At 58.1% G+C, this 57,671-nt stretch carries 30 protein-coding genes and 2 pseudogenes (1 of these 32 running past the window's edge); 22 read left to right on the top strand and 10 right to left on the bottom strand.

What is annotated here, in order from left to right; all coding sequences use genetic code 11:
* Window positions 1-86 carry the end of an ABC transporter ATP-binding protein gene (locus NKJ90_RS23465; protein ID WP_352486889.1) on the top strand. Its footprint begins 1,759 nt before the window's first position, so the window shows 86 of its 1,845 coding nt (coding positions 1,760-1,845); its start codon lies off the left edge, out of view; the stop codon is at window positions 84-86.
* 22 nt (window positions 87-108) lie between these two features.
* On the top strand, window positions 109-2,001 hold the full coding sequence (locus tag NKJ90_RS23460) for an ABC transporter ATP-binding protein (RefSeq protein ID WP_352486888.1): 1,893 nt from the start codon (window positions 109-111) through the stop codon (window positions 1,999-2,001).
* Window positions 2,002-2,601: 600 nt separating this feature from the next.
* Here the strand turns inward: NKJ90_RS23460 and NKJ90_RS23455 are convergent.
* The 4 genes from NKJ90_RS23455 to NKJ90_RS23440 all read right to left on the bottom strand — a co-directional run bounded on the left by NKJ90_RS23455 (window position 2,602) and on the right by NKJ90_RS23440 (window position 8,228).
* The gene (locus NKJ90_RS23455) at window positions 2,602-3,642 is read right to left on the bottom strand and encodes an LLM class flavin-dependent oxidoreductase (RefSeq protein ID WP_352486886.1); all 1,041 of its coding nucleotides are present in this window, start codon (window positions 3,640-3,642) and stop codon (window positions 2,602-2,604) included.
* Between the two features lie 89 nt (window positions 3,643-3,731).
* A complete protein-coding gene (hisC, locus tag NKJ90_RS23450) occupies window positions 3,732-4,871 on the bottom strand; it encodes a histidinol-phosphate transaminase (protein WP_352486885.1) in 1,140 nt (379 codons plus the stop codon).
* Window positions 4,872-5,090: 219 nt separating this feature from the next.
* On the bottom strand, window positions 5,091-6,845 hold the full coding sequence (gene nifA, locus NKJ90_RS23445) for a nif-specific transcriptional activator NifA (protein WP_352486884.1): 1,755 nt from the start codon (window positions 6,843-6,845) through the stop codon (window positions 5,091-5,093).
* A 1,134-nt stretch (window positions 6,846-7,979) separates the two neighbouring features.
* The gene (locus NKJ90_RS23440; protein ID WP_023813721.1) at window positions 7,980-8,228 is read right to left on the bottom strand and encodes a DUF2188 domain-containing protein; all 249 of its coding nucleotides are present in this window, start codon (window positions 8,226-8,228) and stop codon (window positions 7,980-7,982) included.
* Window positions 8,229-8,366: 138 nt separating this feature from the next.
* On the opposite strand from NKJ90_RS23440, the gene NKJ90_RS23435 reads away from it, so the two are divergent.
* The 4 genes from NKJ90_RS23435 to NKJ90_RS23420 all read left to right on the top strand — a co-directional run bounded on the left by NKJ90_RS23435 (window position 8,367) and on the right by NKJ90_RS23420 (window position 12,289).
* Window positions 8,367-8,948 carry a mobilome CxxCx(11)CxxC protein gene (locus NKJ90_RS23435; RefSeq protein WP_352486883.1) on the top strand — a complete coding sequence of 194 codons (582 nt, stop codon included), beginning with the start codon at window positions 8,367-8,369 and terminating at the stop codon, window positions 8,946-8,948.
* Between the two features lie 14 nt (window positions 8,949-8,962).
* A complete protein-coding gene (locus NKJ90_RS23430) occupies window positions 8,963-9,148 on the top strand; it encodes a hypothetical protein (RefSeq protein WP_196815355.1) in 186 nt (61 codons plus the stop codon).
* A 477-nt stretch (window positions 9,149-9,625) separates the two neighbouring features.
* On the top strand, window positions 9,626-10,954 hold the full coding sequence (locus NKJ90_RS23425; RefSeq protein ID WP_352486882.1) for a dicarboxylate/amino acid:cation symporter: 1,329 nt from the start codon (window positions 9,626-9,628) through the stop codon (window positions 10,952-10,954).
* A 303-nt stretch (window positions 10,955-11,257) separates the two neighbouring features.
* Window positions 11,258-12,289, top strand: coding sequence for a LacI family DNA-binding transcriptional regulator (locus NKJ90_RS23420; protein WP_023736284.1), 1,032 nt, complete (start codon window positions 11,258-11,260; stop codon window positions 12,287-12,289).
* A gap of 506 nt (window positions 12,290-12,795) precedes the next feature.
* Here NKJ90_RS23420 and NKJ90_RS23415 read toward each other — a convergent pair.
* The gene (locus NKJ90_RS23415; RefSeq protein ID WP_023770903.1) at window positions 12,796-13,821 is read right to left on the bottom strand and encodes a LysR family transcriptional regulator; all 1,026 of its coding nucleotides are present in this window, start codon (window positions 13,819-13,821) and stop codon (window positions 12,796-12,798) included.
* A gap of 238 nt (window positions 13,822-14,059) precedes the next feature.
* On the opposite strand from NKJ90_RS23415, the gene NKJ90_RS23410 reads away from it, so the two are divergent.
* The 12 genes and pseudogenes from NKJ90_RS23410 to NKJ90_RS23350 all read left to right on the top strand — a co-directional run.
* The gene (locus tag NKJ90_RS23410; protein ID WP_352486881.1) at window positions 14,060-14,653 is read left to right on the top strand and encodes a NodA family N-acyltransferase; all 594 of its coding nucleotides are present in this window, start codon (window positions 14,060-14,062) and stop codon (window positions 14,651-14,653) included.
* On the top strand, window positions 14,650-15,309 hold the full coding sequence (gene nodB / locus NKJ90_RS23405; protein ID WP_023766912.1) for a chitooligosaccharide deacetylase NodB: 660 nt from the start codon (window positions 14,650-14,652) through the stop codon (window positions 15,307-15,309). The genes NKJ90_RS23410 and nodB overlap by 4 nt, the downstream gene beginning before the upstream one ends.
* 14 nt (window positions 15,310-15,323) lie before the next feature.
* Window positions 15,324-16,682 carry a chitooligosaccharide synthase NodC gene (nodC, locus tag NKJ90_RS23400; RefSeq protein ID WP_023784692.1) on the top strand — a complete coding sequence of 453 codons (1,359 nt, stop codon included), beginning with the start codon at window positions 15,324-15,326 and terminating at the stop codon, window positions 16,680-16,682.
* A 35-nt stretch (window positions 16,683-16,717) separates the two neighbouring features.
* Window positions 16,718-17,326 carry a nodulation methyltransferase NodS gene (gene nodS / locus NKJ90_RS23395; protein WP_023770905.1) on the top strand — a complete coding sequence of 203 codons (609 nt, stop codon included), beginning with the start codon at window positions 16,718-16,720 and terminating at the stop codon, window positions 17,324-17,326.
* A gap of 35 nt (window positions 17,327-17,361) precedes the next feature.
* Window positions 17,362-17,607 (top strand): annotated as a pseudogene (locus tag NKJ90_RS23390) (carbamoyltransferase N-terminal domain-containing protein); the annotation flags it as partial.
* 43 nt (window positions 17,608-17,650) lie between these two features.
* Window positions 17,651-18,562: a nodulation factor ABC transporter ATP-binding protein NodI gene (nodI, locus tag NKJ90_RS23385; protein ID WP_023736276.1), complete on the top strand. Its 912-nt coding sequence runs from the start codon at window positions 17,651-17,653 to the stop codon at window positions 18,560-18,562.
* A gap of 3 nt (window positions 18,563-18,565) precedes the next feature.
* Entirely contained in the window at window positions 18,566-19,354 is a 789-nt protein-coding gene (locus NKJ90_RS23380) for an ABC transporter permease (RefSeq protein WP_023770906.1), read from the top strand.
* Between the two features lie 54 nt (window positions 19,355-19,408).
* Complete coding sequence (locus tag NKJ90_RS23375; RefSeq protein ID WP_023770907.1) at window positions 19,409-20,359, top strand: LysR family transcriptional regulator; 951 nt, start codon at window positions 19,409-19,411, stop codon at window positions 20,357-20,359.
* 1,197 nt (window positions 20,360-21,556) lie between these two features.
* On the top strand, window positions 21,557-22,357 hold the full coding sequence (locus tag NKJ90_RS23365) for a calcium-binding protein (protein WP_023784695.1): 801 nt from the start codon (window positions 21,557-21,559) through the stop codon (window positions 22,355-22,357).
* A 384-nt stretch (window positions 22,358-22,741) separates the two neighbouring features.
* Window positions 22,742-24,517 (top strand): type I secretion system permease/ATPase, encoded by a 1,776-nt coding sequence (locus NKJ90_RS23360; RefSeq protein ID WP_352486924.1) that lies wholly within the window; start codon window positions 22,742-22,744, stop codon window positions 24,515-24,517.
* On the top strand, window positions 24,492-25,805 hold the full coding sequence (locus tag NKJ90_RS23355; protein ID WP_023784697.1) for an HlyD family type I secretion periplasmic adaptor subunit: 1,314 nt from the start codon (window positions 24,492-24,494) through the stop codon (window positions 25,803-25,805). Before NKJ90_RS23360 ends, NKJ90_RS23355 begins: the two co-directional genes overlap by 26 nt.
* Window positions 25,806-25,893: 88 nt before the next feature.
* Window positions 25,894-26,450 (top strand): annotated as a pseudogene (locus NKJ90_RS23350) (transposase); the annotation flags it as partial.
* Between the two features lie 490 nt (window positions 26,451-26,940).
* On the opposite strand, the gene NKJ90_RS23345 reads toward NKJ90_RS23350, so the two are convergent.
* Entirely contained in the window at window positions 26,941-28,530 is a 1,590-nt protein-coding gene (locus NKJ90_RS23345) for a recombinase family protein (RefSeq protein WP_352486878.1), read from the bottom strand.
* Between the two features lie 1,178 nt (window positions 28,531-29,708).
* Here NKJ90_RS23345 and NKJ90_RS23340 point away from each other — a divergent pair.
* From NKJ90_RS23340 to NKJ90_RS23330, 3 genes are all read left to right on the top strand, one after another.
* Window positions 29,709-30,287 (top strand): hypothetical protein, encoded by a 579-nt coding sequence (locus tag NKJ90_RS23340; RefSeq protein WP_352486877.1) that lies wholly within the window; start codon window positions 29,709-29,711, stop codon window positions 30,285-30,287.
* 1,855 nt (window positions 30,288-32,142) lie between these two features.
* Window positions 32,143-33,561, top strand: coding sequence for a L,D-transpeptidase family protein (locus tag NKJ90_RS23335; protein WP_352486875.1), 1,419 nt, complete (start codon window positions 32,143-32,145; stop codon window positions 33,559-33,561).
* A gap of 263 nt (window positions 33,562-33,824) precedes the next feature.
* Window positions 33,825-34,742 carry an SGNH/GDSL hydrolase family protein gene (locus tag NKJ90_RS23330; protein ID WP_352486874.1) on the top strand — a complete coding sequence of 306 codons (918 nt, stop codon included), beginning with the start codon at window positions 33,825-33,827 and terminating at the stop codon, window positions 34,740-34,742.
* Between the two features lie 46 nt (window positions 34,743-34,788).
* Here the strand turns inward: NKJ90_RS23330 and NKJ90_RS23325 are convergent, their stop codons facing one another.
* The 4 genes from NKJ90_RS23325 to NKJ90_RS23310 all read right to left on the bottom strand — a co-directional run bounded on the left by NKJ90_RS23325 (window position 34,789) and on the right by NKJ90_RS23310 (window position 55,682).
* On the bottom strand, window positions 34,789-36,087 hold the full coding sequence (locus NKJ90_RS23325) for an SIR2 family protein (protein ID WP_352486873.1): 1,299 nt from the start codon (window positions 36,085-36,087) through the stop codon (window positions 34,789-34,791).
* 115 nt (window positions 36,088-36,202) lie between these two features.
* Window positions 36,203-36,814 carry a hypothetical protein gene (locus tag NKJ90_RS23320; RefSeq protein WP_352486872.1) on the bottom strand — a complete coding sequence of 204 codons (612 nt, stop codon included), beginning with the start codon at window positions 36,812-36,814 and terminating at the stop codon, window positions 36,203-36,205.
* Window positions 36,815-36,918: 104 nt separating this feature from the next.
* On the bottom strand, window positions 36,919-44,433 hold the full coding sequence (locus tag NKJ90_RS23315; RefSeq protein WP_352486871.1) for a hypothetical protein: 7,515 nt from the start codon (window positions 44,431-44,433) through the stop codon (window positions 36,919-36,921).
* A gap of 5 nt (window positions 44,434-44,438) precedes the next feature.
* Entirely contained in the window at window positions 44,439-55,682 is an 11,244-nt protein-coding gene (locus NKJ90_RS23310) for a hypothetical protein (RefSeq protein WP_352486870.1), read from the bottom strand.
* Between the two features lie 1,149 nt (window positions 55,683-56,831).
* On the opposite strand from NKJ90_RS23310, the gene NKJ90_RS23305 reads away from it, so the two are divergent.
* Window positions 56,832-57,587 (top strand): S1 family peptidase, encoded by a 756-nt coding sequence (locus NKJ90_RS23305; RefSeq protein ID WP_352486868.1) that lies wholly within the window; start codon window positions 56,832-56,834, stop codon window positions 57,585-57,587.
* The last annotated feature ends 84 nt before the right edge of the window (window positions 57,588-57,671 follow it).

The raw sequence follows: 57,671 nt of genomic DNA, 5'->3' as shown, positions 1-57,671 counted from the left end.
GCGGCAAGCATGAAGAGCTTCTGGCGAAGCGGGGACGCTACAAAGCCCTTTACGATCTCCAGACGCGCCCAGGTGATATCATATGACCCAGTATGGGGGCGCCCGCTGATGGACCAAGGCCCCGGCGAACTCGAAGCCGAACGTGACGACGGCAGACGCCCTCCGCGCGCGGTCGTCGGCTCGCACCGGATCGAGGAGGAGATGTTCGGCCGGGCTTTCGACAAGAGCATCCTCCGCCGGATCTGGGGCTTCGTCCATCCCTATCGGGCAAAGGTAGTTGTCACGATTGTCGCGATGCTGATCTTCACCGGGACGCAGCTTCTCATCCCCTTGATCATCCGCTACGCGATCGACAACGGCATGAACCCGGCAGGGAGCGATCGCTCAGCCCAGCTTGCGGCCGTCGGCGCGTTCCTTTCGGCGATTTTGGTCAATTTCGCCGCCGGTTACATGCAGGAAACCTTGGATGGGAAAATTGCCGAAACTGTCCTGTTCGACATCCGCCGCGCCATGTTTGGCCATCTGCAAAAGGTTTCGCTCTCTTTCATGGACAAGACTGAGGTCGGACGCCTGATGTCGCGCCTGCAAGGGGACGTTAACTCCATACAGGAGTTCCTGGAAACCTCGGTATATTCCCTAGGCGATGTTGCACTTCTCTTCGGCATCGTATTCGTAATGCTGTGGCTCGACTTTCGCCTCGGCCTCCTGACGCTGTCGGTTCTGCCGATCCTGGTGATCGTCCGCATTGTCTGGCTGCCGCGCGCCCGCGACGCCTTCATGGCTGCACACGAAACCAATTCCGTCGTCAATGGCGCGCTGGCCGAAGCCATTCACGGCGTGCGGACCATACAGTCGATGGATCGCCAGCAGGTGAATTTCATTCTTTTCGACGACCGGGCCCATGCCAACCTCAGGACCCAACTGATCGCTGCCAGATATGCACTGGTCATGGTGCCTATCGTCGATGGCCTCACCGGCCTCGCCTTGGCCGCCGTTATTGTGGTTGGCGGCTCGATGGTCGTGAATAGCCGTGTAGATGTGGGCGTGTTGGTAGCCTACCTGTTTTACATCCAGCGCTTCTTTGACCCGATCCGCTCACTCACCCTGCAATATTCGATCATGCAGCGCGCCATGGCCTCAGGCAAGCGCCTGACCGATGTGCTCGACGTCAAGATCGATGTTCAGGACAAACCCAATGCCGAGGTGCTTTCGCCCGAAATGGACGGCTCGGTCGAGTTTAGGCACGTCACCTTCGGCTACGATCCGAACCGTTCGGTTCTGAAAAATGTCTCCTTCAGGGTCAATCCCGGCGAGACGGTCGCACTGGTCGGACCGAGCGGTTCTGGCAAATCGAGTGCGATGGCCCTGGTCCACCGCTTCTATGATGTTCAGCAGGGTCAGGTGCTGGTCGGCGGGCATGATGTGCGCGACCTCACCCAGGAATCGCTCGGCCGCCAGGTCGCCATGGTGCTGCAGGAGCCATTCCTGTTCACCGGGACGGTCTTCGAGAACATTCGATACCAGAAGACGGACGCCACGCGCGACAAGGTGATCGAGGCGGCGAAGGCGGTCGGCGCGCATGACTTCGTCATGAGCCTCGCCGACGGGTATGAGACCCAACTTGGCGAACGCGGCGACAACTTATCTCTCGGCCAGCGCCAGCTTATCAGTTTCGCCCGCGCCCTCGTCGCTGACGCCAAGATCCTCGTGCTCGACGAAGCGACCGCCAACATCGACAGCTACACGGAATTGCAGATTCAGAAGGCTCTGATCAAGCTGCTTGAAGGGCGGACTGGCCTCGTGATCGCCCACCGTCTCGCCACGATCCGGGGGGCCGACCGCATCATCGTGCTTCAGAATGGCCAAGTTGTTGCGACTGGCAACCACGATGAGCTAATAGCTATGGGCGGCCTGTATTCCAAACTCTACTATCTCAACTACGCCTCCTTCGACGACATTCCCGAACACGAGACCACCGTCCAAGTTGGCTCCCAGACCTGAGTTTTTGGCGGCCTTGTGGTAGTGGCGTTGACTTTCGGGCGTGTCGGCGGACCACTCAGGCCACCGCAGACGGCTAGCAGGCAGCATTCAAGGACAAGCACTCCTCGCAGTTCGTGAAGACCGGCTGCGAACGATTTCCTCCAGCATCGTATCCCGACCGCAGTGCACCCCCATCATCGGGCGAGCTCGCTCCTGGTGGTGGCTGGGGGTAGCAAAGCCGCTCGCGAGCGCGCCCTCAACAGCGCCGTAGCGAGTGGCGGCTTTGCTACCGCCGGGCCGCTGATGAAGCTGGAGGCGCCGCACCGACGCCGCCCCAGGCGAGAAGAACCTCTGCGGCGGGCTATGGCGACGGGTAGCGCGAGCGCGACGAGCAGACGCGTGCCTGCATCGTGACGCGCTCGGCCATCTCTCCTTAGGATCATGCAGGTTCACAAGATGGCCCAGACGCCAGCCAACGCACAAACCTGGTATTCTGTGCCGCCGGCTCGTCGTCAGTTTGGCCTCCCTCCCGATTCCCCGTCCCCACCACGTGCACGCTAGAGCACGTGGATGTGAGGGAGCGCTGTACAACGATTCAACCTCAGACTGCGAATTTCATGGTCAGCCAAATCGAGCCATGATTTCGGATTGAATGGTCGTCGCGGTGTACAGGGAAGCATCTAGTGGCAGATTTCCAAATGCCAGTTGACAAAGCAGGTAGTTGGCACCTGCCACTTCCAACTGACCTAACAGAGCTTTTCGCACAGATTCTGCTGATCCTACCACGCACAATTCACTCTCGACTGCCGCATCGAAGGTCAGCGGCAGGTTTGGTGGAGTGGGGATAGCGTTAAGCTCGTAAAGGAATTGGAAGCTCTTGAGCCAGCGTTCGTAAGCAGGTGCCGCGAGCGAATAGGCATGTGTGTCACAACGCCCAACCACGACCATGCGGAGCAGTCCGATAAATTGCGCCTGATCCCCCGCGCCAGCGTTGTCCTCTCGATAGGCGCGGAACGCATCAGTAGTTTTGCGAACAGAAGAGGAGGGTCCTACACACGCGATATTTGTTCCATTCGCAGCCGCCCAAGCTGCGGACTCGGGTCGATTGGCAGCGACCCATGTCGGCGGATGTGGACGCTGATGAGGTCTTAGCGTCAAAGGAACGTCGTTGAGATCAAAATGGCGGCCTTGATAGCATAGCGTGCCGACCTTCATCGGATTAACAAGTATTTCCATGAGGATTTCGCTGGCTTCGGCATAACGGCCCGGCACCGCGTCCGCACCGATCCCGAAGTAGCCCAATTCGATCGGGAGAGCACCGCGCCCTATGCCCAGTTCGAGCCTGCCACCGCTCAACTGGTCCAGCATACAGATCTCTTCGAACGCACGCAGCGGATGATAAAGCGCAAGCAGCATCACCAAGGGTCCGAGACGCAAGCGCCGGGTGCGCTGGGCGACGCTCGATAAGAACAGATTCGGCGATGGACCTCTCCCATGGGGAGTACAGTGGTGTTCTGCGAGATGATAGGCATAGAACCCCAGCTGATCGCACGCCTCTGCTAACATCAGGCGATCTTCGTATTGCCGACCGATGTCGCGGCCATCCTCGTCCAGATGATCGAAGATGCCGAACGCTAAGTTTGAAGGAAAGACGTTTGTCACTCGATAAGTCCCCGATTTTAAAAGCAGGCTGTTCTCTTGCTGGGATGACCAAGCAAGTCGGAAGAGATGTGTGTGATCGCCGATTAGCGTCAGCGTAACGAAGAAGCAGAGCCTGACGCTTCCCTGCCCTTGGAGCTTGGCACCGTTAAGCTTCCAGCAATGTCGCCAGCGGCAGCAAGAAATACATCCATCTGCTCTTTTGTGCCGATGCTGACGCGGATGCAGTGTTCCAAGCCTTTGTCCGGAAAAAACGCGACAAGTATCTTTTGCCTTTCCAATGCTGCTTGCCACCATGAGCCGTCCTGTCCCGCGGGCACACGGGCCAGCAAGAAATTTGCGCGGGAGGGCGTTACGGAAAATCCGAGTTGCGACAGCGCGAATGTCACTCGCTCTCGTTCATCCTTGATGTGCTTGTGGTTCTCTGCGTAGGCGCCGCGATGCGCAAGCACGCTGATACCAACGGCATGCCCGATGACGTTCATGTTGAAGACGTTCTGGATGTTTCGCAGCCTGCCAATAATTTCAGGGTGACCGAAACCGAAACCGACGCGAATGCCGGCGGCGGCATAGCTTTTCGAGAATGACCTCAAGATCAGAACGTTCGGATACCGGTTGATAAGACGCAGGCCATGATCGGGTGCAAAGTCGACGTAGGCTTCATCAAGGACAACCAAGCGGTCCGATTGTGCTACGAGGCGTTCGATATCGCTTATCGGGAGGAATGTTCCGGTCGGATTGTTTGGATTGGCCAACATAATGAACTTGGCGTCTTTTGCCGGACCGGAAAGCAATTGCTCCATTGGAAGGGAATGAGCTTGACATCCGATTTCGAGAAACTCGGCGCCCTGAATCATGGCAAGTTTGCGGTTGAACGAAAACCCTGGCGACATCATCGCAACCTTGTCGCCAGGCGCGAGGAAAGCTCTGTAGATGAGTCCGAGCAGTTCAGACGACCCGTTGCCTGCGATGACCTGATCCCTGGAAACGCCATAGGTGCTGGACGCCGCTTCCCTCAAGCTGATGTTATCGTCATCCGGATATAGATACTGGCACTTGAGGGCCGCCACTGCACTTTGCATTATGATTGGCGGCAACGGAAACGGGTTCTCATTCGTATTCAGCTTGACAAAATTTCCGTCCGGCGCTGGTCCGTTGGACGGCAGAGCATCTAACTGTCGCGTCACTGGCGGAAGAGCCGAAAGCACAGTTTGCAGTTTTGCATCGGACATATTTAACTCCGTTTCAGTCACACAGGGGGCATCCGTATGAGCTCGCAACGAGAGCAACATGGCGGACAGGATTGACGATGGAAGCGTTGCCTCTCACACGATGGTCGCAACGCAGACACGGGAATTCGGCCAGGCTGTCCTCGGTGAATCGAGTGGACGCGGACGCGGATCTGCATCGCTGCCGCAAGGCGCTAAGCAGCTCAGCTCATCTCCTCGGTTTCAGATACGCTTGATCTCGACGCCGTATTTCCTTAGCACGTAGCCAATCTGGCGCGGGGTCAGTCCAAGGAGGCGCGCTGCCTTTGCCTGCACCCAGCCACATCTTTCCATGGCAGCAATGACACGCTCTATGTCGGGGTTCCTCGCGCCAATTGGGTGTGTTGCACCGGCACGCGGGACTGTAGTCGCTGCCGCATCCGGCGGCGTGGCCGGATTCGCTGACTCCGGCAGGATCGGCGCTGGTTGCAGCGCGGCCATGCCCGATCTGCACTTCCACAGCGCCTCGGCAAAGCATTGGCCTTGGGAGCAGGCAAAGTCGTTTCTCCCGATTGAGAGTCCCTCGGCCAGGATCGCTGTCCGGTGCACGCAATTTTCAAGCTCGCGAATGTTGCCGGGAAACTCACATTTCATCAGCACTTCAATCGCACGCGGGTCGAAGGTGAGCGTACAGCCGTTCTCGTCGTTGAAGTTCTTTAGAAACTCAGCTGCGAGGAGCGGAATATCGCTGCGCCTTTGGCGCAATGCTGGTACCAGCAAGGGGACCACGTTGATGCGGTAGTATAGGTCGGCGCGGAACTCATTCCTTGCAACCGCCTCTTCCAGGTTCCTGTTCGTGGCGGCAATCACGCGAACATCGACCTTGATGGTCTGATTGCTGCCGACGCGCTCAAACTCCTGCTCCTGCAGCACGCGCAGTAGCTTTGCCTGGAACGAGGCCGAGATCTCGCCAATCTCATCCAGAAACAACGTCCCCTTGTCAGCGAGCTCAAAGCGCCCCTTGCGGGAATTGAATGCGCTTGTGAAGGCACCCTTCTCATGACCGAACAATTCGGATTCCAGAACTGTCTCTGGGAGCGCTGCACAATTGAGTTTAACGAAGGGCCGCTTGGCGCGCGGCGACAACTCGTGAATTGCCTTGGCAGCCAGCTCCTTTCCGGTACCGGACTCGCCTCGCAACAGAACGGTGGTTTTTGCCTTGGCTACGACCGCGATCTTCTCCAGCAGCGCGCTTATCGCCGGACTGTCACCAATCATCCCCTCGACATGAACCTTTTTGCGTCGGGGTGCAGGGTGCTTAACACCAGAAAATTTCGTTTGCAGCCGGTCTTCCAACTCCGGCGGTCGCTCGCGGTCGCCCGCGGAGAAACGATGCAACTTGACTGTCTGTCCCACCATGTTGGCAATCATGGTGAGCAGTCGGACATCGTAATCGAGCCGATAGCTTGACCTGCTTTCCAAAGCCCTGTCCATAGTCAGCGCGCCTACGGCGTTCCCATCAACACGAATGGGAACGCCGATGAAGGACACGGTGTCGGAGGCCCCAAGCACCTCGATGTCAGCGGCAGTGAAGGCCGGATGCATCGCTATGTCCTCGGCGATGAGCGGCGTGTCCGTCGTCACAATCTGATCGATGGCGTTGCGCGGCACGCGCGACCGGGAGGGCTCATTGCTGTTCGTGTCGCAGTCGCTGGCCACGGTGATGTCCAGTCCGGCCTCAGCATCGCAGAGAGTGATGATGCCGTGCCGCATCTGCACTAACGAGTGCAGGAGATCAACGACCTTGGCCAACGTGAGTTCGAGCCGGGCGGGACCGGTGAGTATTTTCGATATTTCGAAGATTCCGGTGAGGGCGCGCTCGTGCAATGCCCCATTCGCAGGATTCGTCTCGGACGTTGGACAACCCCTTATCGCATCCGGCAGCGATATGCCGCACTCGCTGGCATTTTGTTCTGATTTGCGAATGTTGTGGTGCATGTGATCCTCGATCTCGCGCCATCAAACGTAGGCCGGCGGCATGTGCGCCCGCGACGTCGCGAGCAAGCGCGAAAATACTCCGACGTGAACTCGTGCCGCCGCCGTTTGGTCGAGTGCAAAGCGGATCGAACCCTGATGCATCGCTTGGCTCTCCCCTCCACGAATCTTGGCCATGGTCTCGGCTTGCACCAAGGCAACCACACGTTGTTTTCAACAGACTGGAGCGAGGCGGGATAGTCAATCGAGCTTTCTTTCATTCGTGAAAGGAAACCTCGCGGCATATGATAGAATTCATCAATTCTGTTTTTGCCGTTGAACGACGGAAATACTTGCGCCGGCGATGCGGTGCCCGAGCGGCTGACCGCGCCGAGTGTAAATGCCGGGCCGTGCCATTCACCAGCGCCCAGGAGGGGCGGGAGCGATAATAACCGCCAACGACACTGGTCGGTTGCGGCAACCGCCATTTTTTTCTCGAGTTGATCATGCGGCGGCGGTGTCGCGTGTGAAGGCGCGAAGCTGGCGTCGAGTACGGCTTCGTAGGCGGTGCCTCGCAATTTCTGAATCGCATCGTCGTGGTCAGCACCAACGGCGTCAATCTCTACGTCTCGACGTCGCGCGGGAGCGTTGCAAAGAGCACAGCAATTCTCCGCTCTGATGCCACCGATGAAACCGCGAGCCAGAGGGATCGACCGGCAGCACTCTGTCAGTGAACATCAACGGGTCGTGCTGGACCCTCGTCATTCCCGCCTTGTGCCAACGCATTCATCCCATCATGGGTGCCACGGGTAGTCAGGGAAAGCGAAGCTCTCGGCCTCCTCTAGACCAACGGATTTGCGCCATGTGGCGCAGGCGTTCCGGCGAGAGGAACTCGCCTCTTACAAAAGGGATTGTCACACGATGTCCGGAAGCCCGTCAGGGGTTCGCTAGAGCCGTGGTCACAACCGCGGCGGAATGGCCGGAACGGAGGTGCCTGAGGAACACGCAAGGGCAGGATGCGTCGATGCTGAAAACCTATACCCGCCAAGCGAATTGGCGTAGTGCCAATTCAGGCAAATATGATGCTCACCTGCCGTGCAGGCAGGCGACCTGGAAAAGCAACCGTATTAGGCCTGCGGCGTCGCAGCGTGGAAGCCATCAATGTTCTTTGTCTTTCGGAGGATTGGGATCGTTACCGCCGCCGACCGAGTCCTTGCTACGAATTTTTCCGTCGCGGCCCTTCACCGTCAGTTCGCCACCGCCCTGATTGGTGATCTTTTCCTTGGCGGATTGAATTGCGTCCTTCTGCGTATCATGCACGAAGCCGCGATCGGCGTCATTTCGTCTGTCTACCCACTTTTTGTCGGCAGGGCGCTGATAAACGGTTCTGTCAGGCTTCTTTGTCATGAAGATTTATCCTCTGTGAATAGCAGTAAAGTACGGATAATTTTTCCATTCACAACCTACCGTGCTTCACTTCCACATGTTATTCGAGGCGGCCGACCGGCAGTTCCCGCTGAGTTAATGTTTTGTCATCGAGCCGACATGATCACTGAAGCTGAGATGCGCACAAAAGCGTGGAATTCTGCGCTGAACTGCCATGGCACATATACCGTTTTTTCGCGCCGTCTGAGGCGACTTAAGCTTCTTACGAGGCTGCGCGATTTCTGGGCGTTCGCAATTCCCATCATTCTTGGCGCTATTGCGGGCTCAGACGCATTCGGACTGCCAGCGACTTACCTGACGGTGCTTAAGATTGGTCTCGCGGTGGCCGCCGTAATCCAACTGCTTTTCGCTCTTTGGGCAGTCTTCAGCCGATGGGACGACGATCTGGCCTATAGCTCACGTGCCATGCGCGATTCATATGAAATGGAGGAGGCCTGGCGTGCAATCGGCGAAAGTCGAGTCGACGATATCGCTCTCGAATTCAGGATGCGGACCGATCAACAAAAAATCATAGATTCCCATGATATCGAGAAGGACATAACGTCCGAAGAAAAGAACCTAGGCATGCGAAACGGGCTGATCGAGTATCGAAGGTTATGTGCGGTGTGTAACGAAATCCCCATTTCTCGACGTTTGCGTTGGTGGCCAAAAAAGAAATGCGCCGTTTGCGGCGGAAACTAAATAAGGAGAAGATGATGAACGATGAACTGCGCAAGGTTATCCGGGGATATACGAAGTTGTCTCTGGGTGATCGGAAAGAGTTTGTAACACGGATCACCCGGCCTGGGGCCGAAATCGGCACACTCAATGAGCGTATCGAAAAGTCTGAACAGATTACGATGGGACCGCTTGGAAGCGGCTGCCCCTGCTGCGGGCGTTGATTTGCCAAAACGGGTCGTCCAAAGGCCCATCCGAATTATTCTGTGCATTGCAGCGGCTGCATAGGCGTAGCCTGTCCAGAAACGAGCGCTTCCGAACAGGGGTAAGTTAGCCTGTCATCTGGACGGGCTTATGAACAGGCGACCTATTTGGTACGCGCTGGCGCCAGCGATGCGGCCCGGTCCAGAGCAGGCTCAAACGAGGAACCCACCACGCTCTGTGCAGCAAAACCGCTAGCCAGAGGGATCGACCGGCAGCACTCTGCCAGAGACCATCAAGGGCGTGCCGGACCGCGGCCTATCCCGCTGGTCTGACACCGCATTCCTCTAATTTGGCGAGCCCACGTCAGTTCAGGTCATGCGGATTCATCTGGCATGGGTATTGCGGAGGCGTTGGTGCAGCGTTCGACCGGAGCGCCGCGATAGGGAGAAGCCCGGGAGAAGTCACGCCACCTCGATCCGGTCAGGGAGAGAGAAACAGTGTCAGCTGCACAAGTTCGCGGCGCGAGTCCCGCGCCCCGCAAACCCTTCTACACCAAGCTCTACGCCCAGGTGCTTGCCGCCATCGCGCTCGGCGTCGCAATTGGGTATTTTTATCCGGAGACCGGCGAGAGCCTGAAGCCGCTGGGTGATGCCTTCATCAAGCTGGTCAAGATGATCATCGCGCCTGTCATCTTCCTGACAATTGCCACCGGCATTGCCGGCATGAACGATCTTCATAAGGTCGGCCGGGTCGCCGGTAAAGCAATGGTCTATTTCCTCACCTTCTCGACGCTCGCGCTGATCGTCGGCCTCATCGTGGCCAATGTCGTCCAGCCTGGCGCCGGCCTCAACATTGATCCGGCCTCGCTCGATGTCCAGGCCGTGAATACCTATGCCGCAAAAGCCAGCGAGCAGTCGGTCACCGGCTTTCTGATGAACATCATCCCGCCAACGATCGTCGGTGCCTTCGCGGAAGGCGACATCCTGCAGGTGCTGTTCTTCTCGGTTCTGTTCGGCATGGCGCTTGCGATGGCCGGAGAGCCGGGCAAGCCTGTCGTTTGCTTCCTTCAGGCGCTCATCGCGCCTGTCTTCAAGCTCGTTGGAATTCTGATGAAGGCCGCGCCGATCGGCGCTTTTGGCGCAATGGCCTTCACCATCGGCAGATATGGCATCGGTTCGGTGGTCAACCTCGCGATGCTGGTCGCGACGTTCTATTTCACCGCCTTCCTCTTCGTGTTCGGGGTTCTCGGCGCGGTCTGTCGCTACAACGGCTTCTCGATCTGTTCTCTCATTCGCTACATCAAGGAAGAGCTGCTGCTTGTCCTCGCAACGTCCTCCTCGGAGGCGGCGCTCCCTTCGCTGATGCAGAAAATGGAGAAGGCGGGCGCCAGGCGTTCGGTTGTGGGTCTCGTCATCCCGGCCGGATACTCATTCAATCTGGACGGCACGAATATCTACATGACGCTGGCGGCCCTCTTCATCGCGCAGGCGACGAACACGGATCTGTCCATCGGCGATCAGGTGCTGCTGCTGCTCGTAGCAATGCTTTCCTCCAAGGGCGCTGCAGGTGTCACAGGCGCGGGCTTCATCACCCTGGCGGCTACGCTCGCCGTAGTTCCGAGTGTTCCCGTTGCTGGGATGGCACTGATACTCGGCATCGACCGCTTCATGTCCGAATGCCGGGCGCTGACGAATTGCGTCGGCAACGCAGTGGCATCCCTCGTCGTCGCCCGCTGGGAAGGAGAATTGGACCGAGCACAGATGAAAGCCGCCTTCTGCGGTCATCAGCTTGCCGAGGCATCAAACCGGTTATCCTCCTCCCAATAAGGTGGGCGGCCCACGACCTGTTAAGTCGCCTAGCTGGTCACATGAACTGAACGACCGACCCGCAGCCTCTAAACGGCTCCTCACGGACCATGTAGCCGAAGCGCTAAATGTGTGAGTGCAAACCGTCACCGCCCTTTAAGCGAATGAGCCTTTCAGTATACCCGGCCGGTTTACGTCTGGAATGATGTTGTCCAACACGCTGTTGGCCATTCGTATGGGACGTCTTCACTTTGCCACCCGAAACCGAAACGCGTCAGGCGACAGAGAGCCGGCCCGCGTCAAAAACCGATCAGAATAGGACCTATGACCAAGCGCCCCACAATTGCCGATCTCGCCCGCGAAGCCCGAGTCAGCGTAGCAACGATCGATCGGGTTCTGAACGCCCGCCATCCGGTGCGCGAGGAGACCGCGCGGCGGGTCCACGACGCCGCCCACGCGATTGGCTATCATGCTGCCGGGCTAATCAAGCAGCGCTTGCGGCGAGACCTACCGCACTACCGTCTGGGCTTCATCTTGAGAAAACCGGCCCAGCATTTCTACCAAGATTTTGCGCGCGAGGTCGAAGCATCGGTCAATTTGGCCCAGTCCTTCCACGGCATTCCGCTCGTCGAATTCGCCCCGTCACATATGCCGAGCGACCTGATCGCGCGGCTCAAGGATTTGGGCGCACGCTGCCATGCGATCGCGATGGTGGCACCGGACCACCCGAAAATTACAGCAGCGGTTGAGGACCTCAAGGCCAAAGGCATTCCGGTTTTCTCGCTGCTTTCCGACTTCGCCGCCGGCGTACGACAGGGGTATATCGGCCTTAATAACCGCAAGGTGGGGCGCACGGCCGCTTGGATGGTGTCGAAGGTCGCAAAACGGCCCGGCAAAGTGGCGGTTTTTGTCGGCAGCCATCGTTTCCAGGGGCACGAGCTCCGTGACGTCGGCTTTCGCTCCTATTGCCGTGAGAACGCGCCCACGTTCGAGGTGCTGGATCCTGTCATGAACCTCGAGAAACGGCAGATCACCTACGAGGCAACGCTTGATCTCATGCAGCGAGAGCCCGAGCTCGTCGGCTTCTATGTCGCCGGCGGCGGCATGGAGGGCGCCATCTCCGCGCTCCGAGAAGAGGGCAAAAGTCGCGATCTCGTCGCGATCGTGAATGAAATCACGCCGGAGTCTCGGGCGGCGCTCGCAGATAATATCGTCACGATGGCGGTCGCCACGCCAATGCGCCGACTTTGCCGGGAGCTGATAACGCTGATGACGCGGGCTATCGAGACCGGCACCGCTGAAACACCCGGACAGACATTTCTCCCGTTCGACATCCATCTGCCGGAAAATATATGAAACTCATGGGCTCTATCGTGAGCGGGGAGTTTCCTTTCATACACGAGAGAAAGTTGAATGATGATCCCATCCCGCGGGGTGGCCGCACCCACGGACCTCAGCCGGGCAGAATGTAGCGCCGATTAGATGAACGGATCGGCCACGCGTTCAGGCAGAAGCGCGGGGTCAATTGCCTGGGTCCGCAGCGTCAAGCTCGACCGGCTTCATTGCCAAGTGCCCGACTTTCTCGGTGCAGGGGACTGTCGTCGACGCCAGTAGCCGAGCGAGGCTGGCACAGATTGGATCGACCACGTCGACCGCCATCTCCTCGTCTGGCCGCGCGTGAAAAGCCGCGGCAAGGCCTGCGACGTTGGCATTTAAGTGGGGCTGAGCATCTTCTGGGACTCCGCAAGCAAAATCGGAGGCGGCAGTCAATTCAGTAGCAACCCCGGGCGTGTGTTCTGCTCGTTCCTGGCCCTCGTACTTGACAAGCAACTGCGCCGCTCTGCTGGGCAAAGGCCCGGTGTTTAAGTGGGGCTTAACATCTTCCGGGACTTCGCACGTGAAATCGAGGTGGCAGTCGGTACCAACAACCGCAAGGTCGGATCGGCGTGCCCGAGACGCTCATTGATTTCAGGCAAAGGCGCCAGGCAAGATGCCTCCTGCAACATCATTTCCCGCATCCACATGCTTGCCGGATCAGTATTGTGAAGCTCAGGCCATTGGACGGCCTCCGTGAATGCGGGAGGAGGAAGTGGCGGCGGAAGTTGGACAATCCGCAGGGGTGTTGTTTTTGCGAAATGCTGCGCCAGCCGTAAGGGCATGGTCCCGATGCGGTTGGTGCCTGACAGGACGGGCGCGATCAGGCTAAAGCCCTGTACGACGACCTCGACACGTCTCTCGAAACCGTGCTCGAGCAAATACCATTCCTCCATGGTGGGCTGCCGGGTGTGCCTGAATTTGAGCACGACATGCCCCATGGACAAGTATCGCTCGAATGTAAGTGGCTCTGACAGCTGCTTGTTCGTGCCGCAGCCTACGCATACGAGCATATCGTCGAACAGGGCTGCGCGAGGATGTTTCGACATGAACACTTCCGGCATAATCAGAAAATCAAGGTCGCCGCGCCGGAGAAGCTCCTCGGGGTCGTCGCAAATAGGCAGACACTCAAAGCGGACGCCGGGAGCTTCCCGCGCAGCACGCTCTACGATCTTCTTAAAAAATACGAGCGTGATGTAATCGGAAAGCATCATTCGGAAGAGACGATCCGATTGGGCTGGGTTGAAAGCGTCGGAGGAAATAATCGATAGCTGGATGTGCAGCAATGCCTCCCGGACTGCTGTGGCGAGCCCGTCGGCGCGCGGTGTCAAAATGAGCTCGCGGCCGTTCATCGTAAATAGCTCATCGTTGAAATAGGCGCGTAACCGAGCAACGGCGGCGCTCATGGCCGGCTGGCTCAGGTTGATACTGCGAGCCGCGGCAGTGACTTTACGCTCCCTCATCAGAGCGTCCAGCACAACGAGGAGATTTAGATCGAGTCCCTTGAAACGCATGTCATGTTCTATCCAACGTGTGGATGCGTATCATTCAAACAATCAATTTTACGAATTTACGAGCCATGCATTAGAGGAACGTTAATGAGCGACGTCAAGCTCAAATCGACGACACGGGCCGGAACTTCGAGAGAGCGTCTGGCTCACCTTCGCCAACGACAACGGCTGAATGCAGCCAACAGCGCCGCTTTGGTCGGGTAATGCGGCCGCAAAAAACTAATATGAAGAGAGGTCCTGAATGCGCCATCAGGTGCAGTGGAAGTTGTGCTGGGAAAACGAGTTGCAGCTCTCCGATCACGTTGAGCTCGCCGAGTTCTTTCGTGATACGTACGGGCCGACTGGGGCGTCCAACGCAGAACCGTTCGAAGGTAGTCGAAGCTGGGCCGGAGCCAGGCCTGAACTCCGCGTGATCGCCTATGATTCAAGTGGTGTAGCGGCTCACATGGGCATACTGCGCCGTTTCATCAAGGTTGACGCGGTCGACCTGTTGGTGGCTGAGCTGGGCCTGTACGGGGTACGCCCGGACCTTGAGGGTCTCGGAATCGCCCATTCAATCCATGTCATGCTTCCAATACTGCAGGAGCTTGGCGTTCCATTCGCTTTCGGAACGGTCCGGGACGCGCTGCGGAATCATGTTGAGAGGTTCGGGCGGCGATACAGGCCTTTGGCCGTTTTGTCGGGAATTCGCGTGCGCTCGACCCGACCAGAGGCCCGCCTCGACCTGCCGCCCACACGCATCGATGAGGCACTCACCATTGTTCTGCCGGTTGGACGGCCGATCAGCGAATGGCCCAGGGGCACGATGATAGATCGGAACGGACCAGAGCTATGAGCCGTCCCGATTGCTTGTACGAAGTGCGCCGTGAGTGCTCTGACGGCACCGGCCGTCGCAGCGTTTATCTGACGTTTGACGACGGTCCCAATCGACTTTTCACACCGGAGATTCTCGATGTGCTGGCAGAGCAGCGGGTGCCGGCGACTTTCTTCGTCATCGGCGCCTACGCCTTAGAGCACCCAGATCTAATCCAACGGATGATCGCAGAAGGGCACGAGGTAGGCAACCACACGATGTCTCATCCGGATCTGTACCAATGCGGTTTCGGCGAAGTGCAACGTGAGGTCTTTGAAGCGAACGACGCCATCATGAGAGCGTGCCCGCAGGCCTCGGTGCGCTATGTTCGCGCGCCCTACGGCGCCTGGAGCGAAGAAGTCTTCACAGCGTCACAGATCGCGGGGCTGGCGGCCCTCCATTGGTCCGTCGACCCTCGAGATTGGTCTCGCCCTGGGGTCGACGCGATTATCGATAAAGTGCTCGCCTCTGTCCGGCCGGGCGCAATCGTACTCTTGCACGACGGATGCCCTCCCGGCGAGTTGGGCCGGGGCGCTCACGCCGGTCTGCGCGACCAGACGGTCACGGCGCTGTCCCGGCTGATTCCAGCATTGCGTGAGCGCGGATTTGTAATCCGCTCACTTCCTCAACATCACTGAACAAACGAGATCCCATGACTCTTCTTGGTACAACCAGCACTGTGGCCATATCGCTTTATGCGCTGCTCTCGACTGCTTATAAGAGCATGCAGGGGCTTTATGCTCTGCCGACAAACGACTCATCGGCGTTGGAGGTTCTCGTCGGCTCCGATCAACTGCCCAGCGTGGATGTCATCGTCCCCTGCTTCAACGAGGATCCGCGCACGCTTTCAGAGTGCCTGGCTTCCATTGCCGACCAAGAATACGCCGGAAGACTTCGGGTCTATGTGGTTGATGACGGTTCTGGAAATCGCGAAGCCTTAGGAACTGTCCACGAAGCCTACGCGCGCGACCCTAGGTTCGACATCATTTTGCTTCCCGAGAATGTTGGAAAGCGCAAGGCGCAGATCGCCGCGATACGCCGCTCATCAGGGGATCTGGTGCTTAACGTTGATTCAGACACGTTACTCGCGTCCGACGTCATTGCCAAGCTTGTACCGAAGATGCGAGATTCAGCGGTCGGCGCAGTCATGGGTCAGTTGACGGCCAGTAACCGGACCGAGAGCTGGCTGACCAGGCTGATAGACATGGAGTACTGGCTGGCTTGCAACGAGGAGCGCGCGGCGCAGGCTCGCTTCGGTGCCGTTATGTGCTGTTGCGGCCCATGTGCCATGTACCGCCGGTCTGCGCTCCTTTTGTTACTGGACCAGTACGAGTCGCAGTTTTTTCGGGGCAAGCCAAGCGACTTCGGTGAGGATCGCCATCTTACTATCCTGATGCTGAAAGCAGGCTTTCGAACCGAGTACGTTCCGAGCGCCATCGCGGCCACAGTCGTCCCGAACAGACTAGGACCGTATCTGCGCCAACAACTCCGTTGGGCACGAAGCACATTCCGGGACACGCTGCTTGGGCTGCGCTTGCTGCCCAGCCTGAATAGCTATCTCACGTTGGACGTGGTCGGACAGAATCTCGGCGCGCTACTCCTCGCCGTATCGGTATTAACGGGCCTCGCACATTTCGCACTGACAGGCTCTGTGCCTTGGTGGACAGGACTGATGATTGTGTCCATGACCATGCTCCGATGCAGCGTGGTAGCATTTCGTGCCCGACAGTTTCGATTTCTGGGCTTTTCGCTGCACACGTTCATCAACATCTTTCTCTTGCTTCCGTTGAAAGCCTACGCGCTGTGTACATTGAGCAATAGCGATTGGCTGTCGCGAGGCTCTGCTGTCGCTACATCGAACACTGGGGGAAAACAGGCCCCCACCCAAACTCCGATCACTGGTTCCAGCAGGGCAGAATTCTCGCCCCATGCGGCTCCGCTTCGCAGGCTCAATCTTGCGCGGGATTCTTCGGAATTAGTGCTGTCGGGCAACATTTGCGGCGACGAGTGATCGCTAATTACCTAGTGGACGAGAGGTGCACGAGTTTGACCCAGAACGTGAATCATCAGTTGCTTGATCGGGAATTGGCCGCAGACGATCCGTGGCTTCTCGACGGCAATCCGTTCGAGCGGAAGCGCCACACGCAAATGCTCCAGCTGGCGCTTGCCCAAGGCTCCATTTCAAATGCCCTCGAAGTCGGGTGCGCTGCCGGCGCATTCACGGAAAAACTAGCCCCCTACTGCCAAGGGCTCACCGTCATCGATGTCGTGGCGCAAGCGATTGCTCGAGCGCGTCAACGGATAAACGAGCCGTCGCGCATCAACTGGATAGTCTCCGATGTTCAACAGTTTTCGACCGACGAGTTGTTTGACCTGATCGTTGTGGCGGAGGTCCTCTACTATCTCGAAGACATAGCCGAGATGCGCGCGGCCGTCAAAAACCTGGTGCGGGTGCTTGCGCCTGGCGGGCATCTGATCTTCGGATCGGCAAGGGATGCTAATTGCCGTCGCTGGGGTCACGCCGCTGGTGCTGAGCCGGTCATCGCCATGCTGAACGAAACGTTGATCGAGGTAGAGCGTCTTGAGTGTCGGGGCGAGTCGGTCAACGAAGACTGCTTGCTCGTCCGTTTCCGAAACCCGCTTTCCGCTTCCTGATGAATCGAATCTATCGCCGTTAACCTGGAGACACTATGCGCATCTTTGGTATCAAGCTGACCCATGATGGGGCGATCGCCCTGGTCGAGGATGGACGGCTCGTCTTCTGCGTTGACCAGGAAAAGCGGCACAACGATCCGCGTTACCAAGCCACCGATAATCTCTACGCAATTGTCGCCGCTTTACCGGAACAGGGGCTAAATCCTTGTGATGTCGATCAGTTCGTTATCGACGGCTGGGATCGCGAAGACGAGTCACAGTTTCAGGTCCGGCAGGCAACCAAGCAACCGCCAGTCTTGGCGTCCCTCTCGGTAAAATGAACCCATGTCCATGGTAGCGATCGATCTTACTGACGTAAGCAAAACTTATGACAAGCTCGTTGTCGACAGACTGTCGTTCCGCGTTGCGGCGGGGGAATGCTTCGGGCTCTTGGGACCGAACGGCGCGGGCAAAAGCACGATTGCGCGTATGGTCCTCGGCATGACATCGCCCGATGCGGGGAAGATTACTGTGCTCGGCGTTCCAGTGCCGGCGCGCGCGCGTTTGGCACGTATGCGCATCGGCGTGGTCCCGCAGTTCGATAATCTTGATACCGCGTTCACTGTACGCGAGAACCTGTTGGTGTTCGGGCGCTACTTCCGGATGAGCAGACGCCAGATCGATGCGGTCATACCATCGCTGCTTGAGTTCGCCCGCCTCGAGAACAAAGCGGATGCGCGCGTCGCCGAACTGTCCGGCGGCATGAAGCGGCGCCTGACGCTCGCGCGTGCGCTGATCAATGACCCGCACTTGCTGGTGATGGACGAGCCGACCACCGGCCTCGATCCGCAGGCCCGCCACCTGATCTGGGAACGGCTGCGATCGCTGCTGGCGCGGGGCAAGACTATTCTTCTGACTACCCATTTCATGGAAGAGGCCGAGCGGCTGTGCGATCGGCTGTGCGTTATGGAGGAGGGGCGCAAGATCGCCGAAGGCCGCCCGTCCGCACTCATTGACGAGCAGATCGGCTGTGACGTGGTCGAGGTCTACGGCGGCAATCCGCATGAACTGGGTGCGCTGATCCGGCCGTACGCACAGCGCATCGAGGTGAGCGGTGAGACGCTTTTTTGCTATGCACCCGATCCGGAGCAGGTGCTGGCGCAGCTACGCGGGCGCGCGGGTCTACGCCTTCTGCAGCGTCCCCCCAATCTCGAGGATGTGTTTTTGCGGCTAACCGGGCGCGAGATGGAGGACTGAACAATGGGCGAACGTTATGCGGCGGGCATGCCCGCCAATGCGTGGAATTGGGTCGCGGTTTGGCGCCGCAACTATCTCGGATGGAAGAAAATCGGGCTTGCATCGGTGCTCGGCAACCTCGCCGATCCGATGATCTATCTGTTCGGTCTCGGCTTTGGAATCGGAACAATGATAGGTCCTGTTGAGGGCACTTCGTACATTGCGTTTCTCGCGGCTGGCATGGTTGCCACAAGCGCGATGGCATCGGCGACCGCTGAAACGGTTTACGGGAGTTTCGGCCGCATGGGCGACCAGCGCACCTGGGAAGGAATGCTATGCACTCAGCTGACGCTCGGCGATATCTTACTCGGCGAATTGGCGTGGGCAGCCACCAAGGCCCTGATGGCGGGCACAGCAATCACTATTGTTGCCACCACGCTAGGCTACGCATCGTGGCCATCCATCCTCTGCTTGCTGCCAGTCATCGCTCTCAGTGGCCTCGCCTTCGCGAGTCTAGCGATGGTCGTCACGGCGCTTGCGCCCAGTTATGAATATTTCATATTTTATAATACGCTTGTTATAACACCCATGCTCTTCCTTTGCGGCGCGATGTTTCCGGTCAACCAATTGCCCGGCGCTTTTCAGGACATCGCCTCCTTGTTGCCCCTCGCACATGCAATTGACCTCATTCGTCCGGCGATGCTTGGCCGTCCGGCCGGCAGCATGGGCCTGCATATCGGCGCGCTTTGCATATACACGGTTTTGCCGTTCTTCCTATCGGTTGCTCTGTTTCGTCGTCGGCTGATGCGTTGACGCTCTCACCATTCGTGAAATTGGGCGATACCGACGCGTCGGATAGGTCAATGCATGCGTTTTAAGGGACTCGATCTAAATCTCCTCGTTGTGCTGGACGCTTTGATCAGGGAGCGTAAAGTCACCACCGCAGCCCGCAGTATTAACCTGAGTCAGCCGGCCATGAGCGCCGCCGTCGGTCGGTTACGCGCCTATTTCAGCGATGAGCTATTTACGATGAACGGCCGCGAACTCATTTTGACACCGCGCGCGGAGGGGCTCGCCACAGCAGTCCGGGAGGCATTGCTGCACATCCAGCTGTCGATTATTTCCTGGGACCCCTTTAACCCGGTCGGATCGGATCGTCGCTTCCGCATCATCCTTTCCGATTACCTCACACTCGTATTTTTTAAGAAAATCGTAAAGCGTGCTGCGCGGGAAGCTCCCGCCGTCCGCTTCGAATGTCTGCCTATTTCCGACGACCCCGAGGAGCTTCTCCGGCGCGGCGACGTTGATTTTCTGATTATGCCGGAAGTGTTCATGTCGAAACATCCTCGCGCAGCCCTGTTCGAAGATATGCTCGTATGCGTAGGCTGCGGCACGAACAAGCAGCTGTCAGAGCCACTTACATTCGACCGATACTTGTCGATGGGGCAGGTTGTGCTCAAATTCGGAGACACCCGGCAGCCCTCCATCGAGGAATGGTATTTACTCGAGAACGGTTTCGAGAGACGTATCGAGGTCGTCGTACACGGCTTTAGCATGATCCCGCCCCTTCTATCAGGCACCAGCCGCATCGGGACCATGCCGTTGCGGCTGGCGCAGCATTTCGCGAAATTAACACCCTTGCGGATTGTCGAACTTCCGCCGCCACTTCCTGCCGCATTCACGGAGGCCGTCCAATGGCCTGCGCTTCACAATAATGATCCGGCAAGCCTATGGATGCGGGAAATGATGTTGCAGGAGGCATCTCGTATGATTGCCCTGCCTAAGAGCACCGGACGTCTCAGTTGTCGGCCGAATTGAGAAACTGACCCCTCGGTTATGAGAGGAGGCATGGATGGCGATTGGGATTGGGCGATTCCTGCATTGTCGAGAACGATGCAGGGAGAGCAGATCCTTCAGCCTGAAGAGGTGGCAGCGATGCTGCGGCGGCATGAGGTTGGCGGGGAACCGACGGGCGAAGGAATTCGGGTGCGCGCGCAACACCGTGCCTCGGCATCTAAGCGAGGGCGGGACTGTTCCGTTTCGCAAGCCCGTGCGGCCGACGGCGTTTGACGGACTGGACGATTGGCTGCGGGAGCGCTTCTTCCCCCATGGGTCGAGCCGGATGACGATCTCGACCCGCTCCAGATGCACCGGGAACGCCTTGCGCGGTCGCGCAGCACGTCGCGGCTCGCCTGTCGGTCTTGCGGTCTTGCGGCCTCGAGTTCGGACTCAATCGCGCCGAGCCCGGTCTGGATTCGAAGGCGAAGGCCTGCTGGGCACGTTCGAGCTTCTCGGAGCTGCGACCGAAGCGGCGCGCTCCAGCTGCTTGACGATCCCTGAAGGTCGGCGAGCCTCTCCTGGGCACGCTCGTTGAGTGTCGCCATCCGGACGATCTCGGCCTTGAGTGTTCGCTCCGGAGTTGTTGCAGTTCGGCCTTCTTCGCCGCCATGGGGACGAATATCGCCTTGAGCGGAACGATTTCGTGGAGACGGGCCACAGCGCTTCTCGTCATGACGCCGACAAAAGCTTACTTTGCACGGCCAGAGGCCCGCCTTTTGCGCCTGAGTCACTTCGCCACGGCCTATCCGGCCGACGTCGGACGCCGTCTCCGATCGGCTTAAGCGCGCCAGTCCATGCCTTCGACGAGCGCCATCAGTTGGGCGCGGCAAGCCGGATCACGCCGTTCTCCACCCGCGGCCAGCGGAACTTGTCCTCGTCCAGCGCTTACGGTGCGGGTATGCCGGCGCCGAGCAACAGAGAGAAGTTTGGGGCGGAACTAGGACGGCTTACGAAGTGTTGTCCCGGTCCGGTTTGAGTGTCCAATCTTCAGATCGATTGCTTGGGCGACCAGATTCCCCGCCGCCTGCGAGCCCGCTACTGCTCAGCGGAAGGGCGAAGTGAACGTGAATGCATCCATTTCGTAAATGTGTGTCTATCCAAGCAATCGATTTCTCTAATTACCCGATGAGCAATATGAACGCGTCAGGCAGGGTGCATCATCAGGAGTATTTTTCGATGGCAAACATTATCGAGGGTAGCCCGGATGCCGAAACACTCCTCGGCACCAAGGGTGAAGATTGGATGGAGGGTTTCCAGGGCGGTGACTGGATTGACGGTCGTGGCGGCAACGACGAGATCTCGGCTGGCCCGGGCAGTGACCGAGCCCTTGGCGGCGAGGGTAACGACCGCATCTTCGGCGGAGATGGCTGGGACGATCTCTCCGGCGACAACGGCCGCTTCAACGCGCGCATCTCCGGTGAGGACAATGACAGGCTCAGCGGCGGTCCCGGCCAGGATGTCCTCTACGTGGGTGACGGCCAGGATACGTTGACCGGGGGCACCGACAATGACACGTTCGTGTTCCAGTTCCACAATCCGGTGCCTGGGGTCGATCCGAGTGTCGGGTCGAAGCCGGACATTACCACTATCACCGATTTCAACCCGGCGGAGGACAAGTTCGCCTTCGATGCGGTGGGCCTCTACAACGACGGTTTTGGCGCGAACTTCGTCAACAACGCCAGTATACAGTCCGGCTACCCGGTGAGCAGCTTCTACAGTGGCGCGGCCTCGGGTGCGAACGGCGAACATGTCGTGGTAATCACTGGCGAATCTTTCAACTCTGCTGATGAGGCAGCGCGTGCGATCTCCGGCGAGCACGCCGGCGACATCATTGTCTACCAAAGCAGCTACACCGACAGAGTCGCAACTCTGGCCTATGTCACCGGCGACGGCAGCGCGCACGAGTTCGCCCACCTGGGCGGTGTGGTCACCGTGGCCGACCTAGGCCTGACCGCGTCGGACTTCACCTTCGTTTGATCCAGAAAACCGATACGGAACCGCGCCCCGCCCCCCTGGGCGGGCGCTTTCCCGTCTCCGCTACTTGCGATGGGCCGGGGCGCCCGGGAGCAGTCGCAGCGTGTACAGCTTGACGAAGCCCTGCACGTCGCGCTGGTCGTACACCGAAATCTCCCTGAAGGCGTGGAGGCGGAAGCCTGTTCGGGCCCTTGCGGCCGGCCACGATGAATCCCTTCCAAACCTTCAGCCGGACGGTGTTGTTGTTGACCCGCTCCATTAGATGCCAAACCAAACATATTCGGCGGGAGCACTGATCCTGAATCAGCGAGTCGGTTGCCGCTCGGGGAGCAATATAGGGAGCTGGGTCGCCAGATCCTCACGGAGACCTACGTGAGTAACCATTCCTTGAAGGATTCAGCTTTGAGACCTTTCCCTCTGACTTCCGCTATTTGGGGAATTCTGTTGATCAGCGGCGTGGTCAACGTGCTTGCGCTGATCTCGCCGCTGTTCATGCTTCAAGTCTATGACCGCGTTCTGGCAAGTGGCAGCGTATCGACGCTGGTGGGGCTCGTCGTGCTTGCTGCGGGGCTTTATGCGTTCCAATGCTTGCTCGACATTTTGCGCGCCCGCGTGCTGCTGCGGATTGGCGAGCGTTTCGATGGAGAGTTTTCCGGACGCGTTCACAATGCGATCGTTCGCCTTCCGCTTTCAACGCGCATGCCGGGCGACGGCTTACAGCCGCTTCGCGATCTCGACAATGTTCGCGGCTTCTTAGGTGGAAACGGTCCGACAGCGTTCTTCGATCTGCCATGGATGCTGTTTTATCTTGGCATTTGCTTCCTCCTTCATTTCTGGATCGGCATGACGGCACTTATCGGGGCGGGCGGTCTCACATCTCTGACACTCCTTGCCAACACTCTCTCGCAACGGCCGATAAGCGATACCGTTTCCCACAACATGGCACGCAATGGTCTGCTGCAAGCAGCGCGTTGCAATGCCGAGGTCGTGCAAGCTCTCGGTCTTGGAAAGCGGATCGCTGCCCGATGGCAAAAGGCCAATGCCAAGTTTCTGGCCGCCAACCGGAAAGCTGGGGACGTGGCAGGTGGGCTGGGTGCCATTTCAAAATCGCTGCGCGTGCTGCTGCAATCGGCCATTCTTGCCGTCGGCGCGTACCTTGTCATCAGACAGGAGGCTACGGCCGGGGTTATGATTGCCAGTTCGATCATGATGGGGCGTGCGCTGGCTCCGGTCGATCTGGCCATTTCAAGCTGGAAACCTTTCCTCATGGCGCGCCAGGGTTGGGCGCGGCTGGAGGACCTCCTGGAAAAGGTTCCTGAATCCGCTGCCGTTATGCCAATGCCTGCACCTGAACGCGAACTGCGCCTCGAAGGCGTGACAATCGTTCCGCCCGGCGCAAGGAAGCCGACCGTGACCGGCCTTGCGTTTGCCATTCAGGCGGGAAGCGCACTCGGGATCATCGGTGCATCGGGCTCGGGCAAGTCGACACTCTCGCGCGCCATCGTCGGCGCATGGGCGCCGGTCGCCGGAAAAGTTCGCATCGACAGCGCAAGCCTCGATCAATGGGACCGGGAAGCACTAGGCCGTCATATCGGCTATCTGCCGCAAGGTGTTGAACTGTTCGACGGCACCATTGCCGAAAACATCGCTCGTTTTGAAGATAATCCTGACCCTGAGGCTATTGTCGCCGCGGCGAAAGCAGCGGGCACGCACGAACTGATCCTCCGATTTGAGCACGGCTACGAAACTCCAATCGGTGAGGCCGGATCGGCACTTTCCGCCGGGCAGCGCCAGCGTATCGGTCTTGCCCGTGCTCTTTATCGAGACCCTTTCCTTGTTGTGCTGGATGAACCCAATGCCAATCTCGATTCGGAAGGCGAGGCTGCGGTCGTTAAGGCGATCGCCTCCGTGCGCGAGCGCAAGGGCATTGCGGTTGTCGTCGCCCATCGGCCCAGCGCCATCCGCGCCGTGGATTTGGTGTTGGTGATGGAAGGTGGACGGCAGCGAGTATTCGGTGCGCGTGGTGAAGCGCTTTCCAAAGTCCTGAAGGGGACAGCGATGGCAAGAGGCGCTGGCGTCAAGGCCATCGAATCTACACAGGATAACGTGGGAGAGCGCGCTGACATGGAGGATCCCGGTGTCCGGCATTCATCAGAACAATGACGTTTCCAGCTCCATTCGCCGCCACCTGGTGGCGGGCCTCCTGGCGAGCGTAATCTTTGTGGGAGGAGCCGGAGCCTGGGCGGCCTTCACGAATCTCTCCGGTGCGGTTGTCGCGTCCGGACACTTTGTCGTCGATTCCTATGTCAAGAAGGTGCAGCACCCGACCGGCGGGGTGGTGGGAGAAATCCTGGTGCGCGAAGGCGATAAAGTAAAAGCCGGCGACATCCTCATGCGGCTCGATGCCACCCAGACGCGCGCTAATCTCGCCATAGTCAGCAAGCGGCTCGATGAGCTCGCCGCCTACCAGGCACGACTCGATGCTGAGCGTGACGATCTCGCGGAGATCGCCTTCCCGGACTGGCTGCTCGCCCGAAGAGATGTTCCGGACGTAGCTTCGGCAATACATAGCGAGACGCTGCTGTTCGAATTCCGCAGACAATCCCGCGACGGAAAGCAGGCGCAACTGGCGGAACACATTACTCAGTATCGCCACGAGATCGAAGGATTCGAGGCGCAGGAAATTGCCTGTGAAAAAAGGATCGAGGTTCTCCTAAAGGAAATTGCTGTTCTGAGTGGGCTGCGCGACCAAGGCATTGTCTCGGACCAACGGTTGAACAGCCTGAAGATCCAGGTTGCCACTTTCGGTGGCGAACGCGGTGAGAAGATCGCAGATCAGGCACAGACAGCAGCCCGCATAGCCGAAACGCGCCTGCAGATCCCGCAGATCGATCAGGATTTCAAGACCGAAGTCGGCCAGGAGCTCAGAGAGGTTCAGGCGCAGGTCGGGGAGTATGGTGAGCGCAAGGTGGCGGCTGAACAAGAACTGCGACGGATCGATATCGTCGCGCCGCAGTCAGGCACCATTCAACAACTCGCAGTTCATACGGTCGGCGGAGTGATTACGCCCGCCGATCCGATCATGCTAATCGTGCCGGAAGGCGACGATCTTGCGCTTGAAGTACGAATCACCCCGAAGGACATCGACCAAATCCAGCTTGGTCACAAGGCCGTGCTGCGGATGTCAGCTTTCAATCTGAGAACCACGCCGGAATTGAACGGATATGTCAGCCGGATCGCAGCCGATCTGGCGACGGACGAAAAAAACGGCATTTCGTATTACCTGGTGCGTTTATCGGTTCCGCATGCGGAACTGACGAAGCTCAAGGACCTGACGCTCGTGCCCGGCATGCCGGCCGAAGCGATGGTCAAGACGGGCGAGCGTACGGCGCTTTCCTATTTTGTGAAGCCGCTGTCGGACCAAATCAGTCGGGCATTCCAGGAGGAATGAAAGTAATCTGATCTGATCCCCCGAAACTGGACCGTTCAGAATTGGAGTTTTCCGCTGTAGTTTCCCGGCTGGGAGAGGAGCGGAAGCGATGAAAGCATCGAAGTTTTCGGACGCGCAGAAGGCGTTCATTCTGAAGCAGGGAGCGGATGGGTTTCCTGTGGCGGAGATCTGCCGGAGGGCCGGGATCAGCCAGGCGACCTATTTCAACTGGAAGAAGAAATATGACGGGCTGCTGCCGACAGAGATGAAGCGGCTGAAGCAGCTCGAGGACGAGAACGGCAAGCTCAGAAAGCTGATCGCCGACCTGTCGCTGGACAAGGAGATGCTGCAGGACGTGATCCGCCGAAAACTGTGAGGCCTGGTCGCAAGCGCGAGCTGGTGGCCGATACCTGTGCTGATTGGAACGTGTCGATCCGGCGAGCGTGCCGTGTTCTGGAGTTCGACACCTCCACCTATCACTACAAGTCCCGCCGCCGTGACCAGGCCGGCCTCGAAGCTCGGATCAAAGACATCTGCGCGACGCGGGTTCGCTATGGCTACCGGCGCGTGCACGTGATGCTCACGCGGGAGGGCTGGGACATCAACATGAAGCGGACCTATCGCATTTACAGGGACTTGGGCCTTCAACTGAGGGGGTTGTCGCCTGTAGTGCAGCCATAACTCGTTGCCAGTTCTGGTCCGGGGGAGCTAGCTTTCTCTGCCCAAGGTTTGTAGCCTTTGAGCCGACAGTCAATGGAACCGTTTTGCAGCCAATTCTAGCGTAAACTGTGCGCTACCGCCTATTCGACTAGACCTATGGATGAGCCTATTCCCCAACTTGCTCTCGAGAATGCAGGCGCTTGGTCCTCGTCTATGAAAGCATCGAGGAGATCGAACTCTTCGCAAAGAACATCGCATCTCCCCGAAGAAAGTTTGCCCCATCTCCGCCGTCCCCAAGTGCGCTTATCGCTGCCGGAAACGCGCACCTGCGGCCTTCACCGGTTAGGTTCTGCTGCACCGCGACGACCGGAGATGAAAGTCGGCGTTACGCCCAAACGCAAAAACCGCGCCGGTTAGACCTTGACGGTTATCGATTTATGATGAAATTGGTTGCGGGGACGGGATTGCATCTGCTGACCTCGCTTGCGAAGTCCCTTCAACAGACGAACTCGGTTGCAGCGCTGTATTGGCGGTAGCGCTCTCCCGCTACCACCCTAAACCCACTATCGTACGTAATAGTGGGATCTTGCCTTTGGCTGTCCTCGGCCACCGCACGTTCCCCAGCATAGCGCGCTTGGGGAAATGTGTTGCCGCCGATGAGGGCGGCAAGCTTGCCTTTGACCTCGACCTCAATACCCTGTCGCGCCCCTTTGGGATGAACCGTCACACTGTGAACGAGCGCGCGGAAGCTCTTCACCAGCGCGCCCTGATCGTCATTCGCCTCGGCGTGATGAGCTAGGACCGAAGCGAGCTCATCGACCGTTTTGACATACCTCTTTATCGTCGCTGGATGTACGGCAAGGGTTGATGGCGCCTCTTCAAGATTGGCGAGTTCGGCCTCGGCCTCGATGCGTCGACCTTTCAGTTCGGCAATGCGTTCTCGGGCGTCGTCATCCCCAATGACTCCCTTGACTACCAAGTCAATGTTGCGTTGTCGCTCGGCTTCAATCCGTGCGATCTTTGTCTCAAGGGTGATCCGAGCATTGGTCGCACCGGCTGCCAGCCGTTGACGCTCTTGATTATAATTCCGCACGTAGATCTCAATGAGCCGCGGGTCCTTCAGCTCATCACGCATTCCATCCAATACAGCATTCTCTACGTTCCGCAGATAGACTATGCGACGATTGGAACAGCTGCCGCTCTCACGAACTGTCGAGCAGCGAATTCGTGTTTTGCCAGTCTTGTCGCGGTCGTGCACCGACATGCCCGAACCGCAGCCGCCACATCGTAACAGGCCCGAGAGGAGGTGTGGCGGCCGACGCTTCACACTCGATTTGAGACGAGATCGTTCTGTCTTCAAGGCCTGCGCGCATTGCCATATCTCTTCATCAACGATACGCAGCTGTGGGACGTCAATTGTCTGCCCCTGGTCGCGGCTATTCGGACGGGACAGACGCCTGCCGGTATCTGGGTCCTTAACCATCCGAACCTTGTTCCAGACGATGCGTCCAAAATAAAGCTCGTTCAAAATCATCCCCGCGCCGCGTTGTGCATTGCCGTTGATGGTCGAGGCGTTCCAACGAGTGCCGCGAGGCGGACAAACGCCTTCGCGATTGAGATCTTGTGCTATTTCGCGTGGTGGCCGGCCAGAGGTGTAGGCCGCAAAAATCCGGCGAACAACCTCGGCCTCCTCTTTAACGATCTCCAGTTCACCGGGGCTCCCAGGAACTGCTCGATATCCGTATGCGCGACCGCCGGCATGGCGTCCGTCCCGAACTACTCCGGCCATTCCTCGACGCACTTTTTTTGCGCCGTCCTCGCGCTGCATCTGGCCCACCAGACCTCGAATTCCGATCAAGATCGCGTCAGCTGTGCCGTCGTGAACAGCTTGGATCTCGATCCCCAGGAATGACAGTCGTTTGTGAAGCCCAGCAAGATCCTCCATATCACGCGAAAGGCGATCGAGTGCCTCAACGATGACGACATCAAACTTTTGTTCGCGCGCCGCATCCATCATTCTCATCAGGCCATCGCGGCCAAACATCGAAGCGCCAGAGCGAGCTTTGTCCTCGTAGGCTGCGACCATCAAACCGATGCCGCGAAGCATACGCGCGGCAAAGGACTATCTGGTCATCGGTGGACTTTTCGTTCTGCAGCTCGGTCGAGAACCGGGCATAGATGGCTGCGCGTGTCATTCATGAACCTCGCCGTTACGGCCAATTGCTTCGACATCCCATTTAGATGTCGAAGCAGATAGCCTCGCGGCGAGATGATCGCGCCTAGCATCGGCAATCGCAAGAGCTTCCACGAACCGAACTAGCATAGGATCGAGCGCATGTTGCACCGCCCGACGCGTGCAGGCATTTGGCCCAGCGGCATCCCGCTTGTTCACCGATTGCTTCATCGGAGTGAAGGATGTGGTGCCGTGCAGCGTTGAGGAAGCGGGCCAAGCGCATGTTCGTACAGATCGGACACGACGACGTGCGAAAGGGACAGGCGCCAGCGGGATCATCTGGTGAGTTTGTTGAAACGCCTTTTCGACCTGAATGGGCCAACCCGCTGGTTGTCGATCCGAAGCCTTAGGTCCAAAATCACTGACTGCATCACCGAACCCGAGATTCGCTGATCGTGCCGATTTGACGATACCAAGCCGCATTGCTCAGACAATCATGGTAGGCCCGGAGGGACGTGGTCTTTTCGACACAATCAATCAGTTAGCGGGTGGTTAGCCGAGCCATATCCTTCGTATGTTCTCGTATTTGGTGGCGAACCCAGTGGCGAGGACTCCGAATGAGCTCAGCCCGACTCGTCAAGTTGTCGAAATCAAAACAACGCTGACGGCGCAGGATTACACATGCGTTGATTGCGGGGACCAGCAACCACCGATACCGACATTCGCTGATCGTGATTTCGTAGAGGACGGTGTGCGTTAAGGCGCCAATCGCTCAAACCTCATAGACCTATATGCAGACAGGATTCGCCGAAGGCGGGGCGCCCGTCTCCAAATTATTCTGGTCGTCGCTCTGCGTGACGACGGCATCCCGCTACAGACTCTCATCAGGGAGCCAGGATCATTGCGAATAGGCTCGAAAGTCATTTCGCCAACGCCGCCAACTCTCAAAGTATCGCGTCCGGTGCTTGGGGCCCACTCAGCAGACGTCAACGCCAAGTCCGTGCTCGGAGTATGTACTAATATTTGGATCTGATCACCATTGGCGCGGCGCCTGCCGCGCAGTAGGGTGTAAAATATAGGATATTGTCACAATGGTGCTGCCGCACATGGAGAACGTCATGAACGGGGATCAAGATCGTACGGAAGATGAGAAATATCTCATTGAGTCACTCAGGGAAAAAATCAAAGCAAAGATGGATGTAGCGAAAACTTTTGGGGCGTTCTTTACAGGACTCCTCACTGCTGTAATTGCCCTCATTAGCGACAGAGGGAAACTCGAAACAATTATTGGTGGTGACGAGTATGGCTTCTGCGCTCCTCAGTGCCATCTACTTGGCAATTTCTACCGCTATGCTTTCTTTTTTTCTGTCATTTTTATAGCGATAGCAGTCGTTCTTTTTTTTCGTGCGATGTATGCATATGATCGTTTGCTTATGCCGCGTTACTTCTGGACAGAAAAACGCAGCGTGAAGGACCTGTACGATTTAATGAGCGAAGCTTGGAACAATTTGTTCAACATTGCCGCTTGCCTTCTCGCGGTAGGTTTGCTCGGTTTTGCAGTCGTTCTACTGAGATTGGACAAAATAGAGATGCTTGTTTTGGTCGGACTCTTGGGTGCTGCGGTTCTCATTTCGGAACTTGCGGTAACAAGAATTCGGTTTCAGAAGTAGGTATCGGAATGTGACGACGCTCCACTCCATGCTCAGGAAATCCATGATCAAACGGTGGCAGGCTCAAGCAACGTGCGGCACAATAAATTGAACTCGCTCAGCGGTTTAGAAGCATTGAGCGGCGCCGTGCCTTTCTTATATCATCATCGAAAGGAGTGCACGTAGTGTCAATACAGTTCTCTGAATTTTCGCTTGTCAATGAATCTAATCGAAGCGGAAATCTTTCTCTGGAAGCCCCAACGGGTCAAAGCGTTCTGGAGTTTCCCCTTAGTCCCGGGATGTTGTTGAAACTAAATCCTTTTGTTGAGGATGCAGATTCCGCTCGGTTGATTTTCTCTATCAGCAACGGAGATAATTTCTCCGAACTTACCTTCGAGACACAGATTAACGCAACGCACGACGGCAGCTGTCTTCGAAACTACCTGACTGCGCTGAGGTTTCAGTTCGTCGATGATAGAGGAATAATGTCCGTGGATACCGAATGCCAACCTAAGTAGCGCCCGCGCCCAGGCGAAAGTTGGCGCTTCTGGGGCGCCATCCACGTCAGACCTGGAAAACAACTGGTCCGTCTGGATGGCAGCCTCGTCGCGCCTCGCGCAACTCGTCTCGCATGGTCAAAACGGGCCAGCCAGTAGCAGGCTGCCCGTGCTGCTCGCGCTCCGGGCAAGCGATCGATGGAAAGCCGTGTCTGTTCCCATGGGTGGGCCCGGAGCATCCGGGACAATACGGGTAAGCCGGAAGAAACTACAACAGCTAAGGCGGCAAGGGCACAGAAGTTGCCGGCGCTTCCCAGTATTCCCAGATGCAACGCTCCGCCGAGGATACACCAAGTTATGCCAATCGGCTCAAGGTCTATGACGCACGAACGCAGGTGGCGCCGGCGTTATTTTCAGTTTGCTCAACGGCCGCGGCCGTCGCTGCCGTCGTTACATGGGTGAAAAACAATGTCCCTGCCTCGCCGTGTGCAGCAGCGGCCGATACTGCCCACCATCTTTATCTGAATGTCAGGAACGAGCCATGAACGTTCAGATCCAAATTCCTGTAGAGGACATGAACCTGACGGCGGTTCCACACGCGTCCTATGCGATATCCGGCGCAAACTGTGACTGTGGAAGGCTGTAGCGTTTGTCGTGAATTTGTCAAAGCGAGTTCGGCTTTTTCGACCCAAACGTCGCTCCGTCCGGGACTGCCGATCTCCCTCGGGTTCGACCACATCGATAGCGCTTGTCGGGAAAGGGAGGGGCAGAGCCCTTTGCGCCCTGCATTTGAAGATTTCAGAGTTGTAGGGTGTCTACCCGAACGCAAGTAGCCAATTAATAATTCTGTTTGGCACAGTTGAAATTCGCCACAGCTCATGCAAGGCTGGTTTGGCTATTTGGTCCGAAGGTATTCCGGCCATGCATGTAGTTCATGTGACGTCTCAATACGAGCCGAGAAAACATAGCCGAAGAATTCTATGGATTCAAGGATCTACTCAACGCGTGCCCATTTCCTGGCGAGGAATTGGTCAAATCATCGCAACCTCTGGCCAAATTGCGCGGTGGTCAAATCTGTCTCGACACAATTTTTGAGCTAGGTACCGATGGCAGGCAGGGCGACCGCGACTGGCAGAAGTTGACACGCTCCATACGCCGGGGGCCAATATCTCGACGCGACTACGTTCCCTTACCTTTCCGCAGCTACTCTGCAATCGAGCAGACGGCCGTGACAATCGTTTCCGCGGACAGATCGGCACGCGGGATCGAAAGGACCAAGCCACGTTTCTGCATGTGAAGGCAGGACGCTCTTTAAAAGTACCGAGCGTGGAGATTGCCTGAAGCAAGCTGGCCGACATCTGGTCTAGGAGGAGACCGACATGGCAAAAGCACTGCCTAAACTCATTTCAACCCTGAGCAATTCGGTCCACAATTATTCTTACAAGGTCGACTTCGGAACCGTAGTTGACGGCGGATGGTTCAGTGCGTCGCCTGATGATGTCGCTGTAAGGCGGTCGATCCGGACCAATAATCCCGGTGCACTCAATGCCAGGCCGTGGCAACAGAAGCGGCCGGGCTATGTCGGCGAGACACCTCCTGACAAGAAAGGCAACAGGACTGCGATCTTTCAAACCCCCGAATGTGGGGTCTCAGCTTGGTACTACTTGATCGCCGACCTCTACGGTTTCGGGAACGTCGGCAGTTTCTCGATCACGGCACTGGCCAAGAAGTATGCAGGGCCGCATGCTGCGCAAGCCGAGATCCAGGCTTATGTGGATGGATGGGCCAAATGGTCGGACCACAAGCTCGACGGCAACACCAACATATCGCTCGCTTCGAACGCCGACATGCTGCTGCTGGCCCACGCCATGTTCAAACATGAGGCGCAAGGAGGCATGCCTTTCAGCGACAACCAGATCCTCAACGGGATTGATGCCGAACGGAAGCGGAATACTGTGCCAGCGCGCCGCGTGAGGGTCACCGACATCCTGCCCATGATTATCGACAGCGGAGGCTTTGTTGCGGAGGCTTATGAGAGCGGGCTAGAAGCTCCAATCCTTGCGTTGGGAAGGTCGACCCTAGAGCGTTCAGGCCCGCAGAAGCTCCGTGAATGGCTCACGGTGTTCGCGGCCGTTTCGGATACGCAGTTCGAGGATCCTGCCAACATTACTCTCGAACTCTACCAGAAGGATAGAAATGAATTTGAAGAGGCACTAGAAACGCTGTCTGTCGACGTTGTGTTCGCGATACGAGAGTTTATTTCAGGGGTTCAGGAGCCGCCTCTGACCTGGAATCAGTTGAAGGCAGGCTCCAAGCAGGCTTCGGATGCTACTGACCAGATGGATCCGTTGGTTCGGAGTTTGCCGGTATTGGCCACCTTCAAGATCGACCAGGCTCTCAACGAAATGAATGTGGTTCGTTACACCGGCAAACTGGCTGTCTACGATATGGATGGCAACCGCGTTGGCGAATACAACGCAACCACGGGAGGATTTGCGGCGAACTACAAACGCAAATATGGTCCGACGCCCCCTGGCTACTTCGTCGTCAGCAACTACCGCAAACGCTCTGAAAGCTGGTGTTCTCGCCACGGCATAGGTTTCACGTTCGACATAGACGAAGTCATCCCGACCGGCACTCGAGGCGATTTCCGTATTCACCCCGACGGCCCTCCGCCTGGCACTCACGGGTGCGTCGGCATTGTCGAGGACGGCGACACACTCAAGGATTGCGCGGTGAAACTGAGGGAGGCCTTGGCTGCCACGCAAGGATTCCGCCTGCACGTAGAGTATGCATGAGCAACCTTCTGCTGCGACGGCGCTGAGCATCTCGGTATCACGCGTCGGACTGCTTACGGGTGGCCATGCGCTTGGCCGCCTCGCTCGATCCATGCCCGGCAAATCACGTTTTCAGCGATCTACCACGGCCAATACCGATTTTGCATAACAGCCTGATGTGGATGATAGCGCCAGCGCGATGGTGAGGGTGACTGAGGGGAGCCCTAGAGGTTGAGGATCAAAAAAGGAATTGTACGCACGTTAAGCGTTGGAGGAGGCTCGCAATGAGAAACAGCGATAGGCTTGCCATCAAACTGAACGAGACACGGCTGAAACTGCTAGAAGCGATTGAGCGCGAACAGCGCGCTGAAGACAAGCGCGCCGAGGCACGCATTGCTGCAGCCGATGCCCGCGCCGAACGCGCGCAAAGAAGCGGCAGGGCCTTGGTTGCTGATCCCTTGCGCCTTCTGGCGATTGGAGATTCCTGGTTCGACTATCCGCTGCTCGATAACGGTCCGACCTTCCAGCACACGGACATTATCCAGCAGTTGCAGGATGTAGGCACACCCAAGCCGATCATCGTTCCTGCCAAGCATTGGGGCTACACATCCGTCGTGGAGCTGTCGCTACCGATGCAGAAGCGCATCAAGACAGCGCTCCAAACCAAGGACAAATGGGGCCGGCGCGGCAAGCCGGATGCGATTCTCATATCGGCAGGCGGAAATGACATCGCTGGGGACGCATTCTGCATCTTCATCAGCAATCCGCCCAACCCGCCTCTCGATGACGCGAGGTTCAAAAAGGCCATGGGCATGATCGAGGCGTCGTACGAAGAGCTATTCGAGCTTCGCAATTTGTACGCCAAGAACGTTCCGATCTACGGGCACTGCTATGATTTCGCGATCCCGAACAATGTTCATCCCGCTTGCATCGGACCTTGGCTGCATCCTGCATTCGAATTCAGTGGCCAAACCGATATGACTGCGAATACGAAGGCTGTGGCCGATGCCTTGAAGCTTTTTCGCGAATTGCTGGGCCGCCTCGCCAACAAAAAGGCGAACCGATTCACTCTGCTCGAAACACAGGGAACGTTGAAAATATCAGAATGGGCCAATGAACTTCATCCGAAGCGAGGTGGCTTCAAGAAGATTATGGAAATCTTCAGAGCTCGGCTCGCTGCCGATTTTCCTGGGCGGATTTAAGTTCTCTTTCTACCACGTCGCTTCGCGGCAAGGCGACAGAACATAGTTAGCGTCGGCGGAACCAATCCGGTAGATTCGACTGAAGCGCAAGGTCAAGCTCGAGTTGCGTTCTTTGTTCATCCGCGGCGACTCCCACTGTGAATGCGCCATAGGCCACACAGTTGTCGAGGACAGCTCTGCCGTTCGACGCGTGTACGACACGGACCGGCGGATCAAACGTCGGATGAAGGTGGAAAATGACATCGCCTTCGAGCGGCGCTGAATCCGGAAGCGATTCAACCACGAGACTGAAGACGAGAAACTGGTTGCGGTTTCCGCCAGGTTTCCGCACAACCTTCAGACGACGGCCTCCGGTCTCAGCCAATCCGCCCCATTGACCTTTTTCGGGGTCATTTGGATCACGGTCCAGACGTCTTGAGAATTGCTGTTGCCCCCCTCCCCCAAAAGGTTCAGAGACATTTTTGGGCCCTTTCGTCTGCGGTGACAGCGCCTGCAGAAGGTTCAAGAGGTTGGCGTATTTGTCTTCGCCACTCTTGGCCAGGCTATAGAAAACGGGCTCGACGCCAAATTTTCCCCGCATGCGATGGCGAAGGGCCTCTCGCTCAGGTTCGGAACCGTAACTCATGAGTGCATAATGACAAGGCGAGCGTGTGCGGAGCCTGGCGGTAACCTCACGCATCAGATTGCCGAAGTCAGGATCCGACATCGAGAACCCAACAAACACGACAGGATTTGTCATAAATATAGCGAGCAGTTTTCGGCGCGCATCATCGCTCTTGATGTAGCGTCGAACATACGATGTCTCAGTAAGTATCGCATGTTGAGGACGGCTGTATCGGCCATGTAGGTAGACTACGCTGCGGGGCTCGCCTGTCCGTGAAAGGCCGATCAGAAACCTGGATAGCGCATTCCCGTCCTCCCAAAGAACGGCCGGCGCGAGTTCATTCATCTGATGCAATGCCAGCTCGATGCAAGGGTCGTAGTTGGTGGTCAGAAAATGTCGAAATGGAATCGCCGCGATGGTTTGGTGTGGCTCGGCGAGCACGATCGGCGGTCCAAAACGCTCTTTGATAAATTCGGAAAAGGTCCTTTTGCCGAGTGTCTTTGAATGAAATTCAGCCTCCCAAGCGGCATCGCCCTTGAGGGCTTCCGCGAGCTGATGAATCCGCGCCGTCGCTCCCGCTTTCTTGCGAAGTTCGATCATGAGGTCCGGCCAACTAGGGTAACCCGAATTGATGCTCGCTCCGGATCCGATAACAGCCAACGGAGGATGAGCGCTTGAGACCAGTGACTTAAGCGCCTCAAACGCCGTTCCGTCTTCAAACGGAGCAAACGGTGTGTCCATTAATCCCTCCCGACAGTTAATGCGACGATTGGTTCAGGGATGGACCTCTGAGCGCGGCTCTTTCTTTTTCTGGATCAACTGACAGCTGCCCGCGTACCGCCCAAAAGCTCGTATCCTACTTCTTCTCGAAGGCCACGTGCCAGATGATATGGCCGCCTTCCTTCGTGAGTAGCTGCTTGAAATAGGGAAGCTTCCTGATGAACTTCTCTATCTCTTCCGCATGATTTTTTGGCGGCAACATATCAAATGCCTTTCCAGTGAAATGGGCCGAAAAGCCCTCTTTCTCTGCATCGCTCCAAGCCGACATAACACTGTAGAGACCGGCAGAAATCTCGGCAGCAGTTTTGGCGCCCGGATTGTCATCCACCCATTTCTGAAGTTGATCACGCTGCGTGCTTGCCTTGTAGGTCTTCTCTATCCATTTCGGATCTTTCACGACATTGTTGGCCATCGCGTCCGCCTGAGCCTGAATGTCGCGTCGCCCACTGGTGAAGACCACATCTGCGGGATACGCTGCCAGCAGCGCTACGGCGCCATCCTTGGCATAGTCCACCAGATCAAGATCATCAATCGAGAGCCCTTTGGCGGTTAGCTTGTCTAGAAACAGGTAGCAGTCGCAGCGCAATCGCAGATGCCTCGTGCGCGATGCACCTGAAGCCTCTTTTTTCTTTGGGACGATTCTTGTTGCGGCTTTCTTTTCTGGCTTTTTCTGTGCTGCTTTTGCCATGTGCGTTTCTCCTTCGATGCCAGACTTTCGTCCTCGATCCCTGTTCCGGTGACCTTTGCTATTGCCCAAAGCTGCTGCCTGACGACTTCAAGTTCCAATCGGCCCTACCCATTCGGCAATTGGGCACCACCCGAGCGATCGAACTTGATCAGTTCGATCTTCCACCCAGCGCCGTCATCGCTTTTGCCGGCCTTTGCATAGCGCCAGACGAACAGCGCCCTGCGCCGTACATGCTCGAGAGCTAGGTCTGCAAGCAAATCGGGAAACTCAATCTTTTGCGGCAACGGTCCTGCCGCGTGTAGCCTGACTCGGGCCAGTGAAATGTCGGCAGTTGTCTCGATCACGGAATACACCGCTGGCGGCGGCGCGATGACCGGGTCGGCGACGATGTCGACGATCAGAGCAAAGCTCTCGAACAGTTTTTGGTCGAGGACCTTATCTGATGCCGGTGTTATGGCGATTTGCAAGCGATCACCCGGCTGCAGCGCGCAGGGTGGACTGGGCGAGATTACGCCGCTGTCGTTCGGCTTAAGGACCATTTGCTTCAGCGGCAGCTCGACGACCGAGGCGGCGGCGACAGTGTAGCTTCCACTTGCCTGCGATCCGGTTGCCGTTACCAACTGTTGTGGCGGTGGCTGCGTTACGCTTTCGCCCTGCGGAGGCAGCCGGAACAATTCCACCTTGAATTCTGGGATATCTTGCAGTTCGGCGAACGTTCCAAGCGCGGTGTCGATAACTCCACCTGCAAGGTAGAGCGTTTGTTCGAGGTCATATTCGCGCCGGTCCGAGGAGACAAGAAACGGTCCCGCCAACTCGGGCGGTCGGCGCGATGCGCTCATGGTCTGACTGGCCAACTGCCGGTCGTATGACGGGTCGGCAAACACGACGGTCGTTGTTTTGACAGGAACCACGCGTCGCATGCCGGGATCGAGCATGAGCGGCAAAAATACTTGCGCGCGCGGGCCCAGCGGCAGGTCTCTTTTTTTATCTTGGCCTAGCCTTTCAAGTTCAAGCAACAGGCGGATTTTCGTGTCTGCAGTCGCGGCTGACAAGGCGTCGCGTGCATCGGCAAGTCTGGCCACTTCGAGATGGAGGATCGGAACAGCGGAAAGATCGAATTCGAGAAAATTCGCAGACGATTTCTTGTCGTCAGTAAAGCTTATTTCGAGGTTTAAAGCGTCAATCTGCAGCTTGCCCGTTGCCCTGACATGCGGTTCCTGGCCACCGTCTGGATTGAAGACGGCCGCGGTCAATTTGACGTCAAGCTTGCCGTCCCAGTCAGGGCCCAGGTAGGCTTCCTGATTCTTGACCTTTCCGTTCCTTGCCTTATGCCCGACAAGGTCAAAAATCACCTTGTCATGCCGTTTGGGTAGCTGAGGCTTGCCGGTTTCGTATCGGACCACGTCTGCGGCGCCGTCGAAGACATTGAACGGTGGCTGACGGCCGGTGCCAAGGTCCAGGTCGGTCAGCGACACGTAGGTTCGCCGACGATAGCTGATCGTCAACTGCTCGATCCCTGCGTGACCCTTTTTCAATTCGTCGGGCGTGAGTTCGTCGATAGGCAATACCGGCGAACGCGGGTTGCGCAACTGGTGAGCAGCAACTGGCCCCGAATTGGCCGGACGACCGAATCGAGGATCATCGGGATCGAAAGGCAAACTGTCGCCCGGAACCGTCAGCGACGCGACAGCCGCCTCCAATACGCCCGGTCTGCGGCCGATCGTGGCTCGTTCGACGGCCGGTGGCAGAGTCGGTGCACTTCGTAGTTCTTCAACCTCCTTCTTTGGCTTTCCACGGTCACTTGGTGACTTGGACGACGACAACGGCTCGTCCAAGGCGGCGGCCAACGAGGGAAACGTGGGCGCGCGCCGTCGGGCTACAGCCGGCAAAAGGTGCCGCGCCGTCGGACCATCGAAAGTGATCGGCAGGATCGTATCGGCCTTGGTTCCGTCAGGAAGATACTTCGCGGTGCTGCGATCATAGGTGATATGGTTGGCGAAGCTGAGATACAGCGCCTCCGGCGGCGGCAGGTCTGCCGAAGCGCTTGTGGATTTTTCTCCCTTGCTTGTCACCGCAGGTGCATAGGCCGGCCAGCCAAACAGCTGGAACCGAGCTGCGAAGCCACTGTCGTGACCGAGCAATGGCATCTCGTCTCCCAGGGCTGGCGTAAGCTTGGAAAGGTCGGTGGTCGCCGTATCCGAGGGCCATCCCAGGGCGGCGGACGGCGATAGGTCGGTCCCCGCCCTGGTGAGGGCTTTGCCGGGCATCGCGCTCGCATCCAGACCAGCCGGGACCGGGTGCGGTGTTACGTCGGGACTGCTCAGTCCATCGTCGATCTCGACAATTGCTACAAGCGCTTTGCGATCAAGATCGATCGCAGCCTCGATCGCCTCGCCGGGTGCGATCTCGGACGTTGGCAAGACGCGTCGATAGGCGGATTGGGTTGTGATCCTGGATGCGGACAGCGCGGTGATGCTCGCAGTTCGCATCGGCTGCTCGGACATATCAGATGTCGAAAGGACAAAGGCAATTTCTTCAGGCATCGTCCGCGTACCGACGCGACAACGCAAAGCGGCGACCGCAGGCGCCTTGTCATTGGCCTTGGTGAGGCGGGCGGCCAGAATAGTCTCGGCAATCCATTCGAAATCCTGCGCTGGCGAATGTGTTCTGGCCTGCGCATCTATTTTCAGGCGAGCTTCGATCGCCATCATTGCCCGGAGGAAGAAGGGGGCAGCCTTGTAGTCCGCCTTGTCCATCGGCGCCGCCTTCCCCTTATCGGGCAGCCACTTCTCGAAGTAAGCTTGCTCGACCGGAATCGTCAACTCAATCTCAGCAGCGTCGCAAGCCAAGCGTACGAAACGGCCTTGGCCAAACTGGTCGACGATCTCAGGCTCCGAGAAGCCGCGTCCGATCACGGCAGTTCCGACAGTGCCGGAGCTTGGCATCGGGGTGGCAGGCCACAGATCAGGCGCTGCGACCCTCCAGACACCGGACGCTATGTTGATAGGATCAACGCCATCCATCATCAGCCACGGAACAACGGCGGCGAAATCACTGGGGGGCATGCCCTGCCACCCTCCGTTGCGTGGGACCGCAAAAAGTGTGGATGCTCCGCCAAGCAGCATCGGCAGGTCTGACTTGATCCAGAGCTTGTCGGCCAGAAGCCTGTCATGAAAACCGGCCGCACCAAAGATCAGTTGAATGATGCCGGCATGCCCGTCCTTTATTGTCTCCGTCCGATAGGCGTGATCGAGGCTGCGTGGCGCGAAGCTATAATTCATAGCCTCCATGGCCATGAGCGAGGGGGTGGTGATTGCGGTATGATCGAGCGTCGTCCAATGCGCTAGCGCCATTTCGCCCGCTTGCAAGCGGTGATCCACTATACAAATCAATCTGACCGGTTCCCTCACGGTCGTCACCCTGACTTCCACATCGAGGACCTTCGTCAGAAAGCAAGCGAGCGTGTCAGCCAGGATGCGGTGCCGGTTGAATTTCACCGTGACGTGGTGGTCGAGCCGGTGATCGGAGTCGTCCAGAATGTGAATAATACGACTGCGTTCAGCCGCGGCCTGATTGGCGTCTGCGGGACTGAGCCATTTTTCGGGCAGAGGCTTGCCGTCCACCGTTTGCATCTGTCCGACCGGCCAGCGGATCGGGCTCCGTGAGGTTCGGCTCCATGTGAGTTCCAGCGTATGTTGTCTAACGCTTGCAGTAGCTATCAGTCGGTGGTCGATCCGATTCCCGTCGTCGTCGCTGGCGACGACGCGCATCCATGCTGTCCGCATCTCAATGGGATTGAGTTTGCCATCTTTGACCGTCACGTCGCCGCATACGAAGGCCAAAGCAGCGACAACAGCGAGTTTGTTTCGCGACCGCAGTGAGAAGAGTGGCGAACCCCCTCTAAGGCTGAGTTCTTTTTGACCATGTATCGCGCCGTTGTCGTGGTCGATTTGGATCGCGTCGGCATTTGCCGATTGCAGGTCAAGCCAGGCAAACGAAGCTGGCTGGAACTCAGCAAGGGGCTCGCCTCCTGCCTTGTCAGACCTTACTGAGATCGGTCCGCTTATTACCAGTGTGCTGTTCGAACTGTCGACCTTGAAAACGAGCGCAGGGCAGAAAGCGACATGCGTTTTCGTGGTCGTTCCCGACTTTGGCGCTTCTACTGTCGCGGTGAACCCTTCATCAGTCGGCGTGACCTTCGCAATCAGCTTGAGATCCGACCCGAAAAGTCGCAGCTCGATTGCCGCGTTCAGACTGCCAGCCGGTTGCGCAATATCGATGGTTGCTGTGGCCGCGACCGGCTTGGTGAAGCGGTACGACTGCGGGTCGTCGCCCGGGTCGGAGAGCAGCGTTTCGATGGTGACATTTGGCGCAAACTTTTTTTTATCTTTGATATCCTCGTCCGCGAGTTCGACAGTGCCGTCGGAATTGCGGGTCATATGGATCCCGGTCCAGGCGTAGCGCCAATCTGAAGTGCCACGGGTCAGCGCGAGTTGCAGGAGGTCCCCATGCTCATAGATGTCGTCGGGCCCGAAAGGCCCGCCCGGGTCATTGAAGTCGCGGTCGAGTCGCATCGATCCGACCACATTGATCGACTTGATGCGGGTTCCGTCGAACGTTGCCCGCAGCAGGCGCAAAGGGCGGAAGACAAATGGACCCCAGCGTATATCGTGGCGGCGGACGCCCGTTTGCTCGGCGTCCTCGAACAGACGCCATTCATGCAGCGATTGTGGAAAACTGTCCTGGTCGAATGCCTGACCTACGGCTCCGATGGCTGCTTCCACCGGGTTCTTCTTTCCATCAAAAATCAAGCCGTCGAGCGGCAGGTCGCGGGCGAAGAATTTCAGCGCCTTCGCAAATTTCCACGGGGCGGCATCTGCGGAAAACGACAGCGGCTCGGCCGCAGACATCGTCAGCAGCGACAAGTCCCTTGGCTTGATCGCACCGGATTGCCAGGTCCGCAGCCTTGCCTTGCGGACGCCATCGGCAGCATCGGCTGCAACGCCGAAACCACGGGAGTCCCAGCGCATGCTGTCATATTCGTAGAGATTGGCTGCGTAGCCAGCGATCTTGATCGGCTCGTTGCCCTTGGCAACGAGCTCATCCCCTTTGACATCGAATGTTGCCGGACCAATTGTCTTGTCACCGCCGAGACCCTGAACCGCAGCGTCGAGACGGAACGCCTGGCCGCCAAGGAAAAATTCACCATAGGCGTCCCTGGCCTTGGCGTAGACGGCGACGTCAGCGGACCATGAATAGGTCTCAACCAGACCGACAATCTTCTCTGCCTTGTACCTGGTGCCTTCGGACAACCACTTCGCAACAAAGGCCGACTGGGTGCGGGTCAGCGCCATGCGCCGTCGATTGGCATCCCAAATCTTGTTGAGCCTGGCAGGCTCCAGCGCCGTCGGCACTGAGATCGGTTCAACGTTCGATCCGGGCATCGCCTGAGCTTTTTTCGGCGGGTCTGACCAGGCAAACAGCTCGTCCAGGATGGGCAGGTCGAAGCGGAGCGCCGCCTGCAGTTTGAACGTCCCGAACTTGTCGAATGCGTTGGGAAAGAACTCGGCGCCGGCCAGTGTGGTCGAGATCAGTGTGTCGTCACGAAACGAAGGCCGAGTGGTGTCAGCGTATAGTTTCCACCACGTTTGGTTTACACTTGAGAAAACCGGCAGATAGTCCTTTTCGTCGGCGTAAGTGAGCGTGAAGCCGCCGCTGACCGTCCGGGGCACCAGGCCACGCGACACCGAGGGTTTCGCGGCGGCCGGAAGACCACGCGTCAGCGGATGGTTGGTGACGAACGCGCTGTCTGCGGGCGGCAACCATGCGATGACATTTGGATCGGGGTCTTTTGGATCCTGGCTGTCTGGTGCCGGCGTGACCGTCGCGGCCATGTCTGCGGTGAACCTGCCGGTTTTAGCGTCCCATGTAACGTCGCCCTGCAGATACGGCTCGGGTGGCGACCAACCAAACCATAGCGGCAGGTCGCGCGTCGCTGCCGGCCCGCCTTGCAGATTGGGCAACGCTTCGAGTGCGGTCGGACTGCTTTCGCAGGCGAACAGGAAGCCGACGAGTTGTCCCTTCGGCGTCTCCGCTTTGAGTTTGGCCGATCGAGGTTTTGCCGACTCCCATGCAACGACGAGCTCGATTCCTGCAGCGTCGTCCAGCACGAGGCCCCGCATTGTCTCGCCGCCCTGTTGGACATAGACCCGGCCGCTCATCGCCGATAAAGGCGGAGGCTTGGCGGACGCGCTGGGGATTGGTGGTGGCGGCGTCAGATCGGGTAGTGCAAGCTGCACCACGCCCTCGGCGACCGGAATGAAGACATAGGGAGCGTGATCGATCCTGTCGTCCATGGCCCGCGCTGCGCGATACAGGGGCAGCAGCCGATCGGCGATCGGTTTTAGCGCAACCTTGGCGCCCTTGCCGCTTTTGAAGTCGACCACCTCACTGCCCCAAGGCGTGACCTCCTCGCCATTGCGCGTGAACTTGGCACAAAGCTCCGCTTTCGAGATCTTCGATCCGGCGGCAAAGTTGACGTTGAACGCCGTTTCGCTCTCGCGCCGCCAGGTGACGTTCTGCGCGAAGATCATCGCAAGGCCCTGCTCTGCATCTGGCAACTGGCCAGTGGTCTTGACGCGAACATCGATAGCGTTGCGATCGATGACCATTTCGAAGTCGCCGCTTGTGGAACCTGCGACCGCAACCAGCTTCAACTTCCCGCCACTTTCGTTCAATCGCCACAACAGCGGCGGCGCCAGTGGGCGCCTGTCATAGCGCACGGCGACCGGTGCGCCCGCCGGGTCGAGGCCGGCGAACGCCGAGGCGATCCCCGCCTCAACCGCATCGATAGCAGGCTGCGATGCCGCATCGACGGCGCGCACGAGGCGCAGAAGGTAACCCGACTCTCCGGTTGGCGTGACATCGCATTCGAGGCGGAACACCGCTGCAATCGTCAAAGTAGCCTGATCGGCTGGACGCGTCGGATCCTTGATCCTGCCCTGGAACTCTATGCCTTCGGGCGTCAGAACTGCCTGCAGGTATCTGGGTTTGCTGCCGACAAGATCGACTTCCAACCCGTTGAATAGCGACTTATCCTTCAAGCCGAGGAACGTGCCCAACTCGTTCGGCGTGTTGCTTGCGTCCTCGGTAAGTTGAATCTCGACGCCATAGCGCCCCTCGACCAGTCTGAATGGCGACGCGTAGGCGAACTGATCAGGATGATCCGGCCAGTCCTGGATCGGCGTGACGAGGAGATCGCTGGCATCTTCCTGCTGTCTGAGCGGCGCCCCTGCCTTGCCCACTGTAAGAGACCGACTGCCAAAATACACCCTTGGGCGCGCATAGACGCGAAGCAGAGTTGGCTGGACAAACGGTGCGAACGTGGTTTCCTTGCCATCTTTGTCCTTGGCTTTGATCTGCCGCTTCTGGCCGTCGAGCAACATCGATCGTAGGCCAAAGGCATTGACCACCACCTGGGATACACTGTCGCCCTCGTGAGCGAACGAACGCATATCGGCAACGTAAAACGCCTGGGGCCCGCCGCCGACGATCCTTGCCATTGCCAGACCTACCACCTGCAGGTCGTCAGTGATCGGGTTCTTCGAACTGTCATCCATCGATTTCAGCCTCCGATGCGGCGCGCAAACGGGTGAGTAATCGGCACCTCCGGCCCCTTGGATGCAGAGACGGCAGGGCGACGGCCAGGTCCAAAAAGCTGGGTTTCGGCCATCTCCAGTACCAGCAGGTTGAGCTCAACGGCGGGGGTTGCACCACCGTAGTCCGCCGGGTCGAACTTCCGCAACTCATCGTCCGTCGGTGGCCGCCTTATGATGATCGCGCTGATGTCGCCGATCATGGCTGAACCGAGGTCCGACAGCGCTGCCCTGATGTCGCTGTTCGTTGCCGAGTCCAGCCCGATTTGCAGGCCAAGACCGCTGTTGTCGACAATCCCCTGACCGCCCTTCGCTGCCTCGATCAGCTGGATCGCCTCGGGTGAATCGCCGATCTTGCGCAAGCGCGCCAGCAGTAGATCCCATTGATACGCTCTTGGTTTCGTGGTCCACGACACACTCACTGCTGCCAGCGCGCCAATCGCGGGCGGCAGCCAGCCTTTCGGGGATGGCAGATTGCTGATCACTTTCTTCAGGATCGCACCCTGGTCTGCGGTCACGGCGCGAACCATCACTGGAAGCTGCTGCGTCACAAGCACCGCAACAGGCACCCGCCACTCGTATCCGGCTGGTGCCTTGGGCGGACGCGGGTTGGTCGCGTAGAAGGTCCCGGCTCCGGTTATGATGGCGTGGCTCTGGTCCAGCTGGAAACGACTGCCCGACGCCTGAAGCAGATAAAGTGGATCAGTCGTCTGCTTTGGCTGGCTTGCCAGAACGTCAATCTCCTGTACGCGGGCAAGCGTCTCATCCTGCGATCCGCTCTTTTCGGAGATGATGCGCAGAACTGTTTCCATGGAGATTCGATAGCTAACTCCGGGCTCTGGTAGATGCGTGACACGTTTGAGCGAATCCGGACAGTTTTCGCCATGGGATCCGAACCAAAGCCCGGCCTCATCGGCATCCATGCAGTCGATGAACCGGAGTGCGGCTATGTCAAATGTAATGACCGGAATTTCGAACTCTGGCAGCAGCGGCGGCCCTTTGGGATCAAACGGGTTTGGTATGGCCGCCACGAAGCGCCTTTCGACTGAATATTGATGTTTCTCTTTCGCAATTTCGCGACCGCCAGAGTCCCCCGGCAGGAACGGCCACGCAAGCTCGTAGAACCCCTCCTCGAAGGTCACGGACGCCTGTTCCGAGACGACGATTCCAGCTGCCGCGTGAACGAGAGCGTGCGTGCGGAAAAGGTAAGGCAGCTGCGTCGCAGTTATCATCGTCGACCCCAGCCAGGCGTCGGGCACACGCCGTCGTAGATCGACCAGCCGCTGCTCAGCGACGGCACGGTCTATTGGCATCTTTTTGAGGTCAAGTCGTTGGTCGAGTGACCCGAATGGTGCCAGCGCGTCATATCCACGGTCGCCGTGCTGATACCTGATGGCGTCCAGCCATAGCGTGTGGCCAAATTCGCGCCAGAAGCCGACGGAAATATCGAGTGGCGCCAGCAGCGCGGCATTTCGCCTGTTGGCCTGCGCCAACACCATGTCCGATCCGTGGGCGACCACAAGCTCGAACCGGCCAGGCTGACCCTTTCCGGCCGGCTTGTGGGTAGCCGTCGACAGGATCACCGGTTTTTCCAGCGGTTCGGTACGCGGCAATGTTGTGTCGACGAAATAGGTCGTCCCAAGATCGTCTCCGCCGCGATTTTCGAAGGCCCCTGTCAGTCCTTGTTCCACGATGTCCTGTCTGGAGATCTTGGTCTGAACGGCGTTGGCCCAGTCGTCATACCGGCCATAGGGCCGCACGGCGAATTTGCGCCGTGCGCCGCGCTGTTCGACATCGACGACGGTCATCGACAGCGTTCCGGTGTCGCTGGGTGCGCAACGGGAAAGGCCCGGATCGGCGATGGTGCCGAGCGAGAAAAAGATCGCCTCCCGCGCCCGGCGGCTGCCCCTTGCCTGTGCGTTTGGGCGGCCCCAGCCGGGGGCGCAATGTTCGACGAAGCGGGTCCAAAAACGAACGATGCGATCCGCCAGTTCCTTGCGCCCGGAAGCTGCGTCCCGCTGCTGCTCTTCACTCGCGTTTGCCGCTGTCGACAGCTGGAGTGGATCAAATCGCCGACCGACATAGTAAGCCAGGCGCCGGACGCCCTCATGCGGATTGACGCCGGCGGCGTCCGCCGTCGGCCTGAATAAGGCATCCGACCAGTCTTCCGCCGGCAAGGCTTCGAACTTGCCGAATGCGTGCTCCGAAGTGGCCATCTGTTGATCGAGCGACAGCATCACCGATGGCTGTTCGATCGCCTCGAAACTCCATTCCCGATCCTTGGGCGGCTGAACGCCCAGGCGTGCTTCGAGATTCTGGTTTGGATCATCGATCGGCAACTGTTTGATCAGCACCTCCCGGACGACGGCAATAATGAACCTTTTGCTGCTCGTTGTTTCAATTGCGGGCCAAGGCTCGAACAGCGTAATCTGCGGCGTGTCCTTGTCCAGCCGCAGGGGTTTCTGGGCAACAATGCCGCCGGCGACGCCAAGAATATCGTAGCGTGCCAAGGCGTCGCTACCGTCCTTCTTCGCGATGGTCCATTGTGGACGTTTAAGGTCCTTGTCTGGGGAAGTAAGAGCATAGTAACGCACCACCGGAGGTACGGAGAAGCTCGCCGCTCGTCGATCCGGATGCGGGCGCAAGGCTATCTGGGTAACCGCGAGCATTGAGCTCTCGATCCCGTCAATTTCCTTTTCGCTCGTGGGGTTGCGCTGGCCTCCGTCGAACCAGCTCAGCCTGGCGTTGCCCCACGGCTGGGTGAGGATGTCGACAAATGGCTGACCGTTGTCGCGCAGTCCATCGTCGTACCGTTCGAGTGCCCGCGCGAATGCGGCTTCGATGCGCTGAGAAAGGGCCACCTTCGAGCCATTGCCGAAGCGGACATAGTCTTTTGCTTCAGTGTCATACAGCCGGAAACCTGCCGCCAGGCCCAGGGCGCGCAACGCGCCCCAGCCAAACGGGTCGCGCTCGACCGGCGTCTGGTCGACATACGCATCAAACTCGGTGGTTGTAATATCGGGGTCCGCGTCACGCGAGACGGCGTAGCGCTTGAAGATTCTACCATTGGATGCGGCAAGTCCATCGGCTGCCCAGCTGTCATACTGGATGAAGGCAAGTGTGTCGGCGATGATCGGGTGCAGCCTTGGCATCAGGTCGATGACAGTCTCCTGGGTCGCCACGACGCGAGGCTCCCTGGTTTGACCAACAAAACGGACCGCCTCAAGTCTCAGCATGACCTTCGCGAGATACCCGGGCTCGCCAGCACGGCGTTCCAGCGCGGCTTGCTCCGTGCCGCCATCATCACTTCCGTTTGGAGCAAGGCGCAGGTTCTGCAGCAACCGCCGCAGTTTGGGCACAGCCTGCCCTGTGATCTCGGCTAGGGAGAAGGTTACCTCGAACCGGGCCTCTTGCGTGCGCTGCGGAAAAGGCACGCGCTGAAGCTTCTTGTCGTACTCTCCCCAACTCTCGGAGCGGCTGCCCTTTTCCACAATGGTCCAGCCAACCAGCACACGATTGTCCGTACCCGTGATTTGCTTGGCCACCTGGTCGTCAAGAGCCTGCCACTCAGGTATCGAAACGCGGATGGCGTCGGGCGTGCCGCCTGCAAACAGAGACGATATCAGTCCTTCGTCCGGGTCGGGCATAAGGGACCGGCGTATCGAGGGCTGGGGGAATATTGCCATTGTCTCCGCGGCCGAATACCAGCCGGCCTTGCGTGCCCCGCTGGCTTGCTGACCTGACGCCGCGTATTCAAGGCGCAACGTGTCGCTTGGATAGGCAGCCTCGATACGGCTGAAGTCGCCAAAGCCGGCCGGATCGAGACCTCGCATTGTCGCCGGCAGCAGCGAAACACGCCCCAGTGGCTGCGCCATTTCTTCAACATCGTCAACGAGGCCTTTGACGTCGCGATCGGTCAGTGTCTCCGGATCGACGCTGAACACCTGGAAACCGGAAATCCATCGATGGAGATCGGCCGGGGAAGCCTTGCTGCCGACCAATTCGAGCGACTGGGGCCGTGCATTCCACTCCAGTCGCGTGGCAGTGCGCCGGCGTGCGTCACGTACCACCTGGAAGGGTGAATTGCGGTCTGTCAGGTCACCTAGCTTGCCACTGGCGGAAGGCTGGACGATGTCCACCCTGCCACTCTCTACCCGCATGTCCTGCCGCTTCAGCGCCGCGAACTGCAGTTGAACGGGCCGTTCCAATACCTCGACTACCGACGAAAGGGCCGGGTGCCCGCCGTCCATGCCGATCACGATGTTGAGCGTTAGCGTTTTCCATTCCCCGCGCCGCAGCAAGTCAAGTTTTTCGGCCTCCTTCTCTGGGGGCTTGTCGCGGTAGAGACGGGCCAGGAAGACGCGATGGCCAGTGCCGGCCTCGGCTTTCGCAGGATCCTGCACCGCCACGCCAAGCGACCAGAACAGTCTCTCAATTTTTGAACCATCGCCAAGGACAATTTCCTCCGCCCCCCTGGACACTTCATGCACGGTAGCCACGTAGGGTCTGATGTCAAAGTCATCATCGTTCAGTTGGTACTCGGCAACGATGTTGAGAGTAGGTTTCTTGCCGTTGATCTCGAGCACGAAGTCGGCCACCTCGTCGGGATCCATCCTGTCGATCGCTGCTTGATCTGGACGCCGCCGCGCGTCATCAACCGCATCCGCGCCATAGCCACCCGATGGCGCCACCTTCAGCTTCTGGACTCGCAGCAGATAGACGTGCGGTGGCTCTTTCTTGTCCTTCGGCGACCCGCTGTCTTCTGGCAATGGCCATTCAATTATCGCGCCATTGACGGCGGGCTTCAGCATCACCAGCAGGGCGGCTGTCGCTGTGTCTACCTTCTTTTCAAAAGGCGTCGGCATCTGGTTATACGCGACCTGTAGTGCAGCCTCGCGCGGCGAGCGTGGCGGCACGTCACGCACGTGATAGTCCTTGATTTCATAAATCTCCCCGCTGTCCGAGGTACCCGCATTGTCCACCGGCACGATCTCGTAGGTCAGCTTCAGGTTGCTGATGTCTACATTCATCGCGCCCGCGTCCTCAGCCGTGCCCTGCCCGAGAAGCAGCCGGCGCATGGCTTCCGGTACTGCTTCGCCTGGCCGGCCGGCTTCATCGATCTGCGATCGCAGATCATCGATGAACTGGAATTCCTTTTTCACCAGGCGAGCGCGCTCCGGCTCCATTTCCGATGCTGCGAGAAACTCGATCGCGGAACCACGTTTCACCACGAACTCGGCGCGGAAACCACTTTCCGCCACACCGACAACGACGCGCCGAATCCGATAATGCTTCAGGTGGAATTCAGGATCGTGATAGGCGCCCACCGACTGACCCCAGTCCGGTTCCAGATCCCAGTTCAGCTTGACGCCGTTGTCCGCGAACACATGAGCAGGCGATAGTTTCGGCTGCCGCTGGCGGAACATCCGCGAGGGATGATTGAACAAATGGACCATACCGAGCTTGGTGGGGTTCACCGTGTCGCTCTTGAGAACCGTGAACCTGCCAACTGGCGGCGCGATCTCTGCATCACCATCGAACAATTCGGCGATCGCCGTTTCGCTAAGCACGAAGGTCAGGTCGAAATCTCGCGCATCGATGTCTTTGTCGCGTCGCACTGGCCAGACCCCGTCTGTTTCTCCTTGCGCGGCAATCGTCGCCGCGGTCTCGGCTACCGCCGAAACAATGGCCGAACGCGCCTCCTCGATTTCCGCCTCGCGTTTCAGCTGTCCGGTCAGATTGGTTCTTCCGCGACCGATGCGTCCCAATTGTTGGGCCGATGTCTTGGCACTTTCTGAAAGTTTGGTGAGCTCTGGTTCGATGACCCGGGCTGAAGGCTCTTCCGGGGCAAATTTTTCATCAACAGTTTTGCCAAGGAATAATGTGTCCAACAGCTGGCCAAGTCCGAGCTGATCGTCACCTTCTCTGGCAACAACGGCATTTAAATTTGTATAACTATCAATGACGGCCGGGACTCCGGCTGAAACTTTATACCACTCTGTTTTTTTATTTGGCCTTACCTGGCCAATTTCCAGATATTTTGCCTTTTTTATTTTATCAACATTTATTGCAATTTGATGTCCGGCGTATCCAAGCTGGCGTGTTGCCGTGCCCGCGAAGAAGGTCGCTGCGAGTTCGTCATAATTGAGCGTTCTGATTGGATTTCCATCGACCGATGTATGATCCCGAGGCAGCAACTGCATGACGTACCATGGGTCTGCGTCGTCGGCATTCGCGCCGTCGGGGCGCACCGTCGGGAACAGGACAGCCCAGAAATCAGTCTGACCGATCTCTCTGCCGTTGTAGCTTTTTGTATCCTCGTCAGGCTCCCGCGGAAGTGGCTCGCTGCCGATATCCTCCTCCACGGTCGTGTCACCAATCTGGGCAACCTCCCTGCGTGAGGGCTCGGGCTTGGGGTTGGTCTCGATACGCTGGCCATCCCTCGCCTTGTCGGGAATTTCGGTCGCCAAGCCCAGCTCCATAAAGCGCGCGACCTTGGCCCGGGCGTCCGCCAGCTTGTCGTTGTTAAACGAAAAGCCGATGCCAACCGAAAGCGTGCGGCCAAATGCACACACGCCGATCGATACTTGCGCCCGGCCACCAATTCCTTTCGCGCCGATCACTGCTTCCAGGGCGACTGAGACCGCAAGATGAAGGGAGAAGCCCACAGACAGGCGGATTCGATTGCCGAAAATCTTGAAGCTGATCCACACCTCGACGCTCACATGGACGGCCACATCGATGCGCAGGTAGCCATAATAGAAGGATTCGCCGAAGTTCTTCAGCGAGAGATAGGACAACACTTTCGCCTCGATGGCGAAATTGGCGCGCGCAACGGCCGCCGCGCCCAGACTGCTACCGCCAACGCGACCTTCGAGGTAGACAGAGCCATTCGCCCGGAATGCAATGCCGTTAAGCAGCGAGGCATCCTCGATGCGGTGGATCAGACCGCCTGAAAGCGACAGATAGAATTTGCCGCCGGGCTCGCCGAGCGAGAAGCCGAGTTCATAAGGCCAGCCGAGCTCCGCATGGAACAGGCCTGGCCGAATGTAGAGCGTGGCGGAGAATCTGGTCGCCGAGATCGCATCAGCCAAGGCTTTCGGCAGCTCGGGGTGGTTGCCGACATAACCCTTCCCGTCAGACAGGAAGCGGCCGAGGAACTCCTTGCGCGGGACCGAGAAATAGAGGTAGCCGCGCATTGTTGGATTCGACTTCCAGGGCTCGTTGAGGCCGCTGGAAGCCCAATCGTTGTAGTTGACGCTGACCCAGGCGCGAATATTGATCAGGAAGGTGAAGTCGGTGCGGAACGCAGCGACGATGTCGAACAGCAGCGGATTGGGCAGATCCTTTTCGCCCTTCTCGTCGTAGCTGTCTCCCTCAACCGCCGACAGGGCGAACATGCCGCGTAATGCGAGCGTTAGGTCGCTGTTGTCGTAGGTCGGCTCCCAAGCCTGGAATTGATACAGGTTTCCCTGGTATTTCGAGACGTCATCGAGAATCTTGACCAGTTGCCGTGGCGAGGTGGCTTTCTCCGCCCGGTTGATGCCCGCGATAGTGTAGCGGTAACCAAAGCCGAAACCAGCCTCGCGCAGATAGATCGTGCCGACGGGTGTGCGGATGGGCACGGCGATCTTGTTGAGCTGGCCGTAAAGAAAGAAGGAGTGCTTCGGGTCCGGGTAGCCGTCCTTGCGCAATTCAAGGAAGCCCATTGCCGCGGTCATTGACGCCCAGCCATCGATGTCGACCTTGCCGTTGGCCAGGAAGCCGTCAGCTTTGATGTCGGCGGGCAGCGTTCCCGGCTTGTACAGGTCAGGCAAGGAGCCATCGACCGCAATTGCCGTTCCTTCAATGTCGACGCCGCCTGTCCGGATGCCGACCGACAAACCGTCAAAGCGTATCCGTGGCTTTGAAGAGCCGGTCTTTGGCCCGGTGAACCACAAGCCGTGGAACTCAATATCCGCGCTGATACGGTTGCCGGTTTTCAGGAAGTGGACCTGGCCTGAAAGATTCATCGCCGGGTCACCGTCGAACTTCGGTGAAGCCGGATGGAATCCGAAACCCTTCAGGTCGAAGCTGAAGATGTCGAAAAGGGAGATTTTCTTTGGCGGATCGACTTTTACCTGGAAAGAAATCGAGCGAAGGAGCACCCGCGGATCGCTTGTAAGCGGAGCCTTGTCAAGTTTGATTGTAACGTCTCTGAGGTTCTTGAGAAGGCCGCTGGAATATTCGTTGCCATTAGGTTTGAAGACGGCGCTGCCAGTCAACAGGAAGAAAAAGTGATAACTTCCCTCATAACGATAGTCGAAGCCAAGTTCTGTAATCGTCAATTCAAAACGGGTTGACGAGCAGCGGATCGGATCGCCACTTTTGTCAAGCCGAGCCGTTGCCGATTTGACGATCACGCCACCGTCGGAGTCGGCGCCGAGCTGCAGCGCGATATTTGCGTTGGCCTCGCCGACCAGCGCCGACGGCAATTGACCGGCGCCAGCGAGGGAGCCGCCGCCAAATCTCGAGCTCTTGATCGAGACCTGCCCGGATGTGAAGCGGAACGGCACATCGACGCCACCAAGCTTCACTGGTTCGGGCAGGACCTTTGCTTCAAGGTCGATGCCCCCGCGGCCGATCCGCAGTGTCGGCACCTCGAACTGCAGACCTTTGCCGCTGGTAGAGACCTGGCCGAACGACAGATCCGCTTTGGCCTCGTCAGCAAGGCCTAGGCTCTCGTTGCCATGCGATAGATCGAGAACGAACTGCGGATAGGTTTCTTTCTTCTGGTTCGGAACCTTCTCGGTGATCGTCAGGGTCAGGCCCAGCGGATGGTATTCCTTGTCGGGGCCTTTGATGATGATCCTGTCGCCGCCAGTGACCTTCATTGACAGGTCGCGTAGCGATGCGCTGACGACCAGATCAGTTGCGGGGACGAACTCTTCGTCGATGTGAATCGCAAGCGTCAGAGCGACCTGCGCAGAGGTCTTGTCGCTGCCGAAAGTCGATTTGACATCCGTGATCTCGATTCTCTGCTTGAGCCTGTCGATGAAACCGCCGCCGCCGCCGGCATCGGCCTTGGCAAACAGCGACAGCAGCCGCGCCTTGAGGCCATCGTAGTTAAGTTGCAACTTGAAGATTGCATTGGGATTCACGTCATCGCCAAGCTGTAGTTCACCATCGCGCAGCAGGCCCGTCTCTCGGATGGCCACGGCAACGCGATTGCCAAGCCCTAAGTCAATGTTCTTGGTGTCCGGTTTGTCGCCGACGAATGTCTGGAATAGCCTGAGCTGCCCGCGCTGGACGGCAGCGATTACGATTTCAGCGGCATCGTCCATCACCGTCATCGGGGTGGCTTTAAGCTGAACGAGCCGCGGTGGGCTTTGCCCCTGCACGCCGTCCTTGTCGATTGTGGTGATGGCCTGCTGCGGACCCGTCTCCTTCGCCAGCCAGAAATCGGTGGCGAGGGATACGACCGAACCAGTGGGCTGCACGACAATGCCGGTCCAACTTTCCGGGCCAAGGTCGATTACCAACGCTGGCCGGAGATCTGCAGCCATTACGAAATCAAAGCCGAGTGCGCTTGTCGTGACGTCTTGCGCCGGTTTGCTGTCGTCGCGAACTGGCATGATGATGATCTGCCGCAAGCGGTAGGTCTTCGGATCCAGCCGGACCTCGACTGCAATGTGCGAGATGATTTCGTTGCCGACGTCAGACCCAAGCCGGACCAGTTCCTTGACAAGTTGCAGAACGGCCTCGAGTACTGCCTCGACCAGACCTGCGAGCAGGCCGATTGCCTCCCCTGCCTGCCCTGCAAGCCACTTCGCAGCGCTTGCCAGCATCTTTGCGAGACGCTTGATCACCTCCATGACCGACGACATGTCGACATTCGGCGCCTTGGCCGACGGCAAGGGGATGGCACCCACCAGCCTAATCAATTCTCCCAGTTGCTCCGCCGCAGTAACGATCAGTGCGATCGGATAAGGCTCGACGATGGCAAGTTTCGTCAGGTTTGTTGACGTCTTGCCGCTGCGTGCATCGTAGGTAATGACGATTTCGAAACTCAGTGCGATGCACGTGGACGGGTCGTCCGTGGCTGACACTACGAGCTTCTTGCATTCGAGCTTCGTTGCAAGAACGACGTTTTCAAGCGATTTCCCCCCGCTGAATTCGAGGTTTTTGAAAGTCGGGGTCGCAGTTAGAGGCTCGCTGATATCGAACTGGAACGGGGGGACGCGAAACGACCTTGGCGCAATCGTGATTGGTGTAACTGTCGGAACAATCGTCGCTGAGAAATCAAACTTGGGGTCAGCGTATTGCAGCATGACCTGCTGCAATTTGCAGAATTCGGCTTCGCCATACTTCAGGGTTCCGTTGCCTGGCTGGCTGGTCGCAACGGTGATGTCGCCTTGCTTCAACGTGACTGCCAACTGCGGCTTTGGATCGTCCCAAGTGAAGTTGAATTTTTCAAAGAACGGAGGGAGGGTCAGCGTGAACAAAGACGGCAGAACATCGTCGAACGTGGTGTAGGCAGGCAACGCGAGCTTTGGCAGCTTGATCTTTGGCAGCTTCAGGTCGAATCCGGGCAGGGTCGGCAGTTCAAAATCGATGCCGACGTCGATCCAGTCGGCAAGCGCAGCCTTTTTCACCTCAAACAGAAGTGCCAGCCACCCGCCAAACTCCAGCGCATTTGCGCTTTGGGTATAGGTGAGTTTGATTTCGGCGGCACCCTGGGCTCTCAGCAGCCAGACGTCCTTGCCAATCGAATCCAGTCCGTCGACAAGCGCCGCATTCAACCATACTCGACCATCGACCAGTGCCACGCCGCCTACGGTGGCGACTCCGAAGAGGGTCTGTTGGGGATTGGCGGTCGCGTCGGACAGTACGACAATCGGCTCGGCCAGTCGGCGACGCACCTTGTCCTTGAGCGCCGCCCATTCATCCTCTGCAAGCTCCTGCAGCTCTTCGCGGCTGCGAATGCGAAAACTACCTCTGCCGTCGCCGATCAGCAGCTTCGTCGGCACGTCAACTTTGACGGAGTTGGCTTGGTCGGCAGTCAGCGTTGTATTTATCGGGTCTTCGCCCAATATCTTGACTTCAACGACTATCGTCGAGATCGTAAAGACGCCGTTTGGCTCCAAGGTTGGCTTGTCGCCAACTGCGGTTACCTTCAGCGAGTCACTGCCGCTCGCCACTTCCGCCAGGATGAGCGTCAAAGTGTCTGCCAAGATGGCCCCCGCAGCGCCACTCCCAAAGCATTGGCTGCGCGGACGAGGTCGTCAAACCACCTCCGCGCTCCAAATCAAGCAGCTTGATCGGAGTAAAAACAATTTGTTTCTTGAACTGCCGATGAAATATCATCGTCCAGTCAGGCGGAGCAGATTTACCCATACTACCTCTACTGTCAACAGCTATCGGCTTTGTCGAAAATAGTTGTTGACTGGGAGGGCACGCTTGTAGCGCTACAGTGCTACCATCAGGGCTGTGCGGCTTGGGGATTCCCAATCGGGCGGCCGTATGTGCACCATGTCCCTTGGCGCTTCCAACAACCGGGCGATGTGCTTGGTTGGTGCTGATGGTCCGCGTTGTTGCGGGAAAAACTTGCTCTCAACATCGTTTTGCAATGATCTTGTCAGCAAAAGCCGGGCTCGACAGCTACAATGAAATGTATGATCTTCACTTGGTGACTGGTGAGATGTCTTTCGAGCGGGAAACAACGCTGGGCCACGCAAAGTGAGGGGGGGGGCAAGTGCCAAACGTGGCAATTTCGGGTCTGGTGCTGGGACTAGTTACGGGTCTGCTTGTTGGATTGTCGACGAGTCCGGTTGCAGGGGTTGCGGTTACCGGATTGGTGACGGTTGCGGCATCGGTTCTGACGGTGGGAGCCGACGACAACAGCATCCTCACCGCGCGGTGGAAGCATTTTCAACGCTACGCCATAGCTTTCGCGGCAGCCCTCTTGGTCGGGGCATTTGCCGGCTACGGAATTCGGCAACTGCTTCCTAGCCCGGCAGATGTCTTGGCGGCTAGGCTCAAGGAGCTAGGCATGACTTCGACCGAGGTGGCCAAGCCGTTGCAGCGGCTGCGGGCGCCTCGGATTCGCCCAGTGTCTTTCTGGGGACGGGCATCTTTTACGGCCAAGGGGCTATGGAACCTGGAACCCCTGAGGCTCCGCTTGCGCCCGAGGTCAAGGATCTCTGCCCGAGCCTCGGGCTCTTGCCATGGTCGAGTGATGTTCGGGCCAAGATAAAGGGTTTGTCGGCGCGAGTTGGCGCTGTGGAGCAAATCGTCACTGACGCGGAAGCATCGCATTACACCGGCCAGCAACTCACCTCTCTGGAATCGCTTCTGGCCCGCGTGCTTTGCGGAGATAGGTAATGCTGCAACCCGCAATACGCGCTGCGCTTGTTGCAGCCGCTCTGCAGGTCGGGGCAGGCGGGGCGAAGGCGCAAGTCGTGCCGTCTTGGCAAGACGAAACGCTTAAGTCGATCGCCCGGATAGAAACACAGCGCTGCGTCGGAGAGTGCCAAGATCCGGAGAAGGATCGTTGGGTCAGACACGGTACAGGCTTTGCGGTTCAACTCCAGGGGTTCGACCAGCCGGTTCTACTTACCGCCCTGCATCTGGTCGCAGGGGCAAATTCGATAAGCTACCAGTTCACGGAAGGCGGTGAGAACCGCACAACAGCTCTCGTGCTTGCAATCGACAAGGGCAATGACCTCGCGGTCTTGCAGCTCACAGGTGCGCATCGTCCATTGACGATTCAAGGACAACTCCCATCAGACAATCAGGTCATTGTCTACGGCTACAAACTGGGCGATCACCATCCGGAGTCTGACCAGGGGCTGGTCAAGCTGAAGGCACCGCAAGCCCTCGGAAACGCTCCCCTTGGCCAGGATGCAAAAGAAGAGATCAACCGGCTGGGTTACCCCAGCCTTGGTATGTCGATTGTTGGATTAGAGCAGGTGCTAGATCCAGGCGACTCGGGTGCGCCGGTGTTCAACTCGGCTGGACAGGTGGTGGGAATGGCGCAAGGCGGCATCCCAGGCTCGCAGTTATCCTGGATGGTTCCAAGCGCTACTTTGAACTCCCCACATTTTGGGAAGGATGTTGCGGCGGAACTCGGAATCTAGGGACTGTCAGGAATTTTGTGCATGAGGCCGGTTCTCGTCATTGGCTGACGAACCTTTCGCCGAAGACGACGGCGAACTGTGTCC

Source organism: Mesorhizobium sp. M0051, from assembly GCF_040323235.1.
In the GTDB taxonomy this organism is placed as follows: Bacteria; Pseudomonadota; Alphaproteobacteria; order Rhizobiales; family Rhizobiaceae; genus Mesorhizobium.
The sequence above is the reverse complement of the archived record's forward strand: the minus strand, read 5'-3'. Positions and strand labels throughout refer to the sequence as shown.

Coding starts and splice junctions, on each gene's coding strand:
- NKJ90_RS23460 (WP_352486888.1), top strand. CDS start 109: ATGGACCAAGGCCCCGGCGAACTCGAAGCCGAACGTGACGACGGCAGA.
- hisC (WP_352486885.1), bottom strand. CDS start 4,871: ATGTCCGATGCAAAACTGCAAACTGTGCTTTCGGCTCTTCCGCCAGTG.
- nifA (WP_352486884.1), bottom strand. CDS start 6,845: ATGCACCACAACATTCGCAAATCAGAACAAAATGCCAGCGAGTGCGGC.
- NKJ90_RS23440 (WP_023813721.1), bottom strand. CDS start 8,228: ATGACAAAGAAGCCTGACAGAACCGTTTATCAGCGCCCTGCCGACAAA.
- NKJ90_RS23435 (WP_352486883.1), top strand. CDS start 8,367: ATGATCACTGAAGCTGAGATGCGCACAAAAGCGTGGAATTCTGCGCTG.
- NKJ90_RS23430 (WP_196815355.1), top strand. CDS start 8,963: ATGAACGATGAACTGCGCAAGGTTATCCGGGGATATACGAAGTTGTCT.
- NKJ90_RS23420 (WP_023736284.1), top strand. CDS start 11,258: ATGACCAAGCGCCCCACAATTGCCGATCTCGCCCGCGAAGCCCGAGTC.
- NKJ90_RS23415 (WP_023770903.1), bottom strand. CDS start 13,821: ATGCGTTTCAAGGGACTCGATCTAAATCTCCTCGTTGTGCTGGACGCT.
- NKJ90_RS23410 (WP_352486881.1), top strand. CDS start 14,060: ATGCGCCATCAGGTGCAGTGGAAGTTGTGCTGGGAAAACGAGTTGCAG.
- nodB (WP_023766912.1), top strand. CDS start 14,650: ATGAGCCGTCCCGATTGCTTGTACGAAGTGCGCCGTGAGTGCTCTGAC.
- nodC (WP_023784692.1), top strand. CDS start 15,324: ATGACTCTTCTTGGTACAACCAGCACTGTGGCCATATCGCTTTATGCG.
- nodI (WP_023736276.1), top strand. CDS start 17,651: ATGTCCATGGTAGCGATCGATCTTACTGACGTAAGCAAAACTTATGAC.
- NKJ90_RS23380 (WP_023770906.1), top strand. CDS start 18,566: ATGGGCGAACGTTATGCGGCGGGCATGCCCGCCAATGCGTGGAATTGG.
- NKJ90_RS23375 (WP_023770907.1), top strand. CDS start 19,409: ATGCGTTTTAAGGGACTCGATCTAAATCTCCTCGTTGTGCTGGACGCT.
- NKJ90_RS23365 (WP_023784695.1), top strand. CDS start 21,557: ATGGCAAACATTATCGAGGGTAGCCCGGATGCCGAAACACTCCTCGGC.
- NKJ90_RS23345 (WP_352486878.1), bottom strand. CDS start 28,530: ATGGTCGCAGCCTACGAGGACAAAGCTCGCTCTGGCGCTTCGATGTTT.
- NKJ90_RS23340 (WP_352486877.1), top strand. CDS start 29,709: ATGGTGCTGCCGCACATGGAGAACGTCATGAACGGGGATCAAGATCGT.
- NKJ90_RS23335 (WP_352486875.1), top strand. CDS start 32,143: ATGGCAAAAGCACTGCCTAAACTCATTTCAACCCTGAGCAATTCGGTC.
- NKJ90_RS23330 (WP_352486874.1), top strand. CDS start 33,825: ATGAGAAACAGCGATAGGCTTGCCATCAAACTGAACGAGACACGGCTG.
- NKJ90_RS23325 (WP_352486873.1), bottom strand. CDS start 36,087: ATGGACACACCGTTTGCTCCGTTTGAAGACGGAACGGCGTTTGAGGCG.
- NKJ90_RS23320 (WP_352486872.1), bottom strand. CDS start 36,814: ATGGCAAAAGCAGCACAGAAAAAGCCAGAAAAGAAAGCCGCAACAAGA.
- NKJ90_RS23315 (WP_352486871.1), bottom strand. CDS start 44,433: ATGGATGACAGTTCGAAGAACCCGATCACTGACGACCTGCAGGTGGTA.
- NKJ90_RS23305 (WP_352486868.1), top strand. CDS start 56,832: ATGCTGCAACCCGCAATACGCGCTGCGCTTGTTGCAGCCGCTCTGCAG.